This window comes from Tsukamurella ocularis (genome assembly GCF_024807615.1).
GTDB lineage: Bacteria > Actinomycetota > Actinomycetes > Mycobacteriales > Mycobacteriaceae > Tsukamurella > Tsukamurella ocularis.
Genome location: NZ_JANUCJ010000001.1, coordinates 386,269 through 443,568 on the forward strand (window position 1 = coordinate 386,269; position 57,300 = coordinate 443,568).

Here is a 57,300-nt window from a genome sequence, read left to right on the forward strand (position 1 = left end):
GGCGGGCGGGCCCCCTGAGGACTACGGGCTGAGCGTCATCCCCACCGGCAGCGGCGGACTCCTGGTGGGCTTCGAGGTCGACGCACGCTCCGCGACGCAGGAGCAGGTGCGGGGCCGGCTCGATGCCGTCGTCACGCTGATCACCGAGCTCGTCTCCCCCACTGCACCTGCGCTCGGCGAAGTGGAGCTGCTCCCCTCCGACGTGCGCGAGCAGCTGATCGACCGCTCTCGCACACCGGAATCCGCGCATCCCGCACAGGACGTCCCGGCCGCGCTGGATGCCCAGGCCCGCCGTGATCCCGCTGCCCTCGCCCTTATCCACGGCGACGAGCGGCTCACCTTCGGCGAGCTCGCCGACCGGGTGCACCGCACCGCGCGGCTGATCCGCGCGGAGGGCGCGGGCGCCGACGACGTGGTCGCCCTGGCGTTGACGCGCGGCGTGGACCTGGTGGTGGCGATCCTCGCAGTCCTCGACGCGGGCGCCGCCTACCAGTACCTCGACCCCGCACACCCCGCCGCTCGGCACGCGGAGTTGATCGCGGACTCACGACCGGCGCTGCTACTGGTCGGTTCCGATGCCACTGCGCCCGAGGGCGTCCCGTCGATCGCGCTCGACGCCCCGAGCGTCCGCACGCGACTCGGCGCCTTCTCCAGCGACCCGCTCAGCGACTCGGAGCTCGCCGCGCCGCGGCACCCGGACCACCTCGCCTACGTCATCCACACCTCCGGTTCGACCGGTCGCCCGAAGGGCGTCGCGGCCCGAACCGGCGGGCTCACCAGCCTGCTGCGGCACCACCGCGCGACGCTGGTGGACCTCGCCGTCGCCGCGGAGCCGGATCGTCGGCTGCATTGCGCGCACACCTACTCCTTCTCCTTCGACGCCTCCCTCGACCAGCTGCTCTGGCTGCTGAGCGGGCATGCGCTGCACCTGTACTCGACGGAGACCGCCCGCGACGCCGACGCGCTGCTGGCCGCGTACCGCGCTGAACGCATCGACGTCGTCGACACCACCCCGTCGATGGCGGCGCCACTCATCGACGGCGGGCTCCTCGACGGCGGGCACCGTCCGTCCCTGCTGATCCTCGGCGGCGAGGCGACCGGCCCCGCGCTGTGGCGCCGGATCGCGGCCACCGGGATCCCCACGGTCAACCTCTACGGCCCCACCGAGGCCGCCGTCGACGCGACCGCCGCCGTCGTGGCCGGGGAAACGCCCGTCATCGGACGGGCCGTTCCCGGCACCGCCGCGTACGCGCTCGACGGTGCGCTGCAGCCGGTCCGGGACGGCGAGATCGGCGAGCTCTACCTAGCCGGCCCGCACCTGGCACGCGGCTACCTGAACCTGCCGGCGGCGACCGCCGAGCGGTTCGTCGCGGATCCGTTCGGCGAGCCCGGCTCGCGCATGTACCGCACTGGCGACCGCGTGCGATGGCACCGCGATGCCGGCTACGAGTACCTGGGCCGCGGCGACGGCCAGGTGAAGATCCGCGGCTACCGGATCGAGTTGGCCGAGGTCGAGACCGCGCTCGCCGCCGTGGCAGGCGTGACCAGCGCCGCCGCTGTGGTGCGCACCGACGCCGGCCGGGACCGCCTCGTCGGCTACGTCACCGGCGCGGCGACCGCGGACGGCGTCCGCGCCGCGCTCGGCGAGGCAGTGCCCGACCACATGGTGCCCTCCGCCGTTGTCGTGCTGGACGAACTGCCGGTGACGATCAACGGCAAGCTCGACCGCGCAGCCCTGCCCGCGCCCGCCGTCCAGACCGCGGGCCGCGCGCCGCGGACCGACCGCGAACGACTGTTCTGCGCGGTGGTCGCGGCGGCGTTCGACGTCCCCGAGGTGAGCGTCGACGACGACTTCTTCAGCCTGGGCGGCGACAGTATCAGCGCCATCACGGTGTGCAGCGAGCTCCGGGCCCAGGGCCTTGACGTGCGACCGCGAGACTTCCTTTCCGGCAGTAGTTTCGCGACGTTGGCGGCCGGCGCCGCCGAGACCGCGACGCAGGACGAGAGCCCGGTCGCACCCGCGGAAGGCGAGTTCCCCGCGCCGCCGATCGTCGCCGCACTGTTCGATCTCAACCCGGATCCACGGGACATCGCGGGCTACGCGCAATGGATCGCCCCCGAGTTGCCCGCCGAGGCCACGCTCCAGACGGTCCGGACGGCGCTGCAGGCCGTCGTCGCCGCGCATCCCGCACTGCGGGTGCGCCTCTCGGGCCCCGCGATGCTCGCGATCGACGAGACGGCCGCGCCCGTCGAGGTCACCGAGGGCGCCGGCACCGTCGAATCCGCAGCGGCCGAGCTCGCCGCGAGCCTGGATCCCACCGTCGGCGCGGTGCTGCGCGCGCGAATCGTGCGCGGCGACGACGCCCCGGACCGGCTGGTCCTGGTGATCCACCACCTCGCGGTCGACGGCGTCTCCTGGCGCGTTCTCCTGCAGGACCTGCCGCAGGCGCACCGTGAGGTAGCCGCGGGCCGCGCACCGACGGTCCGCGCCGAGGCGACGCCCTGGCGCGCGCACGCCCTCGCCCTCGCCGAGCAGGGCGAGAGCGGCACGTACCGAGAAGAATCCGATCACTGGCGCGCCGCACTCGACGATGCCGAGCGGCTCGGCGCGCGGACGCTCGACCCGGAAGTCGACCGGGTCGCTACCGCCGCGGTCACCCTCACCCGGACTGCCGCGGCCCTCGCCGAGCCGGTGACCTCGGGCCTGGCACGGGCGTACCGCGCCAACGCCGAGGAGACGCTCCTGGCGGCCCTCGCCCTGGCCCTCCGACTGAGGCGGCGGCGCGCCGGGCTCGCCCCGCGCACGGCCGCGACCGTCACCGTCGAGGGGCACGGACGCGAACAGGTACTGCGCTCCGCGGATCTCGCGCGGACCGTCGGTTGGTTCACCGTGGAACACCCCGTGCGCCTGCCGGTCCCCGTGGACGACGCGGAGCTCGACGACGCCCTCGCCGGCGGCGACGCCGCCGGGCGGCTGGTCCGCGCCGTCAAGGAGGCCCGCCGCGGCGTGCCCGGGCACGGCATCGGCTACGGCGTCCTGCGGCACCTGGATCCCGAGGCGGGGCCGCTGGGGTCCGCGCCGGACGTGGTCTTCAACTACCTCGGCCGGTTCGCCGCTCCCGACGACGGCTGGCGACTCCCCGGCGACACCCCGTTCGCAGTGCTCGACCCGGCCGCGAAGGCGCTCGAGCAGGTGCTCGCCGTCAACTGCTTCGACGGCGCCGACGGGCTCACCGTCGAATGGATCGCCGCGGGCGGCGTGTTGAACGCCGATGCGGTCGCCGAGCTGCAGGCCTGCTGGGCCGAGGCGGTGGGCGCGCTCTCCGCGCACGCCGCGCTGATCGGGCCCGACGGTGGCGGCCTCACCCCGTCGGACCTGCCACTCGTGACGTTGGACCAGGCCGATATCGACCTCCTCGAACTGGACGGCCCGATCGCCGACGTGCTGCCGGCGACCGCGCTGCAGGTCGGCCTCGCGTACCACTCGCAGGTGTTGGCCGAGGGCGAACCCGACGTCTACGTCGTGCAGGCCGCGACCTACCTCGACGGCCCCGTCGACCCCGAACGCATGGCGGCCGCCGCCGCGGAGCTGCTGCGCCGCGTGCCCTCGCTGCGCACCCGGCTCGGTTACACCGCCTCGTCGGACGTGGTGCAGGTGATCCCGGAGACGGTGCTCCCCGACTTCACCTTCGTCGACGTCAGCGACCGCGACGATCCGGCGGCCGCGTTCGCCGGTGTCGCTGCTGCCGAGCGGGCGCGCCACTTCGATCCGTCGACCGCGCCCCTGATCCGCTTCCTGCTGTGCCGCACCGGTCCCGAGACCCACCGGCTGGCGCTCACCAACCACCACTCGCTGCTCGACGGCTGGTCCATGCCGATCGCCGGCCGCACGCTGCTCGCGATCTACGCCGAACTGGGCGGCGGCCCCACCGCACCGGCCTCGGCGCCGCTCGACGGCTACTACCGCTGGCGCGCCGACCGGGACCTCCCCGCCGCACGGGCGGCGTGGGCAGAGGAGATGGCCGGGCTGGACGCCCCGACGCTGCTGGCGCCCACCGGATCCGGCGCCGCCGATGCCGCGCCCGAACGGATCCTGGTCGAGCTCGACGACGACCTGACCCGCGGGCTCGCGGAGCTGGCGCGCTCGCGCGGCGTGACGCTGACCAGCGTTCTGCACACCGCGTGGGGACTGCTGCTGGGACGGCTCACCGGCCGGCGCGACGTGGTCTTCGGCTGCCCCGTCTCGGGCCGCCCCGTGGAGGTGCCCGACGTGGGCACGATGGTCGGGCAGCTCGGCGAGTCCATCGCGATCCGCGTGCGGGCGACGCCCGAACAGCCGGTCGGCGAGGTCCTCGCGGACGTGCACCGCCGCGCGCTCGCACTCTCCGACCACCACCACCTGGGCCTGGTCGAGATCACCCGCGCCGCGGGCGTCGGCGAGCTCTTCGACACAATGGTCGTCACGGAGAACTTCCCGCTCTCGGACCGGAGCGTGCAGCCGGTCGAGCCCGGCCTCGACCTCACGGGCGTCGACATCGCCGACGCCACGCACTACCCGCTCACCGTGGTCGCCCTCCCCGGGGAGCGACTGACCCTGGGCCTGAGCTACCGCACCGACGTGCTCACCGACGAGACCGTGCGCGCGCACGGCCGCTGGCTGACCGCGGTGCTGCGCGCCGTCGTCTCCGCGCCGGACACCCCGGTCGGGGCGATCGGGACGCTGCCTGCGGACGAACGGGCCGCGATGCTGGCGCTGGGCGACGTACCGCTGCGCGGCGAGTACGGCCCGCTGCTCGAGGAGTTCGGCGCGCACGTGGCCGCGACGCCCGACCACCCCGCCGTGGTGTGCGAGGACCGGCAGCTGACCTACCGGGAACTGGACGAGGCCGCGAACCGGCTGGCCCACCGGCTGATCGGAGCCGGCGTGCAGCCGCAGGACGTGGTCGCGGTCTTCGCCGAGCGCGGGCTGCCCTGGTACGTCGCCGTCTTCGGCGTGCTCAAGGCGGGAGCCGTGTACCTGCCGCTCGACCCGTCCTACCCGGCGGCGCGCCTGCAGTTCCTCCTGGAGGACGCGGCACCGTCGGCCGTGCTGACGTGTGGCGAGATCCCCGAGGCGACCACCGCGCCCGTCCCCGAGGGGACTCCCGTGTTCGCGGTGGATCCGTGGGACGGCTCGGGCGCGGCGACCGATCCGGCGGACGCCCGGTCCGGGCTGACGCCGGACGCCCTGGCCTACATCATCTACACCTCCGGCACGACGGGGCGCCCGAAGGGCGTCGCGGTGAGCCACCGCGGCATCCCCGACCTGATGGCCTTCGTGGTGGAGGCGTTGGGCTTCCGCGCCGACGAGCGGGTGCTGCAGACCGGCTCGCCGAGCTTCGACATCTCCGTGCTGCAGGTCCTGGGCCCGCTCATGGCGGGCGCCACGTCCGTGATCGCGCCTGACGCCGTGCGGGTCCCCGGCGACGAGCTGCTGGAGTACATCGAGCGGCAACGGGTCTCGGTGATCAACCTGCTGCCGTCGTTCCTCGCGGCGATGCCCGACCATGCCGAGGTCGATCCGTCGGTCATCTTCATGGTGGGCGCCGAGCGTCTCGACCCGGAGCTCGCCGACCACTGGGGGCGGGGCCGGCGCGCCCTGTTCAACTGCTACGGCCCGACGGAGGCGACGATCAACGCCGTCACCTGGCGGTACGAGCCCGACGACCCGGGCCCCCTGCCGATCGGCCGTCCGGACCCGAACCTGCCCTGCTACGTGCTCGACGAGGGCCTCAACCCGGTGGGGACGGGCGTGCTGGGCGAGCTGTACCTCGCGGGCGACTCGCTGGCCCAGGGCTACCTGCACCGCCCCGACCTCACGGCGGCCACCTTCGTCGCGAACCCCTTCGGGGAGCCCGGATCTCGGATGTACCGCACGGGCGACCTGGTCGCGTGGCGGGAAGACGGCAACCTCTCCTTCCATGGCCGCGCCGACCACCAGGTGAAGATCCGCGGCCTGCGGATCGAGCTGGGCGAGATCGAGACCGCCCTCGCGCGGCAACCCGGCGTGCGCGCTGCGGCCGTGCTCGTCCGCGGCGACCGGCTCGTCGGCTACCTGGTCCGCAACGACGGTGCGCAGCCCGATGCCGAGGCGATCCGCGCCGCCCTCGGCGCAGAGCTTCCCGCGCACATGGTGCCCGCGGCCTACGTCGTCCTGGACCGGCTCCCCTTGGGCCCCACCGGCAAGCTGGACCGGGACGCGCTGCCGGAGCCCGCCGCCCGGGCCGACGCCGGCCCCGACCGCGAGCCCGCGACCGCGGCCGAGGCGGCGCTCCTCGCCGTCTTCCGCGAGCTGCTGGACACCGACGAGGTCCGGCTGTCGGACGACTTCGCCGAGCTGGGCGGCGACTCGCTCGTCTCCCTGCAGGTGGTGTCCCGGGCGCGTCGCCTCGGCTTCGAGCTCAGCGCGCGCGACGTGCTGGAGGGCCGCTCGATCGCCGGGATCGCCGCTCGCGCGGTGGAATCTGCGGCGCCGGACGCCCCGGCGAGCAGCGACTTCGAGCAGTTCCTCGACGTGCTGCGGCTCGGCGGGACCGACGCTCCGGACGTCTTCACCGGGCGCCACCCTGCCAAGGTTGGCGTGCACACCTTCGGCGGCCAGATCCTGGCGCAGGCGATCGTCGCCTCGGCCGCGACACTGCCCGCCCCGGCCGGCTCCGGGGAGGGAGACGCGCTGCCGCTGCACGCCGCGCACACGCACTTCGTCGAACTGGGCTCGGTGACGGAGGATCTCACCTACCGGGTGACCCGCCTGCGGGACGGCCGCGGCGCAGCGAACCGGCAGGTCACCGTCGAACAGGACGGACGGATCCTGGCGGTCATGACGCTCGCCTATCAGGCGGACGCCTCGAACCCGCTGGAGCACACCGAGGCGGCGCCGGAGGCGGGTGATCCGCGGGCCTTACCGACGATGGCTGAGCGCTTCGCCGGACACGAGTCGCGCCTGCGCGCCCTCGTGGACGCCTCGCATCCGATCGAGATGCGCTTCGCGTCGGATCCGGTGTGGGACAAGCGCGGGACCGAGGACGCCGAGAGCCGGAACCTGGTGTGGATGCGGACCGACGGTGCACTGCCCGACGATCAGGTGCTCCACGACGCCGCCCTGGCGTGGGCCTCCGACCTCACCGTGCAGGACCCGATCATCGCCCGGCACGGCCTGGCGTGGGGCTACGACCGGGTCGGCGCGGCGACGCTGAACCAGTCCCTGTGGTTCCACCGGCACACCCGGTTCGACGAATTCCACCTGCTGGTCGTGGACTCCCCCGTCGCCCGCAGCGGCCGGGGCCTGTCCACCGGGCACTTCTACGCCGGCGGCGAGCTGGTCGCCACGGTGACCCAGGAGGCGATGGTGCAGGTGCTCCCGGACTGACCTCGGGGAGCGGGAACGCGAACAGCCGCGGCGGGAGTGATATCCGGGCCGCGGCTGTCGCGTTGTGGAGCGGGTGGAGCCGTTACTTCTTGAACATCTTCTCGACGACGTCGAGCGTGGCGATCGCCTTATCGAAGTCGGGGCGCTGCACCCAGTACGGCAGGTCGTAGGCCCGGTTCGCGGCGAAGGCCGGGAGCGAGGCGTAAACCGGCTGCGAGCGCAGCGAATCCGCGGTGAAGGTCTGGCCGCTGAAGCCCACGATGAACACCGAGGGCTGCGTCACCGTACTCGGCAGCGCTTCCTGGGTGATCTCGTAGGAGTCGCCACCGGCGGTGTACGGCTTGAACTTGCCGCTCGCGAAGATCGGCGCGGGCTCGATGCCCAACTTGGCGAACTCGGCGGGCACGCCACGGTTCTCGATCAGGCCGTAAGCCTTGCCCTGCGCGGTCATCGACAGGAACGCCACGGGGCCGGGGGGCGGCGTGATGGCGGCCTTGACCTGCGCGACGCGGTCGTCGTACTTCTTCACGGCGTCCTGGTACACCTGCGGCTGGTCGAAGGCCTTGGCCAGGAACTCGAACTGCTGGTTCCAGCTCTCCAGCTTGTTGTCGACCACCAGCGTCGGCGCGATGGCCTTGAGCCGGTCGTAGGCGTCGCCCGTCTGCTTGAACGGGAAGCCGAGGCCGCCGCCGACGATGAGGTCGGGCTTCTCCGCCGCGATCGCCTCGATGTCGTAGCCACCGGCAGGCCAGTGCATGAACTTCGTGCCGGCCTTGGTGAAGTCGTCCTTCCAAGCGTCGAAGGGCTGGGCCTTCGCGGGGTCACGGTCGGTGTACTCGGTGACCATCGCGGCCACGGGGAGGCCGAGGTCGTAGAGGTAACCCGCGAGGTTGTAGTTGAGCAGCACGACGCGCTTCGGCTTGACGGGGATCGTGATGTCCCCCTTCACCGTGCTGACGGTGCGCGTCGCGGACGCCTCGGTGCCGGAGTCGGTCGAACCGCTCCCGCAGCCGGCGACCAGGCCGACGGCGCACAGGATGGCGACGAGGTATCGCACGTGCTTGGCCATGAACTAGCCCTTTCTCGGAATATTTAGGACAGGCTTATCAAAGCACATGGGGGTGCCGGCACGGCACCCCACCCCACTCGGTACTGAGGTTAGGGTAACCAAATTTTTGTCGGTACGGTGGTGCCATGAGCCGCGCAGAGTCCCCCACCCCCGTCCGCACGGTCGCCCGCACCATCGCGCTCGCCGTCGCCGGCGGCGTTCTGGTGTTGTTCACCGCCGCCGTTCTTCTCTCCCAGGTCCTCGCCGCGTTCTCCGCCGCGTCGGTCTTCACGCCGGTCTGGCAGGCGATCGGCGCCGTCGGGGCCCTGGTCACGGGCACGGCCCCGGCCCCCGTCGACGTGGCCACCGGCAGCGACCTCGCCTGGGCCTGGCAGTTCCACGCGGGCGCGCTCGTCATCGGCACCGTGGCGGGCCTGCTCTGGGGCGCGCTCGCCGTGCGGTCCGGCGCGCGGGGAGCGGCGGCCGTCGATCGCGCCGCCCGCGTGCTCCGCGCGATCGCCTGCGCTGTGCTCGCGGTCGCGATGCTGCTCTACGGCCTGGCCAAGGTGATCCCCGCGCAGATGGGGCACATGAATCTGCCCGCCTACCAGCTACAGGCCGTCGGCGATACCGAGCCCTTCTCCCTGCTCTGGGGATACATGGCCGCCTCGACGCCGTACACGGTGGTCACCGGCGCGATCGAGCTCACCGCGGGCCTGCTGCTGATCGTTCCCCGCACCCGCCTCGCCGGGGCACTGCTCTCGGTGGTGGCGCTGACGCAGATCGTTCTCCTCAACCTGTTCTACGACGTCCCGGTCAAACTGCTCGCCGCCGAGCTGCTGGTGATCGCGCTGATCCTGGCGCTCCCGTACCGCGGTGAGCTGCTGCGCGCCGTCATCCCCGCTGCGGATGCGCCCGCGCGGCGCACCGGCACCGCGGTCGCCGCCGTCCTCGCCGTCATCCTCATCATCGCCACCGTCGCCGGGAACCTGGCGCGGGTGGACTCCATGAACACCCCGCGCGATCCGCGCGACGGGGTCTGGCGGGCCACCTCGCTCATAGTCGACGGTGCGCCCGCCCTCGCCACGGGCGACGCGGGGCCCGTCTGGACATCGATCGCGATCACTCTGCGCGGCACGGCGGACCGTCCGGCGAAGGGCTCGGCGCAGGACAGCCTCGTCACGCAAACCCCCGACGGCGCCGTCACCGCCTGGGGGCTGCGCGCCGCCGGCGACCGGTTCACCGTTCGCGCCGGCGCGGGCACGGAGCCCGTCGAGCTGCAGGTCACGACGATGCCCGAGGGGCTGCACCTGACCGGCACTGTCGACGGGCGGCGCCTCGATGCGCGGTACGTGCGGCGCGCCCTCGAGCGGCACAGCGACATCCGCCTCGTCCAGGCCCCCTTCGATCGCACCCGCCCCCGCCTCTAGTGGCACAGTGGTCTTCATGGAGCTACGCATCTTCGTCGAACCCCAGCAGGGAGCCACCTACGCCGACCAGCTCGCCGTCGCACGCACCGCGGAGGCGGCCGGGTTCGGCGCCTTCTTCCGGTCGGACCACTACGTGGCGATGAACGTCGACGGGACGCCCGGCCCCACCGATTCATGGATCACCCTCGGCGCGATCGGCCGCGAGACCTCCACCATCCGCCTCGGCACACTCGTCACCTCCGCGACCTTCCGGTTTCCCGGACCGCTGGCGATCTCGGTCGCGCAAGTCGACGAGATGTCGGGCGGGCGCGTGGAGCTGGGCCTGGGCGCGGGCTGGTTCGAGGAGGAGCACGCCGCCTACGCGATCCCCTTCCCCGACGTGAAGGAGCGCTTCGACCGGTTCGAGGAGACCCTCGAGATCGTGACCGGACTGTGGGAGGCGCAGGGCCCCTACACCTTCCGTGGTGAGCACTTCTCACTGGTCGACTCCCCCGCGCTGCCCAAGCCCGCGCAGGCGCACGTACCGATCGTACTCGGCGGCGCCGGCAAGAAGCGCAGTGCAGCCCTGGCCGCGCGCTTCGCCGACGAGTACAACACTCCGTTCGTGCCCGTCACCGAGGCCGCCGCAGTGTGGGCCCGAGTGGATGCCGCCGCCGTCGCGGCGGGCCGCGACCCGCAGTCGATCATCAAGTCCGCCGCGCAGATCGTCTGCGGCGGTTCGGACGAGGCGACCGTCGTGCGGCGGGCTGCGACAATCGGCCGCGAGCTGCCCGAGCTGCGCGAGAACGGCCTCACCGGCTCGGCCAGCGAGATCGTCGACAAGCTGGGCACGTTCGCCGAGGCCGGCGCCTCGCGGGTGTACCTGCAGGTGCTCGACCAGAGCGACCTCGACCACGTCGAGTGGATCGGCGCCGAGGTGCTGCCGCAGGTCGTCGACCTGTAGTCGCCACGCCACCGAAACCGGCCCTCAGCTCGGTCGCGCGGAAGTATTTCCGTCGAGGACGAGCTGAGGGCCGGTTTCTGTACGCAGGTCAGGCGCTGGCGGCCAGAAGGTGCGCGCCTTCGGCGTCAGTCCTGCAGCGCGCCCTTGAGATAGGCGGCGGCGCCGAGGTGCTGGGTGCAGTCGTCGACGATGCTGACCAGCCGCACCGCGACGGTGACCGGCGGATCCCACGACTCGTCGATCACGCGGCCCAGCTCGGCAGGGGTGGCCGTCGCGAGGTAGCGGGAGGCCATCGCGTCGACGTCGCGGAAGTAGCCGATGAGCAGCGCGTCGCTGCCGCGTACCTTCGCGGCATCGGCGCGGCTGTGCCCGTAGCCCGTGGACTCCGGCGGCAGGTCGAGGCCGAACCGGCCGTACCAGTCGTTCGCGGTCCAGACCTCGGGGACGCCCGCGATCGGTGCGAGCTGCGCGTCGATCACCCGCGCGCTGTGCCACACCAGCCACGCGATCGTGTTGGCGTCCGGCACGATCCGCCGGTTGGCGATGTCGGGGTCGAGCCCCTCCGTGACATCCTCCGCGTGCTCGAGGATCCGGGCGAACGAGTCGGTCAGCAGGTCCCGTGCAGCGGTTCCATCCATGGCCTCGACGGTACGCCTGCTCGCCCCAGCGGGACGGCGACCATCCGGTCAGCCCAAGCTGCGACCGAGCTGGCGGGCGAGGACAGCGGCGAAGGCGGCGGGGTCGGCGACGGTGCCCCCCTCGGCGAGGACCGCGGTGCCGTAAAGGATCTCCGCGGCGTCCGCGAGGGACGCATCCTCGGTCGGGGTCTCCGCGGCGGCGACCGCGTCGCGCAAGCTCTTGACGAGCTCGCTGTCCGGGTTCAGCTCCAGGGTACGGCGCGTGCGCGGCACCTCCTGGCCGCTCGCGCGGTACATCGCCTCGAGTTGCGGGGTGAGGTCGAACTCGCCGCCGACGAGGCAGGCCGCCGACGTGGTGAGGCGCGTGGTGAGGCGGACGCCGGCGACGTCGTCGCCGAGGGTCGTCGCGAGCCATTCGGTCAGCTGCTCGAAGCCCTCGGCCTCCGGCGCGTCGTCGCCGAGGTCGGCCTCACCCTTGGCGACGGAGACGAACCGCTTACCGTCGAACTCGGCGCCGGTGGTCCACAGCTCGTCGACCTGGTCAGTGAGGAGCAGGACCTCGAAGCCCTTGGCGGCGAAGGCCTCCAGGTGCGGAGAGGATTCCAGGCGCGCCCGCGAGTCACCGGCGGCGTAGTAGATGGCGTCCTGCCCCTCGGGCATGCGCGCGACGTACTCGGCGAGGCCCGTGGTGCCGGTCTCGCTGAACGTGGACTCGAACGACGATGCCTTGAGTAGGGTCTCGCGATTGTCCTGGTCGTCGAGCAGTCCCTCCTTGAAGACCGCGCCGAACGCCGACCAGAAGGTGTCGTACTTCTCCCGCTCGTTCTCGCGGAGCGCGGTCACCGTCTGCAGGACTCGCTTCACGAGGCGCTTGCGGATCATGACCAGGTGCCGGTCGTTCTGCAGGATCTCGCGGGAGACGTTGAGCGACAGGTCCTGCGCGTCCACGACACCGGTGACGAACCGCAGGTACGGCTGCAGCAGGGCCTCGCAGTGGTCCATGATGAAGACGCGCTTGACGTAGAGCGCGGGGCCCGACTTGGTGTTGCGGTAGAACATGTCGAACGGCGGCATCGTCGGGATGAAGAGCAGCGCCTGGTACTCGAAAGTGCCCTCGGCGCGGACCGAGATGGTCTCCAGCGGCTCGTCGAAGGCGTGACTGACGTGGCGGTAGAAGTCGGCGTACTCCTCGTCGGAGACCTCCTCTTTCGGGCGCGCCCACAGCGCCTGCATCGAGTTGAGGGTCTCCGGACCGGGCGCCTCGGCACCGTCGGCCTCTGTGACGTCGGCGTCGGTGGCCGGGGCGGGGGCGGGGGCGGGGGCCAGGCGGATCGGGAACGCGATGAAGTCGCTGTAGCGGCGCACGACCGAGCGCAACACGTGCTCGGAGGTGTAGTCGTGCAGGCTCTCGTCGCCGTCGGCGGCGCGCAGGTGCAGCGTGATGGTGGTGCCGTGGCCGGCAGGGACGTCGTCGCCAGTGAGGTCGGTGACGGTGTACGTGCCGTGACCCTCGGACTCCCAGCGCGTGGCGGTGTCCTCCCCGGCCCGGCGGGTCACCAGGGTCACGCGGTCGGCGACCATGAACGCCGAGTAGAAGCCGATGCCGAACTGGCCGATGAGCTCCGCGGAGGCGCCCTGCTCCTTGGCCTGCTTCGCAGCCTCCAGCTTGCGCTTGAGCTCGCCGGTGCCGGACTTGGCGAGGGTGCCGATGAGATCGACTACGTCCGCACGGCTCATGCCGATGCCGTTGTCGGCGATCGTCAGCGTGCGGGCCTCAGGATCGGTACGCAATTCGATGTGCAGGTCCGAGGCGTCGGCCTCGAGGTCCTTGTCCTGGTAGGCCTCCAGCCGAAGCTTGTCCAGTGCGTCCGAGGCGTTGGAGATCAGCTCGCGCAGGAAGACGTCCTTCTCCGAGTACACGGAGTGGATCATCAGCGACAGCAGCTGATCGGTTTCGGCCTGGAACTGCAGGGTCTCCGCGGTCACGCTCTGTTCTCCTCATCGTCCGGCGAGTGCTTCGATAGATTCTGCCAATCGCCGGAGCGCCGCTCGCCGCGGCCTCACCCTTGCACCGTCGGGAGCACGATCATCGAGGCGACGTTGACGGCGGCGGGCAGCGATGCACTCCAGACAACGGCATCACCGATCGCGGACGCCGGAATCGGCGGGTTCTCGACGGCGTATCGCTCCAGAGCCTCGGCGGCGTCCGGATCGGTGACGCCCGCCGCGAGCTCCGACTCGACCATGCCGGGCTCGATGACCCGGACTCGGACACCGCGGGGGCCGAACTCCGCGCGGAGGTGGTTCGTCAGGTGCGCGACGGCGGCCTTGGTCGCGTTGTAGACGGAGTAGCCCGGCAACACCATGTGCGCGCCGATGGAACCGATCAGGACCAGGTCCGAGGGCCCGGTCTCGGCCGACGCGACGAGATCATCGATCGTCGCGCGGACAGTAGTGAGCAGGCCGGTGATGTTGGTGGACACCATTCGGTCCCAGTCGCCCTCGGGCGCGGTGTCGAACGCCGCGGGAAGCATGGCGCCGGCGTTGGCGACGACGAGGTCGAACCGGCCCACGCGGTTGCGGAGTTGGCCGACCGCACCGGCGAATCCCGCGCGATCCGTGACGTCCGCGGCGACCTGGGCGGCACCGGTCGCGGCGGCGACCTCGGCGAGACGGTCGGCACGGCGGCCGATCACCGCCGTTCGCGCGCCGGCCGCGGCGAGGGCAGCGGCGGTGGCGGCACCGATGCCGCTTCCGGCGCCGGTGACGAGAGCTGTGCGATCAGTCAAGGAATTCATGCCCATGACGCTGCCCGACCCGAACCGCGCCCGACAGGCCGTGGCGCTGCGGGGTAGCCGCGCTACCTGGTTGGACCTGGGCAGATAGGTAGCGTGGGACGGGTGGACATGAATCTCCTCGGCGAATTCCTGCGCGCCCGGCGCGAGCGCGTCGATCCTGCCGCGCTCGGGCTGCGCGCCATGGGGGTACGTCGAACCCCGGGGCTGCGCCGGGAGGAAGTGGCGGCGCAGGCGGGAATCAGCGTCGAGTACCTCGTGCGACTGGAACGGGGCAGGGACCGCAGACCGTCGCCCGCGGTGGTCGCCGCGCTCGCGGAGGTCCTCCAGCTCGATCCCGACGGCGCAGCGCACCTCGCGCAGTTGGCGGAACTACCCGACGGCCGGGGCGGCGAGGTGGTCGACGAGATATCCGGTGTCGTGCGACGGCTCCTCGACTCGTGGCCGAACCCGACCATCGTCACCAATTCCCTCCTGGACCTGATCGGCACCAACGCCGCGGGTGAGGAGCTGCACCGCGGGATCGGGCTCCGTGTGGGGGACAACATGGTGCGGTCGTTGTTCCTCGATCCGCGGTCCCGCGAGGTCTTCCTCGATTTCGACACCGTCGCGCGGGAGTCGGTCGGCAATCTCCGGGCGCTGTCGGGCCCGAATCCTTCGCATCCGCGGCTGATGGCACTCGTGGGCGAACTCTCGGTGCGGAGCACGCACTTCGCGCGGCTGTGGGGTGACGGCGAAGTGCAGGCGAAGACGAACGGCGGCAAGGTGATCGCGCACCCGGACCTGGGTGTCGTCGAGCTGGAGTGGTCGACCTTGGAGGTGGCCGCGGCACCGGGGCAGTTGGTCGTGGCGTACCAGGCGCAGGAGGGTTCCGCGTCGGAGCGGACCCTGGCGGAGCTCATCGCCCACGTCGCGCGCTCGTCGTAGCCCCGCATCTTCCGAAAGTCGAGTTCTGCGGCGCATCGCCGCCGAATATTGCCGCGGTGGCTCGTAAAACTCGACTGTCGAAAAACAGGAAGGGCCCGGCACCGTCGAAACGACGATGCCGGGCCCGAAATCCCTAGCCGAGTGGCAGGACTTAGAAGTCCATGCCGCCCATGCCGCCGGTCGGATCGACCGGGGCACCGGCCTTCTCCGGCTTGTCGGCGACGACGGCCTCGGTGGTGAGGAACAGAGCCGCGATCGAAGCTGCGTTCTGCAGCGCCGAGCGAGTGACCTTCACCGGGTCGTTGATGCCGGCGGCCAGCAGGTCCTCGTACACACCGGTAGCGGCGTTGAGGCCGGTGCCGGCGGGCGAGTTGCGGACCTTCTCGGCGACGACGCCGGGCTCAAGGCCGGCGTTGACGGCGATCTGCTTGACGGGAGCGTCGAGCGCGACCTTGACGATGTTCGCGCCGGTGGCCTCGTCACCCTCGAGAGCGAGGGTGTCGAAGACGGTGCCCGACTGCGCGAGAGCAGCGCCACCACCGGCGACGATGCCCTCCTCGACGGCGGCCTTGGCGTTGCGCACGGCATCCTCGATGCGGTGCTTGCGCTCCTTGAGCTCGACCTCGGTGGCGGCACCGGCCTTGATGACGGCGACGCCGCCGGCCAGCTTCGCGAGGCGCTCCTGCAGCTTCTCCCGGTCGTAATCCGAGTCGCTGTTCTCGATCTCGGCGCGGATCTGCGAGACGCGGCCCGCGATCTGCTCCTTGGAGCCCGCACCGTCGACGATGGTGGTCTCGTCCTTGGTCACGACGACCTGGCGCGCCTGGCCCAGGACCTCGAGGCCGGCGGTGTCGAGCGACAGGCCGATCTCCTCGGAGATGACCTGGCCGCCGGTGAGGATCGCCATGTCCTGCAGCATCGCCTTGCGGCGATCGCCGAAGCCGGGGGCCTTGATGGCGACCGACTTGAAGGTGCCGCGGATCTTGTTGACGATGAGCGTCGACAGGGCCTCACCCTCGACGTCCTCGGCGATGATCGCGAGCGGCTTGCCCGACTGGATGACCTTCTCCAGCAGCGGCAGCAGGTCCTTGACGGTCGAGATCTTGCCCGAGACGAGCAGCACGTAGGCGTCCTCGAGCACGGCCTCCTGACGCTCCGCGTCGGTGGCGAAGTAGCCCGAGATGAAGCCCTTGTCGAAGCGCATGCCCTCGGTGAGCTCCAGCTGGAGACCGAAGGTGTTGCTCTCCTCGACGGTGATGACGCCTTCCTTGCCGACCTTGTCCATGGCCTCGGCGATGAGCTCACCGATGGCGGGGTCGCCGGCCGAGATGCCCGCGGTAGCAGCGATCTGCTCCTTGGTCTCGACCTCCTTGGCCTCCTTGAGCAGGTGCTCGGTCACGGCCTCGACGGCCTTCTCGATGCCCCGCTTGAGGCCCAGCGGGTTCGCACCCGCGGCCACGTTGCGCAGACCCTCGCGCACGAGCGCCTGAGCCAGAACGGTGGCGGTGGTGGTGCCGTCGCCCGCGACGTCGTCGGTCTTCTTGGCGACCTCCTTGACGAGCTCAGCGCCGATCTTCTCGTAGGGATCCTCGAGCTCGATCTCCTTGGCGATGGAAACACCGTCGTTGGTGATCGTGGGGGCGCCCCACTTCTTCTCCAGCACGACGTTGCGGCCCTTGGGGCCGAGCGTCACCTTGACGGCGTCGGCGAGGGCGTTCAGGCCCCGCTCGAGACCGCGGCGGGCCTCTTCGTCGAACGCGATGATCTTGGCCATTGCGAAGTGATTCCTCCAGATAGGGGCCGGTTCGGCCCTACTTTGGACACGTCTTCTAGGTCGATTCGATGCCCGCGACGGACGACCCGGCGTGTCACCTGCGCGGGTTGCGCGCAGGGCCCGGTCTCACCTCTTCGACCTAGCACTCACGTAATCCGAGTGCTAAGTCGTTTCTAGCACTCGGCAGGGTCGAGTGCAAGGTCGTTCGCCGTGGGCTGGACGGACCCTTCCTACTCCTGGGTAGGATCCGGTCATGGCAACCCCCGTTCTGGAGTCGAGCGTCGTGATCGACGCGCCCGTGGAGAAGGTCTGGTCGGTCGTGTCCGACCTCGAGGCGATGGGCCGTCGCAGCCCGCAGTGCAAGAAGGTGTTCGTCTTCGGCGGCCCGCTCAAGGTGGGCACCCGCATGCTGAACATCAACCGGCAGGGCTGGAAGGTCTGGCCCACCAACACCCAGGTCACCGAGTTCACGCCGAACGAGCGCGTTGCGTTCCGCGTGGCCGAGAACCACACCACCTGGAGCTTCACCCTGGTGCCCGACGGCGACACGACGACCGTCGTCGAGCGCCGCGAGGCCAAGGACGGCAAGACCACCGCACTGAGCAGCGGCCTCATCGCTGCGCTGCTCGGCGGCAACGAGGACTTCGAGCGCGGCCTCCTGGTCGGCATGAAGCAGACCCTCTCGCACATCAAGACCGAGTCCGAGGCGAAGTAGCCTCTCGAGATCGAGGAAGGGGCGCACCCGCCCGGGTGCGCCCCTTCGCCGTCTCCTGCGGATCGGACGCTACGTGCTGTTCTTCAGAATCAGGTACGCGGCGCCGATCCCCTGGATCGCCTGCTGCCGCTGCGACGAGTTGAACACCGCCACGTACCGCCCCACAGCGACCGAGCACCAGGTGAGTTTCGTGGTCGCCCCCGCGTAGCTGGGGAAGGTCAGGCAAATCCCGCCGGGCACACCCTTGATCTTCTCCTCGTCGACGTTCGTGAAGGTCGTGCTGTTCTCATCGGTGAACTCGTCCACCACATGCTGCGCGCCCGTCGCGTCCTTGGCCCGGTAGACGGTGCTGCCGCCGTTGCCCACCACGTCGACGCCGGCATCGGCGAAGGTCTTCGCGGACCGCGAGACGTCGGACTGCCGCAGCACGGCGGACCGCGCAGGGAGCGCGTAGCCGCCTGTGCCCTTCTCCGGCGCGAGGGTGAGCTTCGCGACGCCCTCGCCGTCGCGGTGGAGCGTGCTCACCTTGTCGAGCGGCGTCGGCTGGAAGCCGTCGAGGGCCTTCGTCTGCCGGTCGAAGTACGCACGGATCTGGTCCACGGAGAAGTCACCGTAGGCGCCGATGACGAACTGCTTGTAGGCCACGAACGCCACCGTCGACGTGCCGGAGTACTCGAAGGTCTGCGTGTACGCGACGGCCGCGTCGTAGCCGGGGATCCTGACCTCCACCTTGGCCGGGTCCGCCTTGCCCGACGAGTCCCTCGTGGCCGCGCGGAGGGCCGGGCCGACGACCGAGCCCGCGTCGGCGGGGCTCGCCATCCGCACCAGAGCGACGGTCTCGCCCCGCTGCTTCCGGTTGGCGTCGTACTTCGTGCCCTGCGCCGTGTCTCCCATCCCCACCGAGACCCAGACCTCGGGCTTGGCCCCCACGGCATCCGCGGCGGCCTGGCCGAAGACGTTCTTCACACCCCGCTGAATCGTCTCGCGAGAGCCGGTGGTCACGTCGCCGCGGAAGTGCATCGCCGGGTCGATCTCGTAGAGGTACGGCACGATCTCAGCCATCCGGTAGCCCTCGAGCGCCTCCCCGTCGCCCTGGGTCGTCGGGCCGATGGTCCGGGACGTGGTCGCGAACGATCCCGTCTCCGGCGTGGGAACACCGGACGGATCCGCGACGGGGGTACCTGCCACCGTCGACGAGCACCCCGCCAAGAGCAGGGACGCCGCCGCGAGTGCCACCAGAGACTTCTTCATGTCGATCCTCACTTCGCCTGCCGCAGAATCAGATACGAGGCGCCGAGAGCCTGCTTCGCCCTTGTCTCCTGCATGTCACTGACCTCCGCGAGGTAGCGCCCCACCGGCACGACGCAGTACGTCCGCTTGTCCTTCGAGCCCGTGTACTGCGGGTAGCTCAGGCAACGGCCGCCGGGAACACCTCGCACCGTGAAGGACGTACTCGTGGGATAGAAGCGGGTGTTCTCGGCGACGAAGGCATCCGCGAGCTTCGATGCACCCGCGGCGTCGCGCGCCCGGTAGACGACGTTTCCGGCGTTCGCGATCCGGTCGACGCCCGTGGCCTCGAAATCTCCCACAGCACCCGTCGTATCTGCAGCGAACGCAGCGAAGCCCCGCGGCGAGTAGGTCGTCTCGAACACGGTCGGAGACTGCTCGACCAGTGTGAGTCGCAGCAGGTCCTCGTCCTTGCGCGGAAGCGTGGAGAACTTGTCGACGGGCGTCGGCACGAAACCGACGAGCGACTTGACCTGCAGGTCGAAGTACTTCTTGATCAGGTCGACGGAGCTGTTGGTCCATGCGACGATCACGTACCGACCGCTCGCGAGGACCCCGACCCGTGAGCTCGAATCACCGATCGTCTTCGAGTAGCCCGTCGCCTCCGAGTACCCCGGAATCGTCTCCGGCTTCTTCGGTGTCGGCGCGTCGGAGGCGAATCCCTTATCGGGAGAGAGGATCACGGGGTTCGCCGCCGCCGCGCGCGCCGCGGACTCGTCCTTGAACCGGAACACGCCCGTGATCAGGCTTCTCGACGACGTCGCATCGGAACCGGGCGCCTTGTCGTCTGCCGAGATGTAGGCACCGACCTCCATGTCGGTGACTGCGACCCCCACGCCGTCTCCGAACGTCGACTTCACGGTCGTCCCGATCCGCCCCACCGACGGACGCCCGCCGTACCGCAGCGCAGGGTCGACCTCCGACGCCAACGGGATGATCTCGACCATCCGGAACGCCTCCGCCGCGATCTGCATCTTCTCGGTCATCGAGCCGAGTTGCCGTGGCGCTGTGGCGTACGAGCCCGTGTCCGGCTTCGGCACCCCCGACGGGTCGGCGACGGGCGTGCCCGGCACCGTCGTCGAACAGCCCGCGAGAAGCACCGCGGCCCCCAGTGCGCACAGCGGCTTACGCAGCATGGATTCCTCCTCCAAGAGTTCACACAAGTGAACCACGACCGGCCTGCCGCGCACTTAAGCCGCGCTAAGGTGAGCCGATGACCGCGCGCAGCCTGCAGGACACCGTCGAGAATCTGATGGACAGGGCCAGGTCGGACCTGGCGGAGCTGGTCGCGCACCCGTCCGTGCACGACTCCCCCGAGTTCGGCGCCGAGCCCACCGCGGCGTCGGCGGCGTGGGTCGCGAAGGCCTTCGCGGAGGCCGGGATCGCGGGCATCGAACAGGTCACCACGTCCGACGGGTCGATCGCGATCGTCGGGCACACACCCGCGCCCGAGGGCACCCCAACGGTGCTGCTCTACAGCCACCACGACGTGCAGCCGCCCGGGCCGCGCGAAGCGTGGGAGTCCGACCCGTTCACGCTCACCACCCGCCCCGGCCCGGACGGCGCCGACCGCTGGTACGGCCGCGGATCCGCCGACTGCAAGGGCAACCTCGTCGCGCACCTGACCGCGCTGCGGGCGGTCCGCGGCGAGGACGGGGCCTTCCCCGTCGGCGTACGGATCATCATCGAGGGCTCCGAGGAGGGCGGTGGTGCCGGCCTCGAGGACCTCGTCGCCGAGCGGCCCGAGCTGGCGCAGGCCGACCTCATCGTCATCGGCGACACCGGCAACGTCGCCGTCGGCCGCCCGACGCTGACCACCTCGCTCCGCGGCGTCGCGAGCGTGCGGGTCGAGCTCAGCACCGGTGCCTCCGACCTGCACTCCGGCGCCTTCGGCGGCGCCGCACCCGACGCCCTCGCCGCCCTCATCGCGCTGCTCGCGACCCTGCGGGACGGCTTCGGCAACACCACGATCGACGGGCTCGACAGCTCCGCGCGCTGGGCCGGCGAGCCCTACGAGCCGGCGCAGTTCGCCGCCGACGCCGCGATCTACGACGACGCCGCGATCCTCGGCTCCGGCGCGATCGCCGACCAGCTGTGGGCGCGGCCCGCAGTCACCGTCATCGGTCTCGACGCCCCCGCGACGGCCACCGCCGCCGCGGCGATCCAGCCCCGCGCGGCTGCCCTGCTCAACCTGCGGGTGCCGCCGGGCACCAACCCGCACCACGCCGGCGAACTGCTCGTCGCGCACCTGACCAATCACGCCCCGTGGGGCGCGCACGTCGACGCGACGATCGAGGCAGTCGGCGAGCCCTTCGCCGCCGAGACCACTGGCCCCGCGTACCGGGTGCTGCAGCAGGCCCTCGTCGAGGCCTACGACGGTGCCGAGGTCGCCTTCAGCGGCCAGGGCGGCTCGATCCCGCTGTGCACGCAGCTACGCAAGGCCGCCCCGACGGCCGAGATCGCGCTGCTCGGCGTCGAGGAGCCGCAGTGCCGTATCCACGCGCCCAACGAGTCCGTCGACCCGTCCGAGCTGCGGCGCACCGCACTCGCCGAGGCACTGCTGCTCACCCGGCTGGGCTCCGCCTGATGCTGCCCGTCGACGAGCACCGCGCCGCAGTCGCCGCGCTGGTCCCCGCACCGCGGACCGTCGACCTGCCGGTGGCGGACGCGCTGGGCCTCGTCCTCGCCCGCGACGTGCTCGCGCCGCTCTCGCTGCCGCCGTTCACCAACTCCGCGATGGACGGCTACGCGGTGCGCGCCGCGGACGCCGCCGCGGGCGCGGTCCTGCCCGTCGCCTTCGACGTGCCCGCCGGCCGCACCGACGTGCCCGCGCTCCCACCCGGGGCCGCGTGCCGCATCATGACCGGCGCCCCCGTGCCCGACGGTGCCGACGCCATCGTCCCCGTCGAGCGGACGGACGGCGGCGTCGAGCGAGTCCGGATCGACGAGACGCCCGAGGCCGGGCGGTTCTTCCGCGCCGCCGGCAGCGACATCGAGGCCGGCGAGACCGCATTGCGCGGCGGCGAGACCGTCGGCCCCGCCGTCGTCGGGTTCGCGGCGGCCCTGGGCCTGACGACGGTGCCCGTACTCGCCCCGCCGCACGTGGCGGTACTGTCCACCGGCTCCGAGTTGGTGGAACCGGGCACGCCGCTGCGGCCCGGGCAGATCTACGAGTCGAACGCACCGATGCTGGCGAGCGCGATCCGCGAGGCCGGTGCCACCGCGGAGGTGCTGAGGTTCGTCGCCGACCACCCGGAGGACCTGCTCGGCCGCCTCGCCGAGCGGCTCGCCGCGGGCGACGTGGACCTCGTGGTGACCAGCGGCGGCGTCAGCGCCGGGGCCTTCGAGGTGGTCAAGGACGCCCTCGCATCGCGGGGCGTGGACTTCGTCAAGGTCGCGATGCAGCCCGGCATGCCGCAGGGCTGCGGCACCGTCGACCTGGGCGGCGCGCGGGTCCCGTTCGTGACCTTCCCCGGCAACCCGGTGAGCGCGCTCGTCTCCTTCGAGGTCTTCCTGCGGCCGGCGCTACGCGCCGTCCTGGGCCTGCCCGACCGCCCCCGGCGGGCCGCGCGGCTCGCCGAGCCCGTCGACTCGATCCGTGGCAAACGCCAGTACCTGCGCGGACTCGTCACGAGGAACGACGACGGTACCGATTCGGTCTCGGTTCTCGGCGGGCCGGGTTCGCACTACCTACGATGGCTGTCACAGGCGGATTGCCTGCTGGACGTCCCCGCCGAGGTCGAGCATCTGGCCGCGGGGACCCCGGTGGACGCGATTCTCCTGACCCACTAACGAGGAGATTCGCATGGTCGCGCAGAACGCAGACACCGTCATGCTCGCATCGGCCAACTTCAGCCCCGGCTGGTTCGCCTGGATCATCATCGGCGGCATCGCCGGCTGGATCGCCAGCAAGATCATGAAGTCCGACGGCCAGATGGGCATCATCAAGAACGTCCTGGCGGGCATCGTCGGCGGCTGGCTCGGCGGCTATGTGCTGCGCCTGGCCGGGGTCGACACCGGGACCTTCGGCTGGATCCTCACCTTCCTGACCGCCCTGGTCGGAGCGTGCGTGGTCATCGGGGCAGTGAAGCTGGTCACCGGACGCAAATGATCACACCGTCGGGTGAGAAGATGTCACCCGATATGACAGCGAACAGTAAGGACGATTAGGTGGCGCGCCGACCTCGCACGCCGGTCGACGGCCATCTGACCGAGCACACCTCCGGCATCGAGCACATCACCGAGCTCATCCGGCATACCGTCCCACCGCTGCACCCCGCGGGGACCCCGTTCATCGCGGGTTCCCTCGGGGTCGCTGCGGTGGGCTACCGCAAGAGCTGGATCCGGGTTCCCGCCCTGCTCACCGCCGCCGCGTGCGCCGGCTTCTTCCGGCACCCCGCCCGGGTGACGCCTACCGCCGAGGGCGTCGCGGTGGCCCCCGCGGACGGCGAGGTGACCCTCGTCGACGAGCACGTCCCGCCGCGCGAGTTGGGCCTCGGCGACGCGCCGCTGCCCCGGGTCTCGATCTTCCTGTCGGTCTTCGACGCGCACGTGCAGCGCGCGCCGCTGGCCGGTGTCGTCGACTCCGTGGTGCACACCGACGGCAAGTTCCTGCCCGCCGACCTTCCCGAGGCCAGCGACCGGAACGAGCGCACCTCGGTGCGCCTCGCTACCGAGCACGGTCCCGTGGGCGTCGTGCAGATCGCCGGCCTCGTGGCGCGACGCATCCGCACCGACTGCGCACCCGGCGACACCCTGGAGCTGGGCGAGACTTACGGGATCATCCGGTTCGGCTCCCGCGTCGACACCTACTTCCCCGCCGGCACCGAGCTGACCGTCTACAGCGGCCAGCGCGCGGTGGCGGCCGAGACCGTGATCGCGCGCCTGCCGTGACCGAGACGTCCACCGCGCCGCACCGCCCCGTCGGGGTCATGATCCTGCCGTCGATGCTGACGGTGGCCGCGCTGTGCGCGGGCCTGACGGGCGTGCGGTTCTCGGCGGACGGCAAGGTCGACCTGGCGATCATGCTGGTCGTCATCGCCGCGATCCTCGACGGCCTCGACGGCCGCGTCGCGCGGCTCCTCGGCGCCTCCACCCGGATCGGCGCCGAGCTGGACTCCCTCGCGGACGCCATCAACTTCGGCGTCACGCCCGCGCTGATCCTGTACTTCGTGTGCTTCCCCGGATCGCCCGCCGGATGGATCGTCGCGCTGCTCTACGTCGTCGCGATGGTGCTGCGGTTGGCCCGGTTCAACACCCTCGCCGCCGACCCGACCGCGCCCGCGTACACGAAGGACTTCTTCGTCGGCGTGCCAGCGCCCGCCGGCGCTCTGCTGGTCCTGGCCCCGCTGGCCGCCCGGCAGGAGTGGGGCGAAGGCTGGTGGGTCAGCACCCCGCTCGTCGCAGCATGGACGCTGTTCGTCGCCGCGCTCACCGTCTCCCGCATCCCCACCTCCAGCTTCAAGACGATGACCGTGCAGCCCGCGAAGGCCGCCGGCGTCCTGGTGGCCGTCGCGGGCCTTGCGGCGCTGATGCTCACCTATCCGTACATCGCGCTGCTCCTGGTGATCGCGCTGTACCTGCTGCACATCCCCTTCGCATGGCGGTCCAAGCGCTGGGTCACCGCCCGGCCCGAGGCCTGGGACAACAAGCCCGCCGAGCGCCGGCAGATGCGGCGCGAGCAGCGCCGGGCGGTACGTCCGAACCGTCGCGCCGCCACCGTCGGCCGCGGTCCGCGACGGTCCACCGCCCGCCTGGGCCTGCGCCGCCCGACCCGCGAGGACTGAGCCCGCGGCCGCTGCCTTCGCTGATCCCGCCGCCGTGCGGCGACGCGAACTAGGGTGGATCGCGTGTCGAACCTCTCGCTCACCGTCCGCCTGCAGACCTCGGCCCTCGAGGCGCGACGGGGCATCGTCCGGATCCATCCCGAGGCCCTCGCAGCGCTCGGTCTGCGCGAGTGGGACGGGATCGAGCTGCTCGGCGCGCGTCGCACCGCCGCGGTCGTCGCTGCCGCACCGGCGGGCAGCGCGCCCGGCGTTGCGCTGCTGGACGAGCTGACCATCACCAACTGCGGCCTCCGCGAGGACGCGACCGTCGTGGTCACGCCCGCCACCGTCTACGGCGCGAAGCGGGTGCTGCTCCGCGGCAGCGGCCTCACCCGTACCGCACTCGACGGCGCGGCCCTGCGGCAGGCACTGCTGGGCAAGGTGATGATGCCCGGCGACAGCGTCTCGCTACTTCCCCGCGACCTGGGGCCTGGCACGTCGACCGCGGAGGCGGTGCAGCAGCTGTCGCGGCTCGTCGGTATCACCTGGACGAACGAGCTGCTCACCGTGGTCTCCGTCGACCCGTCGCCGGGGCCGGTGTCGATCCAGCCGAACTCCGCGGTGCTGTGGGCCGACGACGACGGCGCCGCCGTCCCCGCCTCGGCTGCGAGACCCGTCTCTGCCCCGGACGTCGTGACGTTCACCGAAGAGGTGCCCGACGTCGAGACACCGCCCGTCCGCCTGTCCGCGGACCTGGTCGGCGCGGACGGTGCAGTCCGCCGCCTCACCGAGTGGCTCTCCCTGGCGCTCGACGAGCCGGAGCTGCTGGAGAAGCTGGGTGCGCCCGCGCGGCTCGGCGTACTTATCACCGGACCCACGGGCGGCGGCAAGGCCACCGTGGCCCGGTCTGTCGTGGCGCCACGGCCGCTCGTCGAGCTCGACGGCGCACTAACCGGCGCCCTGGAGCCGCAGGCGCGGCTGGAGCGAGTGCGCTCCGCGGTCGCGCGCGTCCGCGAAGCGGTCGCCGGCTCGGGTGCGGCGTTGCTGGTCCGCGATGTGGAAGCGCTGCTGCCCGCGACCCGCGAGCCCGTCTCGACGATGATTCTCGACGAGCTGCGCCGCGCCGTCGCGACGCCGCGGGTCGCGCTGCTCGCGACGACATCGGCACCGGGCGAACTGGACTCGCGGCTCCGCGAACCCGACCTCGCCGAGCGGACGGTCGCCGTCGACCTGCCGGACGCGAAACAGCGGGAGCAGCTGCTGGACCTACTGCTGCGGGACGCGCCGACCCTGGACCTGGACCTGCACGAGGTCGCGCTGCGGGCACCGGGCTTCGTCGCCGCCGATCTCGCAGCGCTGTGCCGGGAGGGCGCGCTCCGCGCCGCGGCGCGGGTGGTGGGCACCGACGAGCGGATCGCCATCACCCAGCCCGACCTGATCGGGGCGCTCGGAGTGATCCGGCCGGTTTCGCGATCGGCCACCGAGGAGGTGTCGGTCGGATCGATCACGCTCGACGACGTGGGCGACATGGTCGAGACGAAACAGGCCCTCACCGAGACGGTGCTGTGGCCGTTGCGCCACCCGGACACCTTCGCGCGGCTGGGCGTGGAGCCGCCGCGCGGGGTGCTGCTCTACGGCCCGCCCGGCTGCGGCAAGACCTTCGTGGTCCGCGCGCTCGCCGCGTCGGGCCAACTGTCGGTGCACGCGGTCAAGGGCGCCGAGCTGATGAACAAATGGGTCGGCGAGTCGGAGAAGGCCGTCCGGGACCTCTTCGCCCGGGCGCGGGGCAGCGCGCCGTCGCTGATCTTCCTCGACGAGGTAGACGCCCTCGCGCCGCGGCGCGGACAGTCGTCGGATTCGGGGGTGGGCGACAAGGTGGTCGCCGCGCTGCTCACCGAGCTCGACGGCGCCGAGCCCCTACGCGACGTGGTGGTCCTGGGCGCGACGAACCGCCCCGACCTCGTCGATCCCGCGCTGCTGCGTCCGGGCCGGTTGGAGCGGCTGATCTTCGTGCCGCCGCCGGACGCCGACGCCCGCGTGGAGATCCTCAAGACCAGCTCGCGGTCCATCCCGCTGGCCGGCGACGTGGATCTCCCGGCGCTGGCTGAGCAATTGGAGGGCTACTCCGCCGCCGACTGCAGCGCCCTGCTGCGCGAGGCCGCACTCACCGCGATGCGGCGCGACATGGATGCGGCCACCGTGACCGCGGCGGACGTGGAGGCCGCGCGGCTGGCGGTCCGGCCGTCGCTGGACCCCGTCCAGGTCGCGGACCTGCAGGCGTACGCGGACCGTCGGGCGACGTAGAGCTAGACCTTGCTGACCGAGTAGAAGACGGCGTTGGGGACGGCGCCGGCCTGCACGGAGCTGACAGTGACGACGTAGCCCTTGCCGGAGAACTGCGCGGACCGGGTGGCGTTGTCGGGTGTGCCGGCACCGGCGCCGAGCGCGAGGTAGCCGGCGTCGGTGAGCTTGCGCGTCGCGGCGTCGTAGCCGCCGTCGCCGGCCTGCACCGTCACGTTGTACACCGTGACGCCGCCCTGCTGCCGCTCCCCGGCGTCGATGAGATTGCCGTCGACGATCGGCACCTCGGCCTTGGGGAAGGACGCGGGCAGGGTGACGGTGGCAGCGGGGGTGTCCTTCGTCTCGTCCCCACAGCCGGCGGCCCCGAGGAGCAGCGCCGCCGCGGTCAGGGCGCCGAAGACGCCGCGCGCGAGCCGCGCCTTCGAAGTGGTCGGACGATCCGTCGACTGGTCCATGCAGCTCCCGACATGCCTACCGGTAGAATTCGAAAGGAACGACACCCCGCTCACAAAAGGACGGAGTGCCCTTGCTTGTCATCCTTGTCTGTTTGTCACTGGCGACCTTAGCCCCACCCATCGTGGTCGGTCGCTTCGGCGCGCGCGGATTCCTGGCGCTCGCCCTGGCCCCCGCCGCGGCCCTGGTCTGGATCATCACCGTCTGGCCCGTCTCCGGCGAGCCCGACCGCACGGAGTCCCTGCAGTGGGTCCCGGCGCTGAACATGAACGTCGACCTGAGGCTCACGCCGCTCGCCGCAGTCATGTCCGTCCTCGTGCTCGGTATCGGCGCGGTCATCCTCGTCTACTGCGCGGGCTACTTCACGGGCGTCACCAACACCCGCAAGCTGCCCACCTTCGCCGCCGAACTGGTCGCCTTCATGGCCGTCATGTTCGGCCTCGTGGTCAGCGACAACATGCTGGTCATGTACGTCTTCTGGGAGCTCACCTCGGTGCTGAGCTTCCTCCTCGTCGGCTACTACGCCGAGCGCGCCACCAGCCGTCGCGCCGCCACCCAGGCGCTGCTCGTCACGACGCTCGGCGGGCTGGCGATGCTGGTCGGCATCATCGAGCTCGGCGAGCACTACGGCACCTACCTGTTCTCCGAGGTGATCGCACGCGCCGTCGGCGACCCGTCGACGATCTCCCTCGGCGTCGAGGTGGGCGTCGTGCTCATCCTGGTCGGCGCGATCAGCAAGTCGGCGATCGTGCCCTTCCACTTCTGGCTGCCCGGCGCCATGGCGGCGCCGACGCCCGTCTCCGGCTACCTGCACGCCGCCGCGATGGTGAAGGCCGGCGTCTTCCTCGTCGCACTGCTCGCGCCCGCGTTCGCGCACCTCACGTCGTGGCGGGTGATCGTGCTCGGCCTCGGCATCCTCACGATGATCCTGGCCGGCTGGCGCGCTCTGCGGGAGTTCGACCTCAAGCTGATCCTGGCCTTCGGCACGGTGAGCCAGCTCGGCATGCTCATGGTGCTCGTCGGCACCGGCGAGCGGAACGTCGCGCTCGCAGGCATGACGATGCTCACCGCGCACGCCCTGTTCAAGGCCACACTGTTCATGGTCGTCGGCATCATCGACCACGCCACCGGCACGCGCGACATTCGGCGCCTTGCCCGGCTCGGCGACCGGCAGAAGGTGCTCGCGGTGATCGCCGCGCTGGCCGCCGCGTCGATGGCGGGCATCCCGCCGTTGTACGGCTTCGTCGGCAAGGAGGCCGCGCTCGAGACGATGCTGCACGCCTCGCTGCCGTCGCCGCTCCCGCTCACCCTGCTGGTGGGCATGTGCGCCGGCTCGGCGCTGACGGTGGCCTACAGCATCCGCTTCCTCTGGGGCGCGTTCGGCCGCAAAGGACAGGCCAGGCCGACGAGTGCCGTCGAGAACATGCACGCGATCAGCCCCCTCTTCCTGGCCGGCCCCGCGCTGCTCGCCGTGCTCAGCCTGATCGACGGGATCTTCTCGCCCTGGCTCGACCACGTGCTCGCCGAGTACCCCGACCAGTCCTTCCCGCCCGCGGACGACCCCTACCACCTCGCCCTGTGGCACGGCTTCACGCTGCCGCTGCTCCTGACAGCGCTCATCATCGCGACGGGCATCGTCATCGTGCAGCCGCACAGCCCGTTCTCACGGCTGCGCCAGCGCAACAGCGTCCTCCTCGGCAACGCGGACCGGCTCTACGACGCCACGCTCCGCGGCGCCGACGTGCTGTCGCTGCGCATGACACAGAGCACGCAGCGCGGTTCGCTGCCGCTCACCCAGGGCACGATCCTGCTCACGCTGGTGCTGCTGCCGATCCTGGTCCTGGCCTTCGGCACCCGCGCGCGAGCCGACATGCGGATCGAGGCCTCGCCGCTGTTCCTCGCGATCTCGCTGCTCATGTGCGCCGCCGCGCTCACCGCGGTCCTCCTGCGGAACCGCCTGGCGACGGTGCTCGTCGTCGGCGTCACCGGCTACGGCACGGGCGTGATCTTCGCGATCTACGGCGCGCCCGACCTGGCGCTCACCCAGTTCCTGGTCGAGACGCTGACCCTCGTGATCTTCGTGCTGGTGCTGCGCAAGCTGCCCGCCGAGGCGCCGATCACCGGCAGCCGTCCCTCGCGGGTGGCACGCGCACTGCTCGGCGTCGCCGTGGCGGCGACGGTGGTCGTGGTGGCGATCGCGGCGCGCGCCGCGCGGGTCGCCGCCCCCGTCGCGGACCGGTTACCGGAGCAGGCGTACAAGTTCGGCTACGGCCACAACACGGTCAACGTGATCCTGGTCGACATCCGCGCCTGGGACACCTTCGGCGAGATCTCGGTGTTGCTGGTGGCGGCCACGGGCGTCGCCTCGCTGGTCTTCCGCAACCGCCGCTTCGGCTCGGCGCCGCGGGTCAGCGCGGAGGCCGCGGCGGCGGCCGCCGCCGCGCCCGGCACCACATGGCTGCGGGGCAGCGCGCTCCGCGATCCGCGGCACCGCTCGCTGGTCCTGGAGATCACCTCCCGCATGGCCTTCCCCACGATCATGGTGGTCTCGGTCTACTTCTTCTTCGCCGGCCACAACGCGCCGGGCGGCGGCTTCGCCGGCGGCCTCACCGCCGGCCTCGCCCTGGTGCTGCGCTACCTCGCGGGCGGCCGGTACGAGATCGGCGAGGCCCTCCCGCTCGACGCGGGCCGGATCCTCGGCACGGGCCTGTTGCTTGCGGCGGGCGGCACCATCGTCTCGCTGCTCGCGGGAGCGCCGGCCATGTCGTCCGTCGCCTTCGAGTTCACGCTGCCCGTCTTCGGCGCCGTCAAGGTGGTGACTGCGCTGATCTTCGACGCCGGCGTGTACCTCATCGTCGTGGGCCTGGTGCTCGACGTCCTACGCAGTCTGGGAGCACGACTCGACCTGGAGGGATCCCCCGCAGACATGACCTCGCCCCTGCCCGTCCAGACGGGGGGTGGCGCGCGATGATCGTCGATATCGGTCTGTTCGCCGCGATCGCCGTTATGGTCGCCACCGGCGTGTACCTGCTCCTGGACCGCAGCCTCACCCGCATGCTGATGGGCATCATCCTGTTCGGCAACGCGGTGAATCTGCTGATCCTTGCGCTGTCCTCCCCGCCCGGGAACCCGCCCATCGTCGGGTACTTCTCGGAGGGTCGTCTGACGGAGGCCGATCCGCTGGCGCAAGCCATGATCCTCACCGCCATCGTCATCACGATGGGCATGGCGGCGTTCATCCTCGCGCTGGCGTACCGCTCCTTCACCATCAACACCGACGACGAGGTCGATGACGACCCCGAGGACACCAGGGTCCTCGAGCGCGATGTCGACGTCGCGGCCGACGATCCCGACTACGACGCCTCGGACGATCCGATCACCGGCGCACCGTCGGCCCTGGGTGACGCCTATGGTCCCGACGGTGAGCTGCTCTCCGCGGAGGAGCTCAAGCGGGCCCGCGTCGACGTCGTCGACACCGGGGCTCTGCCGCTGCCCAGCGTGCCGCGCGAGCGGCAACTCCCGCCGGGCGAGAAGAGCGAGCGGGAGGACGAGCGATGACCGAATCGATGATGCTCGCCCTCATCCCCCTACCCACTGTGCTGCCGATCGTCGCGGCCGCGATCACCATGGTGATGGGCCGGCACCCGCGACTGCAGCGCCTGATCTCGCTGGTCTCCCTCGTGGCGATCGTCGCGGTCGCGGCGCTGATGCTCTACTACACCGACCGGCACGGCACCGTCGCGCTGCACGTCGGCGGCTGGGGCGACCGCGATGGCAAGGGCGGGCCGCTCGGCATCACCCTCGTCGCCGACCAGCTCGCGGCACTCATGGTGCTCGTCTCCGCGATCGTGCTGCTGGGGGTGCTCGTCTACTCGGTAGGCCAGGGTATCCGCGACGGCGATGAGCACCAACCGGTCTCGATCTTCTACCCCACCTACCTCATCCTCGCGGCGGGCGTCTGCAACGCCTTCCTGGCAGGCGACCTGTTCAACCTGTTCGTCTCCTTCGAGATGCTGCTCGCCGCATCGTTCGTGCTCCTGACGGTCGGCGGCAGCGCCGACCGGATCCGGGCGGGCGTCTCGTACGTGATGGTCTCGATGGTCTCGTCGGTGATCTTCCTCCTCGGCATCGGCTACGCCTACTTCGCTACGGGCACGCTGAATCTCGCGGACATGGCGATCAAGCTGCAGGACCTGCCGTCGGGCACCACGACCACGCTGTTCGCGGTGCTGCTCGTGGCCTTCGGCATCAAGGCGGCGGTGTTCCCGCTGTCGACGTGGCTGCCGGACTCCTATCCGACGGCGCCCGCACCGGTCACCGCGGTCTTCGCGGGCCTGCTGACCAAGGTCGGCGTGTACGCGATCATCCGCGCACACACGCTGCTGTTTCCGGGCGGCTCGCTCGACAACGTGCTGATGATCGCCGGCCTGCTCACCATGATCGTGGGCATCCTCGGCGCGATCGCCCAGACCGACATCAAACGCCTGCTCTCGTTCACGCTGGTCAGCCACATCGGCTACATGATCTTCGGCATCGGCCTCTCCACCCCGCTGGGCCTGAGCTCGACGATCTACTACGTGGTGCACCACATCCTCGTGCAGACGACGCTGTTCCTCGTGGTGGGCCTCATCGAGCGGCAGGCGGGCGCGGCCTCGCTGCGCCGCCTCGGCGGGCTCGCCGCGGCGAGCCCGGTGCTCGCGATCCTGTTCTTCCTGCCGGCGCTCAATCTCGGTGGCATCCCGCCGTTCTCCGGCTTCGTCGGCAAGGTGGGCCTCGTCGAGGCCGGCGTGCGGCAGGGCTCGGTGCTGGCATGGGTTCTGGTCGCGGGCAGCGTGATCACCAGCCTGCTCACCCTGTACGCCGTGATCAGGGTGTGGACGAAGGCCTTCTGGCGCCCACGCTCCGACGCCCCCGAGGGGGAGCTGGCCGTCGCACACCCGGAGGCTCTGCTGGACGATGCCGACGTCATCGAGTTCGCCGACCGCGAGGACCCGGGCCGCATGCCGATGAGCATGGTCGCACCCGCCGCGGGCCTGCTCGGTGTCGGGCTGATCCTTGCGATCTTCGCGGGCCCGATGTTCGACGTGACCGACCGCGCCGCGGACCAGCTCATCGGACGGGCGGACTACGTCGAGGCCGTGCTCGGCCCGGAAGCCCTGCAGAAGCTCGCGATGCCCGACGGTACGCCCGCCTCCGCCGGATCGTACGAACCGCTGATCGTCGAACCCGCTCAACCGAAGACCCCGCAGGGAGGCGCACATGGCTAGGCGACTCGTGACGCGGATCCTGCCGGACTTGCGCGACGGCCGCGCAGTCGGAGTCAAGGTGGCGCAGCTGATCTGGCTCGACGCGGTATGGGTGATGCTGTGGGGCAGCGTGACCTGGGGCAACATCGCCGGCGGCCTGCTGGTTGGCCTCGCGATCCTGCTGCTGCTCCCCCTGCCGCCGGTGCCGGTCGAGGGACGCGTGCACCTGGGCTCGCTGCTCAAACTGCTCGGCGTCTTCCTTGCGGAGATGTTCCGCTCGTCGATCGAGGTGGCCTGGCTGGCGATCCGCCCCGGCGGGATGCCGCTGAGCGCGGTGCTCCGCGCCAAGGTCTCGATCAAGTCCGATCTGGTGCTCACGCTGCTGGTCGATGTGATGAACCTGATCCCGGGCACGATGGTGCTCGAGATCGACACCAAGCGGCGCTTGCTGTACGTGCACGTGGTCGACGTGAGCAGCGAGAAGGCGGTGCGGCAGTTCTACCGCAGCACCGCGCGTCTCGAGCGGCTGTTCACCAACGCCTTCGAGCGCGACAACGAGTGGCACGCCAGCCCGATGCACGGCATCGACGACGACGATTTCCACCATGTCGCGCCGGGGCCCCGGGGATTGACTGGCGACGCACGCCGGATGGCGGCGCCCGAGATCGCCTACCGCAAGGCCCAGAACACCGAGGGAGGGGAGAGGCAGTGACAGTCGTCTTCGTCACCACCGGCGTCGTCCTCATGGCCGCCGCCTTCCTGACTGCCTACCGGCTGCTGCGCGGCCCGAACACTCTGGACCGCGTCGTCGCCGTGGACGCGCTCATCGCGATCGCCGTCGGCGGGCTCGCGGTGTGGGCGGCGTACAGCCGCAACTCGTCGGTCATCCCTGGGATCGTCGCGCTCTCGCTCATCGGGTTCGTCGGCTCGGTCTCGGTGGTCCGGTTCCGCGTGCCCGACGATGCCGGGACGGCCCCGTCGCCGCCCGACGAGACGCCGGACATCGCGCCGCGGAACGGGGGCCTGCGATGATCATCGACATCGTCTCCTCGATCTTGTTCCTCACCGGTGCCGTCTTCGCGGTGACCGCCGCGATCGGCATCATCCGCTTCCCGGACACGCTGACCCGCATGCACGCGGCGACGAAGCCGCAGACTCTGGGCATGCTCCTGTTGCTGGCCGGCGCGATCGTGCGGATGACCGACTCCGTCGACGTGTGGATGCTGGTGCTGGCCGGGCTGTTCACGATGATCACCGCGCCCGCGGTCGCGCACCGAGTCGGCCGGGTGGCGTACCAGGAGCAGCGGCTGCGCGACAGCACCATCGACCCGGACCAGATGGAGACCGGCAGCCGCGACTGACAGCCGCCGGTCCCCCGGGTCACGCCCCGCCGCGCCCCGCCCAGCGCATCCGCGACCACGGCAGCGCGATCTCCGCCGGATCGTCGACGAGCAGCGGGCGCACCGGTTCCGCCGCGCCTGCATGGTCGGCCAGCGCGCGCAGGTAGCGGTGCCCGGTGTCGGGAAGCACCTGCACGGTGGCATCGACCGAAGTGCCTTGCTCCCGTTCGTAACCGGCCGCCACGTGCCCCGCACCGGAAGACAGGCCCGCGAAGAGCGCGGATTCGCGGAGCAGCCGGTGGGTACCGGCACGGGCCACCTCGAACGAGACCCAGTGGATCACGTCGTAGAGCCCGTGTCGCACGTTGTCGAACGGGATCGACGAGCCGATGCCGGCGATGAGCATGGCGGGGTCCTCCACGCGCTCGGCGCCGAAGGTGACGCTGCCGAAGGGCTGCACACCGACCAACTCCACCGCCAGCCCCGCCTCCTCGAAGCCGAGCCGCAGTGCGCCGCTGGAGACACCCGAGCCGACGGGTGCGACGAGCCGCACCGACTCGGCCCCCGCGGCCGCCAGCTCCGCCGCCACACCGCGGGCGATGTCGCGGTAGCCGAGGTAGTGCACCGGGTCGTGGTACTGCCGCATCCAATGCAGCGACGGGTCCTGCGCGAGCAGCTCGGTGATGCGTCGGACGCGGCGGTCCTGGTCGAGTTTGAGTGACGCCGACGGCGGCATTTGCTCGAGATCCACCCCCAGGGCGAGGAGTTGGACCCGCAGCCCCTCGTCGATCGTCGTCGATCCGACGATGCGGCAGCGGACGCCCGCCTCGTGGCAGGCCAGTGCCAGAGCGTAGGCGTAGATACCCGACGAAGAGTCGATAACGGTGCCGCCGGGCCGGACCCGCCCCGCGTCGAGGGCGGCGCGAAGGGCGGCCCGGGCCGAGGCGACCTTCATCGATTCGAACCGCAGCAGGTACCGGTCGTCCGCGGCGCGGAGCAGGGCGGGGCGGCTCAGCGCCTCCGCGATGTGTCCGTCGATCCTCATGCGACGCCGCCGATCACGATCGGGACGTCGGCGACGCGGAAGCCGACCGCCCGGACGCGGGTACACGCCCGCCGCAGGCGGTCTCGGGGGTGCTCCCGGTCGAAGAGCAGGCCCGCGACGTTCCCGGAGTGTGCCACCTGCACGCCGAGCGCTCCCCCGCGCTCGGCCGCCGCGATGAGACGGTCGAGTCCGGGCTTGTGGTGGCGACTCTGGTTGAGCAGCGCGCTACGGGTCGCTACCGCGGCGACGCCCGCCGCGTCGCCGGCGGAGACCGCGCGGCGTAACTGAGCACGCAACTCCTCGTACTCGGCCACGTCCCCGGCGCCCGCCGGGGGCAGCGCCAGCGTGTCGACGGGACCGCCGAGCACACAGCGCACCAGCAGCATCGCCGGCAGGGTTTCGCCTAGCTCCTCGATGACGTGGCCGTGCCGGTGCGCGAACAAGATCGGGCGGTCGGCCCACAGGGGGTCGGAGGCACCCTCGGCGGCGACGGCGAGGCGGGCGACGATGTCGGCGTCGAGTTCGACGCCGGCGCAGTCCGCGACGGCGCGGACCGCGGCGAGCACGTCGGCGGTCGAGGATCCGAGCCCCAGGCCGACGGCCGTCGTCCGGGCGATACGTAGCTCGCCTCCTGTACAGCCGAGCGCGTCGCACTCCCGCAGGTGGGCCAGCGTGGCCTCGGCAGCCCTTCGCGCCTTCCCCAGGTCGCGCGCGCCGCCGCTGGCCCGTGCCCGCACGGCGCCCGAGGCGTCCGGGGCGAAGACCGCCACGGACCCGACGGTGCCGATCGGCACGGTTACCAGGCCTGGGCACTCACCCTGAACCAGACAGCGGAACCGGCCCTGGAGGAGTTCGCCGTGGTGGCCGATGCTCCGGCCCACCCCGCGACCGCGAGAGGCGTTGCGCGGTGTGCTCATCCGACGCGCTCCTCTGCGCGGGCCCCGTGCAGCGCGCGCCGGGCGAAGAACGCCGAGAGCGCGGTCGCGCCGCCGAGGACGACGCCGACGCCGGTCCAGCCGCCGAGCGCGAGCGCCGCGCCGGCGAGGGAGGCGCCCGCGAAGACTCCGACGCTCTGCGCCGCCCCGTTGAGCGAGAGGACGGTGCCGCGCACCGGTCCCGCCCCGCGGACCAGCGTTGTGGTCACCGCGGCGGCGATGACAGCGTGCGAGGCGGAGACGAGAGCCACCATCGGCCAGGCGACGGCGACGTGCGGCGCGGTGTAGAGCGCCACCATGGCGACGGAGGCGACGAGGATCGCCGCGAGCACCGTACCGAGCAGACGATCGGCACCGCGGTCCTGCATCACCTTGCCGCCCAGGAAGTTCCCGAGGAAAAAGGCGAGGCCGGAGGTGGCCCACACCAGGGAGAACCAGCCCGTCCCGATGCCGAAACGCTGGCCGAAGGCAGCAGCGATGTAGGCGAGGGAGCCCATGAAGGCGAGAGTGCGTAGGAGCGAGACCGCCAGGGTGTCGAGGGCACCGGGGATCGACCGCACGGTGCGGAAGGCCTGGAGGTAGCTCACGGAGGTGTTCCCGCCGCGCGGATCGCGGCGGAGGGCGACCAGCGCCGCGACCACGAGCAGCACCACCGCGGTCGCGGCCATGTCGGCGCGCCAGCCCCACAGCACGGCGGGCAGGGCGAGGACCGGCGCCGCGAGGACCGCCGTCAGCGTCATGGTCGACGAGACGAGGGTCGCGGCCCGCGCGGACGCGGCCGGGGTATCGAACCGGTCGGCGGCCATGGCCGACACCGCGGGGTTGAGGACGGCGGTGCCCGCGCCGATCAGCAGACAGAAGGCGATCCACGCGACGGTGCTGCCCTGCAGCGCGAGTCCGCACCCCAGCGCAAGCACGAGCAGAGCCAGCGCGGCCACCGACGAGCGCGAGAGCTTGTCCAGCAAGGGGGCGGCCGCGACGCCGACCAGCAGTGCGGCGACCCCGCCGAGACCTCGCAGGCCGCCGATGAGGTCGACGCCCGCGTGTGCGTCGGCGGCGATGGCGATGAGGAAGTTCGCCATCACGGTGAACGGGACGAGGCCCAGCGCGGCGGCGGCGAGCATCGGCCAGATCGTGCGGATCAGCACGCTGTCCGGCAGCGGACGGTCCCCGGGCGCGTTCACGCCCGCCCCCGGTAGAGGTACATCGGCGAGGCGTCGGCGGAGAACTGCGAGAAGGGGAAGTGCTCGGCGGAGAGCGCGCTCACGCCCGCATCGAGGAAGGCGCGGGCGACGGCCGATCCGCTCTGCGCGTACACGGCAAGCGGTACGTCGCGCTCCCGACAGATAGCAAGGATCTCGTCGAAACTACCGTTGCCCAGGGTCATCCCGGTCGCGAGCACCGCGTCGGCCTCGGCCAGCACCGCGCGGTGGTCGTCCGCGACGGGGTCGCCCCAGTGGGTGCGCTGCAGGTTCCGGTCCGCGAGCAGGGGCTCGCCGCCGCGCTCGCGGATCGCGGCCACAAGGGGGTTCACCACGCCGATCAGCGCCACTCGAGCGCCCGGGGCGACAGAGAGGAGTTCCGCCACCGCGGCGTCGCGGGCGATCGCACGGATGTCGGGGGTGCCGGTGGGCAGTGTCCGGAGCTCGGCACGGGGATCCTCACGGTGCGGCGCCGCGGCACCGAGTGCGGCGTCGGCCGCGGCGATCCGCAGCGGCTGTGCGGCGTGCTCGAGCAGGGCAGCGAGTGGCTCGCCGGACAGGTCCGCGATGTCGGGATCGAGCTCCCCCTCCTCGAACGCACACGCGCCGAAGGAATCCCCGACGCGGACCAGAACGTATCGGTTGCGATAACGCTGGTCGCTCCCGGCAAGGCGGGTGCCGTGCGCGACGAAGAAGACGCTGCGGGCCACCTGATCCTGCGCGACCTCTCGAGCGAGGTCGAGAACGTCGGCGACGGTTCCGGGTGCACTCATCGGGCCACCCCGCTCTGCTCCAGGTAGTCGGCGAGGGCCGCCGCGGCATCGAGGTTGCGCGGGCCGGCCACCAGCTCGGCGTAGTCCACCACGCGGATCCGGTTCTCGCGCACCGCGGGCGAGTCCTTGATCGGCGACGACTGTCGTAAGTAGTCGATCTTCTGCTGCGCGGGCTGCTTGTCGTAGTCGACGATGACGATCACCTCGGGCTGCGCCTGCACCACCGACTCCCACCCGACGGAGGTCCATCGCCCGTCCACGTCGTGGGTCACGGAGCGGCCGCCTGCGAGGGAGACCACCTGGTCCGCCGCGGCGCGGCGCCCGGCGGTGTAGGGCTCCGCTGTCCCTGAGTCGTAGACGAACACCGACGGCTTCACCGTCTTGCGGTCGGCACGCTCCTGCAGCGCGCGCTCGCGGGCCCGCAGGTCGTCGACGAGCTTCGTGGCGCGGTCCGGGACGCGGAAGATCGCGCCGAGGTTGGTGAGGTCGGTGTAGGTGTCCGCCAACGGATTCACCTCCCTAGCGGCGGGCTTGTCGCCGTAGTTGTAGCAGGTCTCCTCCTGCATGTAGCTCTCGATCCTCAACTTGCCCAGCGACTCCGGTGTGACGCCGCGGGCGGGGCTGAACCCCGCCTGCCAGCCCGCGAACACCCAGTCCGCCTTGGCGGCAACGAGCGGCTCCTGGGTGAGCACGCCGTCGCTGAGGATCGGAACCTTGGCGTACTCGTCGCGGTACGGCGATTTCGCGATCACGCCGTGCACCGTCTTCGGCAGGACGATGCCCTTGATGCGGTCGGTGAGGCCGAGCGCGAACATCTTCTCGATCGCCGAGACGTCGTACGGAACCGCGGCGGTGGGCGACCGGTACTGCTGGTGCACACCGCAGTTGGTGACATCGACGAGGTCGGTCGTGGTTTCGGCGGGGCGGGCGCCGCAGGCGGTGCCGGCGAGTAGGGTGCCTGCCGCGATAGCCGCGGCGAGCAGGGGACGGGGGTGCATCGGTCGATCCTTTCGATCGGTCGGTTTCTACAGTTCGAAGCGGATGCGCGGCGGGCCTGTGCCGGCCGCAGCGATCACGGGCCGCACGCCGTAGACCTCGTCGATCCTGTCGGCCGTGAGCACCTCGCCCGGGGTTCCGGTGGCGACCACCCGGCCGCGGTCGAGGAGCACCAGGCGGTCGCAGCTCTGGGCGGCGAGGTCGATGTCGTGGATGGCGGTGACAGTCGTCTTGGTCGTGGCACGGAGCAACCGCAGCAAGTCCAGCTGGTGCCGCACGTCGAGATGGTTGAGCGGCTCGTCGAGCAGGAGAACCGGCGTGTCCTGCGCGAGGGCACGAGCGATGAGGACGCGTTGCCGCTCGCCCCCGGAGAGTCCCAGCACGCTGCGGCGCCGGAGCGCGGTCGCGTCCACCGCGACGAGCGCTGCCTCACAGGCGCCGATCGCCGCTGCGCTGCCGGCGTCGCCGTGGGCGAAACGCCCCAGCATCACCGTCTCCTCTGCCGTGAAACCCAGATGCCCGGTCTCGCTCTGAGTGACAGCGGAGACCAGGCGCGCACCGTCGCGGCGGCGCATCGCGGCGAGGTCCCGCCCACCCACACGCACTGTCCCCGAGGCGGGAGCGATCGCCCGGTAGAGGCAGCGCAGCAGCGTCGACTTGCCACTGCCGTTCGGCCCGATCAGCCCGACGTGCGCGCCCGCGGCGATGTCGAGCGAGATATCGTGGAGCACGCGGGTTCCACCGATTTCCACGGTGATCCGATCCAGTTCGATCCTCACGCGGCGCCGCCCAGCAGTCCCCCGCGGCGCCGCAGCAGGACGATGAAGACGGGCACGCCGACCAGGGCGGTCACGATGCCCAGCGGCAGCTCGCGCGGCGCCACCACCAGGCGGCTCAGCAGGTCCACCCACACCAGCAGCAGCGCTCCGACGAGCGGGGCGAGCAGGAGCACCGCACGGTGCGCCGGACCGACGATCATGCGGACTGCATGCGGGACGACGAGCCCGACGAAGCCGACGGTGCCCGCGATGGCGACCAAGACCGAGGTCATGACCACAATGACCAGGAACAGCATGCGGCGCGCGCGGTGCGGGTCGAGGCCGAGCGCCGCGGCGGCCTCGTCGCCCTGCGCCAGGACGTCGAGGACGCCCGCGAGGCGCCCGGTGATAGCGGCGCACACCGCCACCGTCACGGCGACCAGGGGGAGAACGGACCACTGCGCTCCCCCGAGACCACCTAGCAGCCAGAACATCACGGACCGCGCGGCGTCGCCGACGGGGTCGAAGAAGACGATCGCCCCAGCAAGGCCCTGAAAGGCGAAGGCGAGCACAACGCCGGTGAGCACCAGCCGGACCGGGCTGAGGGTGCCGTCGGCCGTCCGACTGAGCAGGTATACCAGCAGCGAGGCGAGCACCGCGGTCGCGAACGCCGCCCCCGCCGTGCCGGCGATGCCGAGGCCCGCCACGACACCGGTGGTGACCACGAAGCTCGCGCCCACGGATGCACCGCTGGAGATTCCGAGGATGAAGGGGTCGGCGAGTGGATTCCGGACGAGGGCCTGGCAGGCGACCCCCGCGATGGCGAGACCGGCGCCGACGAGGGCCGCGAGCAGCACCCGCGGCACGCGCAGGTCCCAGAGGATCGAGTAGGTCGACTGGTCCTCGCGGGCGAGGGTGCCGCCGGTCAGGGCCGCCCAGAGCAGGCGTCGGACGTCGCCGAGCGGCACCGTCGCCGCGCCCTGCGACACCGCGACGCCCATCGACACGGCGAGGACCACCGCGAGGACTCCGGCGAGGAGGAGCGGGGAGGCTCCGGCGCGGCGACCGAGCGAGGTGGTGAGCACACGACAAAGCTAACGAGAATCATTTTCGTTAACAAAGACGCATGCGTCTATGCGTGGACCGCCGGGGAGCGGCTACGGCAGGACGAGCTCGCTCGTCACCGACCGCACGACGTCGCGATAGGTGTCGACGTTGCAGACGCCGCCGGCGACCGCACGCTGGCGCTGATAGGAGGCGCCGCGGCGTGCGATGTCGGCGACAGCCGCCAGCTCGCGGGTGCAGCCGAGACGCGTGGCGATGGGCGCGAGCTGCTCGAGCAGGTCGTCGAGGTCCTCCGTCACCAGGCGCTCGTTATTGTCCGCGTCCTGGATGATGATGGCGTCCAGCCCGTACCGGGCGGCGCGCCACTTGTTCTCCTGCACGTGCCAGGGCGGCAGCGTCGGCAGGGTCTCGCCGGCATCCAGCCGGGAGTCCAGCCACACGACGAGGCAGTGGATGAGCGCGACGATCGCCTCGAGCTCCGCGAACGACGACATGCCGTCACAGATCCGCACCTCGATGGTGCCGAGGTGGCACGCGGGGCGGATGTCCCAGCGGATCTCGTTGAGATGGTCGATGATCCCGGTGGTCTTCTGGTCGTGCACGAAGCGCTCGAACTCGCTCCACTGCTCGAACTGGAAGGGCAGGCCCGCGGTGGGCAGCTGCTGGAACATCATGGCGCGGGTGCTGGCGTAGCCGGTGTCGTGCCCGCCCCACATCGGCGAGCTGGCCGACAGCGCCAGCAGGTGCGGGTAGTGGTTGAGCAGCGCCGAGATGATCGGCAGCACCTTGTCGCGGTGGTTCACCCCGACGTGCACGTGCACGCCCCAGATGAGCATCTGACGCCCCCACCACTGGGTACGGGCGATCAGCTCGTCGTACCGCGGATTCTCCGTGAGCTGCTGTGCGTTCCACTGCGCGAACGGATGGGTACCCGCCCCGAACAGGTCGACGCCCATCCCGTCCGACGTCTCCCGCACCGCCGCGATGATGCGGGCCAGGTCCGCCATCGCCTCCGCGGTGTTCTCGCAGACGCCCGTCACCACCTCGACGGTGTTGCGCAGCATCTCCGAATGCACTTGCGACGCGATGTCCGGATGGGCGGCGCGGATGCCGTCGAACAGCTCTCCTGCCCTACTGACCAGGTCCGCGGTCTCCCGGTCGACGAGGGCGAATTCCCACTCGACGCCGATCGTCGGCCGCGGCGACGCCTCGAAGGCGACGGGGTCGATGACTAACCGACCTTGATCACGCCGCAGGCGATCCGCCCGCCGGCGTCGCCGGTGTTGAGGGTGGTCTCGTCCGGCACGGGCTGGCCCGGGACGATATTGGTGTAGCGCGCCGACGGGATGTTGCCGAAGTTGTCGGGGCCCGCGTGGATCATGAGCGCGTTGCCCTCGGTGTTCTTCTTGATGTCGGCGAGGGTGAAGGCGCCAGTGCTGGTCACGGTCTGGCCGGTGCCGTTGGCGTTGACGTAGACCGAGACGAGGTCACCCGTCATGGGGTGGCCGGAGGCGCCGGGCTTCTGCCAGTGGCCGCCGGCGGAGCCGAAGTTGGTGGCCGAGCCGGGAGCTCCGTTCTTGGCGACCGAGTTCGCCTCGCACTTGCCCACCTCGTGGATGTGCATGCCGTGGAAGCCTGCGGGCAGGCCGGTCACGCGGACGTCGATCACCACGACGCCGTCCTTCTCCGAGAAGGTGGCCTTGCCGGCGCTGCTGCCGTCGGGCTTGACGAGCGATGCCTCGGCGGCGCCGGCCGACGGAGCACTCTCGCCCGGCTTCTCCTCGCCGTGGGAGTTCGGATCCAGGCTGCGGACCGGGCCCTGCGCGGGCACCGTCGCGCCGGTGACGACGGCGGGATTCGTTCCGGGCGTGTCCGAGGGCTTCTCGTTGGTGGTACAGCCGGCCAGGGCGATGGCCACCACCGGAAGGATCGCGATCGGGGCGAGGAACTGACGCTTCGTCATCGATGACTCCTTTTGCGACGGCTACCGGGGCTGGGCCGCCCTGGGGCTGGTGTTGCCCGAAATCATATCGGGGCCGCTCTCGCGGCGAGGGACAGGTCCCCGCTCCGCCCGTCGCAGGCTACTTTTTCACGACGGCGACGGCGAGCACGCCGTCGCACGCCTCGAGCCCGGCGGGGCGCGCGGCGATGGCGGAGCCGGGGAGCGCCGTGGAGACGGTCTTGGCGGCGTCGTCGCCGGCGTCCGCGAAATACACGGTGGTGGCGCGCGGCGCGGCGGGCCGGTTCGGCCACGCCGCGGCGGCCTCGCCCTGCACGGTGAAGCCCGCCTTCGTGAGCTTGTCGCGGGTGTCGGCCACCGGCGCCTTGGCGACGGAGATCAGGCACACCGTCGGCTTGTCGGCGGCCGGCTGCGCTGTCTCGGTCGAGGCGGCCTTGATCTTGGCCTCCTGCGCGTTCAGCGCTGCCTGCGGATCGTCGTTGCGGGTCACGAGCCCGTGGACCCCGACCGCCGCGAGGATGATCGCGGCCGAGATCAGGATCATGATGATGGTCCGGATCGGGACGGCGCGGGTGTTCTGAGTGCTCACGACACCCGACTGTATCGGATCACGTGATCTCGAAGCCGAGCTTGCGGGCGGCGCGGGCCCTCTGCCGACCGGCCCGGACGCGACGGAGGCGCTTGACGAGCATGGGGTCGGCGGCGAGCGCCTCGGGCGTGTCGACCAGGGTGTTGAGCACCTGGTAGTAGCGGGTCGCGGAGAGCCCGAAGAGCTCCTTGATCGCGTCCTCCTTGGCGCCGGCGTACTTCCACCACTGGCGCTCGAAGGCCAGAATGTCGTGCTCGCGCCTGGTCAGGCCGTCCTCGCCGCGCTCGTCGACGGGCTGCGCGTCAGTTCGGACCGTCTTCTGCGCGGCCGCACCGGCGCCCTCCATGCGTTCCCCTCGCATTCGAAATAACACTTCTGTAGTTCGCGTCAATCTAACCACGGCCGGCGGCGGAGGCGCGGGGCTACTGGCGCGTGTCGCGCAGCTCCCGCGCCGCCGGGGTCCGACGACGCCCGGGTGCGCCGGTGCGGCCCGCACCGCCCCCGACTACCGTGTATGCCATGTCCGTTCTCCCCATCGTCATCGTCGGCGACCCCGTGCTGCACTCCCCCACGACGCCCGTCGAGTTGGACGCGGACGGCAAGCCGTCGGCCGAGATCGTGACCCTCCTGGACGACATGTACGAGACCATGGACGTCGCCAACGGCGTGGGCCTCGCCGGCAATCAGGTGGGCCGCGACCTGCGCCTGTTCGTCTACGACTGCCCCGACGAGGAGACCGGCGAGCGCCGGCGCGGCGAGGTCATCAACCCCGTCCTCACCACCTCGGACGTCCCCGAGACCATGCCGGACCCGGACGACGACTGGGAGGGCTGCCTCTCCGTCCCGGGCGAGTCCTTCCCGACGGGCCGCGCCGAGTGGGCCAAGGTCGTCGGCACCGACCGCGCCGGCGAGAAGGTCCAGATCGAGGGCACCGGGTTCTTCGCGCGGATGCTGCAGCACGAGACCGGCCACCTCGACGGCTTCCTCTACACCGACGTTCTGACCGGCCGGTACGCGCGGCAGGCGAAGAAGTTCATCAAGAAGCAGGGCTGGACCGTGCCGGGCCTGACCTGGATGCCGGGCACCGTCGAAGATCCCTTCGGTCACTGACGTGCCCGCGCCCGGCGATCGGGTGGTGGTCCGGCGACTGCTGCCGTCTGGGCAGGCCACGGACGTCATCGGCACCCTGCTGTCCGACGGTGACCCACTCGTCGTCCGCGCCGACCGCGACGGCGCCGAGCACGTGATTCCCCGCACTGGGATCGTCCGATGGAAGACGGTGCCGGAGCGGCCCGTCCGGGCGAGCGAGATCCGGTCGTTGGACCTGGCGCGCGCCCGGTCCTGGTGGTCCGTGGAGCGCGAGTGGATCGACGGCTGGCTGTGCCGCGCCGCAGTGGGCCTGCCGGGGCACCGTGCGAACGCCGCTGCGCCGTTGCATCCGGACGCCTCTCTCGACCGGCTCGGCGGGGTGCGCGCCTGGTACGCCGCCCGCGGGCTGCCGATGCGCCTGACGGTGTCGGACCGCGCGCTGCCGGGTGCGGCCGGCCTCGCGCCCGTCGTGCAGCCGACGGAGGTCCTCACCGCTCCAGCCGTCGCCGACGGCGCCGACCCGGAGATCCGGTTCGCGAGCGCCCCCGACGCCGCCTGGCTCGCCCTCACCGGCACGGCCGAGCCTCTCGTGGCCTCGGTCGACGGGGCGGCGTTCTTCGCGTCGATCGCCGGGCCCGACGGTGTCCCCGTCGCGGCTGGCCGCCTCGCGCTGACCGCAGACGCGGCGGGGACCGTGTGGGGCGGGGTCGGCTCGATGGCCGTCGCGCCCGACCACCGTCGACAGGGCCTCGCGACCCGGCTGCTCGGGGCGGCCCGGGCGCGCGCGGCGGACGAAGGCGCGACGCGCGTCTTCCTCGAGGTCACCCTTGAGAACACCGGCGCGCGGGAGCTGTACCGCCGGGCGGGCTTCACCCACCACCACGGCTACCACTACTGGGCCGAGCAGAGGTGACGGCGCCGGGCGCCCCGTCGCGGGTCCCTAGGTGTGCGCCGCCGAGTCGACGGCGTCCTGGTACTGCGGGAACCGGGTGATGAACGAGCGCACGTAGGTGCACACGGGAATCACGCGCCGGCCACGCGAGCGCAGATCGTCCAGAACCCCCGACACGAGGGCGCGGGCGAAGCCCTGCTTGCCGAACTTCTCCATGACCACCGTGTGCAGCAGGATCACGTCACCGTGATCGGTGACCTCGTAGCCCTCCACCCCGATGAGCTCGTCGCCCGACCAGAGTTCGTACCGGTCACGCACCGGATTGTCGAAGAGACGCAACGACTCCCCCAGTTCCAGCGTGGGCGGGGGAACCTCGACCTTGTCAGCCATGAACACCTCCATGTGATGCGGATCACCCCACCGTACGCCCGAACCCCGACAAGTCGACGTACTCGGGGCCGGTGTTTTCACATCTGTCACATTTCTCGATCGTAAACTTCGAAACGCGGTTACTGTGGTCCGCATGACGCTGGTCGCCCGCGGGCTCACGCGGACCTTCAAACAGCACGTGGCGGTCGCCGACGCGACGCTCACTCTGCCCCCGGGTCGCATCACCGGCCTGGTGGGGCCCAACGGCGCGGGGAAGACGACGCTGCTGCTCATGCTCGCCGGGCTGCTGCGGCCGTCGTCGGGCACCATCGAGCTCGACGGTGCGCCCATCGCCCCCGATGCGCTCCGGCCCCGCGTCGGGTGGATGCCCGACGTCTTCGGCACCTGGGATTCGCTGACCCCCAACGAGATCCTGACCACGTTCGCGAAGCTGTACGGGGTCCCGTCGGGCGAGGCGCGCGCCCGGGCAGCGGACCTGCTGGCGCGGGTCCACCTGAGCGAGTTCGCCGACCGCCCGGCGCAGGTTCTCTCCCGCGGGCAGAAGCAGCGCCTGGGCTTCGCCCGCGCGATGGTGCACCACCCGCCGATCCTGCTGCTCGACGAACCCGCCTCGGGCATGGACCCGCGTTCGCGGTTCGAGCTACGCGACTCGCTGCGCGCCCTCGCCGACAACGGCGTCGCCGTCCTCGTCTCCTCGCACATCCTCTCCGAGCTCGGCGAGATGGTCGACGACGTGGTGATGATGGCGCGCGGTCGCACCGAGGCGCCGCCGGAACCCGCGGTCACCCGCTGGCGGATCCGCCTGCTCGGTGAGCCACCGAGCGGTGGAACGTATCTCACCTTCGATTCCGAGGCCGATGCCGCCGCGCACCTCGCGCAGCGCATCGCCGACGGTGCCCAGGTCGTCGAGTTCGCCCGCGCCACCAACGCCCTCGAGGACTCGTACTTCGCACTGGAGGCTGATCGCACATGAACGGCTTCACGCAGTGGTGGCGTACCGTTGGCGTACTCACGGGTCTGGAACTGCGCCAGCGCACCCGCGCCACCCGCTGGCGCGTGCTGCTCGGCGTGTTCTTCCTCGTCGTCTCCGCCGTGGTCTTCGGCTCGCTGTGGTTCGCACTGGCGATGAGCCCGGAGCGCAAGGACTGGGCGTACGACGGCTGGTCCGAGAACCTCTACTTCATCGTCCTCGGCTTCGTCGGTTTCCTCGGGTTGGTGATCTCGCCGACGATGACGGCGACCTCCATCAACGGCGACCGCAAAGACGCAACCCTTGCCGTCGTCCAGGCCACGCCCGCGAGCGGGTCGCAGATCGCTGCCGGAAAGCTACTCGGCGCGTGGATCGCCTCCTGCGCACTCCTTCTGGTCTCGATGCCCTACATCATCTGGGCGACGGTCGAGGCGCCCTATCCGGTGTGGGCGTCGGTCCTCGGCGTCGTCGTGGTGACGCTGCTGTTCCTCAGCTACTGCGGCATCGGCCTTGGCTTCTCAGCCCTACTGTCGAGGCCGATCGGCTCCGCCGCCGTCACGCAGCTGGCAATGCTGTTCCTGTTGATCGGGCTTCCGCTCATCACCGTGATGCTGGTGCCGACGACCGTCTCCCAGCAGAGCGCGATGCAGACCAGGTTCGAGTACAACGACTCCGACAACAGCGGCAAATGCACCGAGGTGCGCGAGCAGGTCGAGGTCACGCACACCGAACGCATCTGGTGGATCCTGGCACCGAACCCCGCGGTGGTGTTCGCGGACGCCGCTTCGCAGTCCGAGCCGGGCAGGCGGTCGGACGACTTCCCCCGCCGCTACGCCGATTACACCGGCGACGAACCCGACGAGACAGCGCTCGGCGCACTCGCCGACATCGTGTCCGACACTCGTACCGGCCCGAATCCCGACCAGGACCGGACGTGCTCCGAGCAGTACGCGAATCGGTACCCGTCCTCTCGGTACGACGACTGGGACACGACCCAGAACGTGGGCCGCACCTGGTACTGGGGCCTGCTGGCGAACCTGGCGTTGGGCGGAATTGGCCTCGCCTTCGCGGCCCGCCGCCTGCGGGTTCCCGCGGCGAAGCTGCCGCGGGGCGTGCGGATCGCCTGAGACTCCGCCGCAGGTGCGCTACCCTCGGTAACGCACACCACACGGGAGCTCACCGCAGTGAGCTGAGAGGACGTCTATCGCGGGCGTCGACCGTACGAACCTGTCCGGGTAATGCCGGCGTAGGGAAGAGGAGCCCCGCATGTCTGTTTCGTCGTCCACCCCCGTCTCCACCGTCACCGTCGGCCCGATCGAGGGTTCCGAGAAGCGGTACCGCACCGTCCCGGGCGCCGACGGTGACCTGCACGTCCCGTTCCGGCGCATCGACCTCACCAACGGCGATCACCACGACGTCTACGACACCTCCGGTCCGTACACCCAGTACGACGCCGAGGATCAGCTGCACGACCTCGCCGAGGGCCTGCCGAAGACCCGCGACGCCTGGAGCAAGCCCACCCCGGTCGACGGCGCGTCCACCCAGCTCGCTTGGGCCCGCGCGGGAATCATCACCGACGAGATGCGTTTCGTCGCCTCCCGCGAGGGCTTCGACCCGGAGAAGGTGCGCGAGGAGGTCGCCGCCGGCCGCGCGGTCATCCCCGCCAACCGCAAGCACCCCGAACTGGAGCCCGCCATTATCGGCAAGGCCTTCGCGGTGAAGATCAATGCGAACATCGGCAACTCGGCTGTCACCAGCTCGATCGCCGAGGAGGTCGAGAAGATGGTGTGGGCCACCCGCTGGGGCGGCGACACCATCATGGACCTCTCGACCGGCAAGGACATCCACGAGACCCGGGAGTGGATCATGCGCAACGCGCCGGTCCCCGTGGGCACCGTGCCGATCTACCAGGCGCTCGAGAAGGTCAAGGGCGACCCGACCAAGCTCACTTGGGAGATCTTCCGGGACACCGTGATCGAGCAGTGCGAGCAGGGCGTCGACTACATGACCGTGCACGCGGGCGTCCTGCTGCGGTACGTGCCGCTCGCGGCGAACCGGGTCACCGGGATCGTCAGTCGCGGCGGTTCGATCATGGCGGCGTGGTGCCTCGCGCACCACGAGGAGTCGTTCCTGTACACGCACTTCCGCGAGCTGTGCGAGATCCTGCGCGAGTACGACGTGACCTTCTCCCTCGGCGACGGCCTGCGTCCCGGCTCCATCGCGGACGCCAACGACGAGGCGCAGTTCGCCGAGCTCCGCACGTTGGGCGAGCTGACGAAGATCGCGAAGTCCTATGGCGTGCAGGTGATGATCGAGGGCCCCGGCCACGTCCCGATGCACAAGATCGTGGAAAACGTGCGGCTCGAGGAGGAGCTGTGCGAGGAAGCGCCGTTCTACACGCTCGGCCCGCTCGCCACAGACATCGCGCCGGCGTACGACCACATCACCTCGGCGATCGGCGCGGCGATCATCGCGCAGGCCGGCACGGCGATGCTCTGCTACGTCACGCCCAAGGAGCACCTGGGCCTGCCCAACCGCGACGACGTGAAGACCGGCGTCATCACGTACAAGATCGCGGCGCACGCCGCCGACCTGGCCAAGGGCCACCCCGGCGCCCAGTCCCGCGACGACGAGCTCTCCAAGGCGCGCTTCGAGTTCCGTTGGGTGGACCAGTTCAATCTGTCGCTGGACCCGGACACCGCTCGTGAGTTCCATGACGAGACGCTGCCCGCCGAGCCCGCGAAGACGGCGCACTTCTGCTCGATGTGCGGGCCGAAGTTCTGCTCGATGCGGATCAGCGCCGACGTGCGCGCCTACGCGCAGGAGCACAACCTGGTGACACAGGAGGACATCGACGCCAAGCTGGCGGCCGACATGGCGGCGAAGTCGCAGGAGTTCGCCGACGCCGGTGGGCGCGTGTACATCCCGCTGGAGCCCTCCCGGGCATGACGGGGCGCCGTTCCGATCCGACCACGGTGACGGTCGGCGCACCGTCGCGCCTGCCGACCGCGCCCCGCGGCGTCGCGCCGCACCGCGTGCTGACCATCGCCGGCTCGGATTCCGGTGGCGGCGCGGGCATCCAGGCCGATATGCGGACGTTCGCTGTCCTCGGCCTGCACGCGTGCGTGGCGATCACCGCGGTCACGGTGCAGAACAGCGTGGGCGTGCAGGACTTCCGGGGCATCGAGCCGGCGATCGTGGCGGCCCAGATCCGTTCCGTCGCCGGCGACATCGGCGTCGAGGCCGCGAAGACCGGGATGCTGGCGTCCACAGGCATCATCGAGGCGGTCGCCGCCGCGGCCGACGCGGAGGGCATCGGCCACGGCCGCGCGGTGCCGCTCGTCGTTGACCCAGTCGCGGCGTCGATGCACGGCGACCCGCTGCTCGCGACCGAGGCGCTGGACGCGCTGCGGACGGTGCTCATCCCCCGCGCCACCCTGGTCACCCCGAACCTCGACGAGGTCCGGCTGATCACCGGGATCGACGTGGTCGACGCCGCGACGCAGCGCGACGCCGCCGAGTCGCTCCTCGCGCTCGGCACGCAGTGGGCGCTGGTCAAGGGCGGTCACCTACGCGATCACCCCGAGAGCCCGGACCTGCTCACCGACGGCACCGAGTCCATCGCGTTCACGGCGCCGCGGGTCCCGACGATCCACGACCACGGCGCCGGCGACACCCTCGCCGCGGCGACGACGGCGGCCCTCGCACACGGCGCGTCGGTGCCGGCCGCCGTCTCCTTCGGCAAGGCGTGGGTGACCGAGGGCCTGCGCTGGGCCTACCCCCTCGGCGCCGGCCACGGCCCCGTCAACCCCCTCTGGGCCGTCGCCACCCCCGATTGAACGATGTTCTGGAGAGGAAAACCGCAGGTCGGAATCTCCAAAACATCGTTCAATCGGAGTGGGGGCTACACGCCGGCCGGGCGGAAGGGCTCGCGCACGAGGCGCATGCCCGCCTCCGCCGGCGCGCGGTCGGCCTTGCGGTGGTTGCACTCCGCGCAGCACGCGACGAGGTTCGTCCACGTGTTGCCGCCGCCGCGGGAGCGCGGGAAGACGTGGTCGATCGTCGTGGCCCGTGCGGCGCAGCCCGCGTACTGGCAGGCGTGGTCGTCACGGCGCAGGATCTCGGACCGGCTCGCGTGGTCCGCGGTACGGCGGTAGGGCACCGCCGCGTACCGCACGAGCAGCATCGACTTGGGCACCTCGATCACCGTGCTCGGGGAGCGCAGCACCCTGGGCGGGTCGTGCGGCTCCAGGGCGAGGGCGACCTCGCGCAACATCATGCCCACGGCGTCCTGCCAGTGCACCACGTCGAGCGGGCTGTAGTCGGCATTGAAGACCCGCACCGGCGGTGCGGAGGCGAATGTGCTCACACCGCACCTCCTTCCGGTCGTCCGGGCGTGGCGAGCACGTCGACGATAGGAGCGCGCACGTGGGCCCGCAACGCCTTTTCACGCGGATGTACCCGCCGACCTGCCGGTTCCCGGCGGTATCCTCAGTCCATGCAGTTCCTCCCCCTGCCCGCAGACGGCGAGACCCCCGTGCGGGTGATGACGATCGCCGGCTCAGATTCGGGCGGGGCCGCGGGGCTCCAGTCCGATCTGCGGACCTTCGCGCTCGCCGGCGTGCACGGCACGAGCGCGATCACCGCCGTCACGGTGCAGAACAGCCTGGGTGTCACCGGATTCCATCCGATCCCGCCCGAGACTGTCGCGGGCCAGATTCGCGCGGTGGTGGAGGACATCGGGATCGGGGCGGTCAAGACGGGCATGCTCGCTACCGCGGGGATCATCGACGCGATAGCCGACACTGCCGAGGAACTCGGGATCGGCGCGCGCATCCCCTTCCTCGTCGACCCGGTCTGCGCCTCACAGCACGGCGACCCGCTGCTCACGCCGGAGGCACTGGACACCCTGCTGCGCCGTCTGTTCCCGCTCGCGCACCTCGTGACCCCCAACCTCGACGAGGTGCGGCTCATCACGGGCATCGACGTCGTCGACGAGGCCACGCAGCGCGACGCCGCGCGCGCCCTGCACGCACTCGGCCCGCGCTGGGCCCTGGTCAAGGGCGGCCACTTGCGGACCGCATCCACCAGCACGGACGTGCTGTACGACGGTGCCGAGTTCCTCGAGTTCGAGGCGCAACGCCTCAATACCCGGCACGACCACGGCGCGGGCGACACGTTGGGGGCGGCCACCGTCTGCGCGCTGGCGCACGGCTACGACGTCCCGGGCGCCGTGGCCTTTGGCAAGGAGTGGGTCACCCGGTCCCTCGCGGCCGCCTACGCCGTCGGCGCCGGCCACGGGCCGGTCAACGCGTCGTGGCGGCTGCGCGAGCGCCCCTGAGGCCCGACCACCTGTTCATCGCGCCCACCACCAGTGGTAGCGCGAGCACCACGATGATGAGCCGCAGGCTCTGGACGGTCGCGATCAGCGCCATATCGGCCTCTGCGCTGCCGGTCGCGCTGGCGACGACGGCGTTGATCCCGCCAGGGGTGGTGGCCAGATAGGCGTCGGCCAGCGGCACCCCGGTCAGGTACGCCGCCGCGGCGGCGAGGAGCGCGACCACCCCGCAGAGGACGACGATGCCGCCCGCGATCGCGGGCAACAGGTGCGCGAGCCGGCGCAGCAGGCGGCGGTCGAACATCAGCCCCACTTCCAGCCCGACGACGATGAGCAGCAGTTCCTTGAACGCGCCCTGCGGCGCGAAGCCGCGGGTGAGCTCGGCGCCGCCGATCACCGCGGCCAGCAACATCGGCCCGATCAGCCCGCCCCCGGGCAGGCGGAGCCTGCGGCCGAGCCACATGCCCGCCATCGCGAAGACGAACGCCGTGGACAGACCCGCCACCTGGTCTCCACGCCCCACGATCTGCAGGTCGAGCAACCAGGACTGTGAGGGCGCCGCGGCGCCGCCGGCCAAGCCCACCAGGACGAACGGCGCCGTGAGGCTCACCAGGAGCACGCGCGAGTACTGCATCACGCCGACGACGTCCTTGCGCGCTCCGAGTTCGTCGCAGAGGGTGACCACCGCGGACGATCCTCCGGCCATGAGGCCGAGGGTCGCCGTGCGCTGGTCGAGCCCCGAAGCCCAGCGGCTCAGCACCCATGCGGTGACGAGGGAGAGCAGCACGGTCAGCACGGAGATCGCGAGGAATGGCGCGAGCACGGGTCCGACGGCCCGCATCGCCTCCAGATTGAGGTAGCCGCCCAACATGACGCCGATGAACGCCTGCGTCCACCTGCTCACCTCGGCGGGGACGGTGACCTCTCGTCCGATCGCCATGCGCAGCACGGCACCCAGCACGAGCGCCGCCAGCAGCGCGGGCGCGGGAACCCCGAGCAGCCCCATCGCCTCGGCCAGTAGCCAGGCCCCGGCGAGGACCGCGAGGTACCGCACGCCCCGTCGCCCGACGGTGCGCCGCACGAGCCCCGGCGCAGGGTCCCGCACGGGCACGTCCGGGGCGGTCGGCGGGGCGGCGCTCTCGACGGTCACCCTTCCTATGTAGCACTGCGAACGATCGCCGGAAAGGGACGCCGACGAACGTTCACGCGATGCTTACATATCCTCTGTGAGCTGCACCGATGTGGAGATGAAATGAGTCACGCATCACGTCGCGCGGCGAGCGTCGCACCTCCGGCCCACAGCGCGCCGATCACCACGACCAGGTACACGAAGGAGACCGGTGCGCCCCACGGGAAGCTCTCGTCGTAGAGGACGCCCATGAAGTTCTGCAGGTTCGACAGCGGCAGATAGGGCCCCGCCTCCCGAGTCTGCGGGATGGTCGTGATCACGTTGTCGACCACGAACAGATAGCCCAGCAGCAGGGTGATGGCGCCGGCGCCGTTCCGCACCGCGCAGCCGACGGCCACACCCAGGACCGCCGCGAAGGCCGTGCCGATCGGGAAGGCGAGGAATGAGCCCGCGCCCGAGCGGAGCACTTCCGCTGGGGAGCCGTCCACGACCGTGCCGAACAGCAGGACTGCGACGATCATCGCGACGGAGTAGACCACGGCGCACACCACGGCGACCACGAAGGTCTTCGCCAGCAGGGCGATCCACCGGTTCGGGACGGCGAGGAAGGTCGTCCGGAGCGTGTTGTACCGGATCTCGGTGGTCACCGACAGCACGCCGATGACACCAGCGAAGGTGATGGCGATGCCCGGCAGGGCGGCGAAGCCCGACAGGGGTGCAAGAGCGACGACGCCGATGTCGTCGACGGTCTCCCCGATGTTGCGGACCACCAGCGCGACGATCACAGTGATGGCCAGCGCCGCCGCGGACGATCCGATCAGGAGCCACTTGGTGGCGCGGACGGTCGCGAGCTTGATGAACTCAGCCTGTACAGCGCGGACGATCATCCGATGCCTCCCGTTCCGCGGTACTCCACAGCTCCGCCCGTGAGGCGCATGAAGACCTGTTCCAGCGAACCGCTCTGTGGGGCCAGCTCGGCCAGCGGCAGCCCCTCCGCCGCGGCGATCTCACCGACGGCGTCGCTCGTCGTGCCGCGGACAGTGAGGACGGTCCGCCCGCCGCCGCCGGGCGCGGCCTCGGCCGTCGCATCGACCGCGAGGCCCCGCGAGGTGAGCGCCTGCGCCAACTCTCGGTCACGCGGGCTGCGCACGCGCACGGTGTGCTCCGAGTTCTGCGCGATGAAGTCGGCCATGGTGCCGTTCCACACGAGGTGCCCCCGGCCGACGATCACCACGTCGTCCGCGGTGAGCGCCATCTCCGCAAGAAGGTGACTGGAGACGAAGACGGTACGCCCCTGTGCCGCGAGGGATTTCATGAAGGTACGTACCCAGACGATGCCCTCGGGGTCGAGGCCGTTCACGGGCTCGTCGAAAAGCAGCACGCCCGGGTCGCCCAGCAGCGCACCGGCGATGCCGAGGCGCTGCGCCATGCCGAGCGAGAAGCCCCCGGCCTTCTTCCGCGCCGCGTCCGTGAGGCCGACGGCGGCGAGGCACTCGTCAGCGCGCCCGACGGGGATGCCGCTCGCCACCGCGAGCCAGCGCAGGTGGTCGCGCGCGGTCCGGTTGGGGTGCACCCATTTCGCATCGAGCAGTGCGCCCACCTTCGTCAGCGGCCGGTCGATGGCGCCGTACTCGCTGCCGCCGATCGTCGCGCGGCCGGAGGTGGGGCGGTCGAGCCCGAGGATGCAGCGCATCGTCGTCGACTTGCCCGCACCGTTCGGCCCCAGGAACCCGGTGACGCGACCGGGCCGCACCGCGAAGGACAGGTCGTTCACCGCCCGCACGGCCCCGTAGGTCTTGGTCAACCCCGCGACTTCGATCATGGATTCACGCTAACAATTCTTCGGCCGCGCCGCCGTGACGCGCGGAAGCACCCTCGCCACCGGGAACCACCCAGCTGTGGTTCCCGTCACACGGACGAACCGGTCATGCGATGATGAATCACCCGCTGTGACCCCGGAGAGACCGATGACCGCCAGCACGATCGACGCCGATGTCACCCGGTCCACCCTGCGAACCATTCGTACGCGCACAGAACTTCCCGTCGCCTTCGTCGGCCTGGTCGATGAGGACCACGTCATCCTCGGCGGCGGCGTCGGCCTGCGCACCCCGGCACTCAACGGCCTCCCGGTCGCGCGCGGCGCGGGCCTCGGCGGGCACGTCCTGCGCACGGGCCGCCCCACCGCCGTCGCCGACTACGGCACCGCGGGGATCACTCAGCACTACCACGCGCACGTCCAGGCGGAGGGCCTGCGCTCGATGGTCGCGGTCCCGCTCGTGGTCAACGGAGTGGTGCGCGCCGTCTTCTACGCCGCGGATCACCGGCAGTCCACCTTCGGCGACGCCGTTCTGAGCGCGGTCGCGCACACCGTCCGCGACCTCGCCTACGAGCTCCGCGTGCGCGACGAGGTGGCGCGGCGGATGCAGTTCGCCGAGGCCGCCGCGGCGGAGCGCTCCGCCCTCGGCGGCGTCGACCGGGAGCTCCTGCGCGAGGTCTTCTCCGAGCTCCGCGCGCTCGCCGCGGAGATCACCGACGGTGCCGTGCGATCCCGCCTCGAATCGGCGTGCGGCCGGATCACCGATCACGGCCGCCCGTCCGACGGTTCCACCCGGCCCGAGCGCCCGCTCACCGCCCGCGAGCTGGACGCCCTCGCCCATGTGGCCCTGGGCTGCACGAACGCCGAGGTCGCACGGCGCCTGTCGATCAGCGCGGAGACCGTCAAGGCGTACCTGCGCAGCGCCGGCCAGAAGCTGGGCACGAACACCCGGTTCGAGGCGGTCACCCGCGCCCGCAGCCTCGGCCTCCTGCCGTAGGGGCCGGGCGCCGTCCCACCGCCTACCCCCTTTCGGGGGTATCAGGGGTGTGACTGCGGTCACTACCGTTCGTGGGGTTCACCGACCCGAGGAGCGCACGTGACTGCACCCGAACTCCCCGCCGTCCCGAAAGCCCGGCTCCGCCGGGTGGCGATGGCCAGCTCGATCGGAACCACGATCGAGTTCTACGACTTCTTCATCTACGGCACCGCCGCCGCCCTGGTGTTCCCCACCATCTTCTTCTCGAACATGAGCCCCGGCGTCGCGACGCTGGCTTCGTTCGCCACCTTCGCGGTCGCCTTCTTCGCCCGGCCCGTCGGCGCGATCCTGTTCGGGCACTTCGGCGACCGGATCGGTCGCAAGCGCACCCTGGTGTGGACGCTGCTCATCATGGGCGCCGCAACGGTGATGATCGGCCTGCTGCCCGGCAGCGAGACCGGCGTCCTCGGGCTGTTCCCGAACGGCATCGGCACGCTCGCGCCGGTACTGCTCGTGGTGATGCGGTTCTTCCAGGGCTTCGCCGTGGGCGGCGAGTGGGCCGGCGCCACGCTGCTCACCGCCGAGTACGCACCCAAGGGCAAGCGCGGCCTGTATGCGATGTTCCCGCAACTGGGCCCGTCGTTCGCGTTCTTCCTCTCCAGCGGCACGTTCCTGCTGTTCACGCTCACCGCCGGCGACACCAAGAACGCCGAGAGCGCCTTCATGACCATCGGCTGGCGCGTTCCGTTCCTGCTGTCCACGCTCCTCGTCCTGGTGGGACTGTGGGTGCGCCTGACCGTGGAGGAGACACCCGTCTTCACCGAGGTCCGCAAGCGCGCGATGAGCGAGATCAACCGCACGAGGCTGCCCTTCCTGGACGCGATCCGCTTCCAGTGGAAGGAGATTCTCATCGCCGCCGGTGCGCTGGCATCGCTCTTCTCGCTGTTCTACATGGGCACCGCGTTCCTCACGAACTACGCCACCAAGAACCTGGGCTTCCCGCGTACCACGGTGCTGGCGATGGGTATGGCCGGCGCGGTCTTCTTCGGGCTCGCCATCGCGGCGTCTGCGATCTACTCAGACAAGATCGGGCGCCGGAAGGTCATCATGACCTCCTGCGGACTGGCCGTGGCCTGGTCGCTGGTGCTCTTCCCGATCCTGGACACCAAAAGCCTCCCGATGTACGCCGTCGGGCTGATCGGCACGCTGATCATCTTCGGCATCGCCTACGGTCCCGCCGGTGCCGCGCTGCCCGAGATGTTCCACGAGCGCTACCGCTACACGGGCGCGGGCTTGGGCTACAACCT

General features: G+C 71.1%; 50 protein-coding genes and 1 riboswitch (2 of these 51 cut by a window edge). Of the genes, 26 read left to right on the plus strand and 24 right to left on the minus strand.

Features of this window, described 5'->3' with window-relative positions; all coding sequences use genetic code 11:
- Positions 1–7,408: the 3' portion of a non-ribosomal peptide synthetase gene (locus HNP44_RS02005; RefSeq protein WP_259144221.1), read on the plus strand. 1,163 nt of this gene lie to the left of the window's left edge; 7,408 of the gene's 8,571 nt are visible here — the last part of the coding sequence; its start codon lies beyond the left edge, outside the window; it ends in the stop codon at positions 7,406–7,408.
- An 82-nt stretch (positions 7,409–7,490) separates the two neighbouring features.
- Here HNP44_RS02005 and HNP44_RS02010 read toward each other — a convergent pair whose 3' ends face one another.
- Positions 7,491–8,477: a Fe2+-enterobactin ABC transporter substrate-binding protein gene (locus HNP44_RS02010; RefSeq protein WP_259144222.1), complete on the minus strand. Its 987-nt coding sequence runs from the start codon at positions 8,475–8,477 to the stop codon at positions 7,491–7,493.
- Positions 8,478–8,602: 125 nt separating this feature from the next.
- Between HNP44_RS02010 and HNP44_RS02015 the strand changes: the two genes are divergently transcribed.
- Together HNP44_RS02015 and HNP44_RS02020 are read left to right on the plus strand one after the other, a co-directional pair.
- The gene (locus tag HNP44_RS02015; RefSeq protein WP_259144223.1) at positions 8,603–9,886 is read left to right on the plus strand and encodes a hypothetical protein; all 1,284 of its coding nucleotides are present in this window, start codon (positions 8,603–8,605) and stop codon (positions 9,884–9,886) included.
- A 16-nt stretch (positions 9,887–9,902) separates the two neighbouring features.
- Complete coding sequence (locus HNP44_RS02020) at positions 9,903–10,829, plus strand: LLM class F420-dependent oxidoreductase (RefSeq protein ID WP_259144224.1); 927 nt, start codon at positions 9,903–9,905, stop codon at positions 10,827–10,829.
- A 125-nt stretch (positions 10,830–10,954) separates the two neighbouring features.
- Here the strand turns inward: HNP44_RS02020 and HNP44_RS02025 are convergent, their stop codons facing one another.
- The 3 genes from HNP44_RS02025 to HNP44_RS02035 form a co-directional block, all read right to left on the minus strand.
- Positions 10,955–11,467: a mycothiol transferase gene (locus HNP44_RS02025; RefSeq protein ID WP_259144225.1), complete on the minus strand. Its 513-nt coding sequence runs from the start codon at positions 11,465–11,467 to the stop codon at positions 10,955–10,957.
- 48 nt (positions 11,468–11,515) lie between these two features.
- On the minus strand, positions 11,516–13,453 hold the full coding sequence (gene htpG / locus HNP44_RS02030; RefSeq protein ID WP_259144226.1) for a molecular chaperone HtpG: 1,938 nt from the start codon (positions 13,451–13,453) through the stop codon (positions 11,516–11,518).
- A gap of 74 nt (positions 13,454–13,527) precedes the next feature.
- On the minus strand, positions 13,528–14,265 hold the full coding sequence (locus HNP44_RS02035) for an SDR family oxidoreductase (RefSeq protein WP_259144227.1): 738 nt from the start codon (positions 14,263–14,265) through the stop codon (positions 13,528–13,530).
- A 108-nt stretch (positions 14,266–14,373) separates the two neighbouring features.
- Between HNP44_RS02035 and HNP44_RS02040 the strand changes: the two genes are divergently transcribed.
- Positions 14,374–15,189 (plus strand): helix-turn-helix transcriptional regulator, encoded by an 816-nt coding sequence (locus HNP44_RS02040; RefSeq protein ID WP_259144279.1) that lies wholly within the window; start codon positions 14,374–14,376, stop codon positions 15,187–15,189.
- Positions 15,190–15,340: 151 nt separating this feature from the next.
- On the opposite strand, the gene groL is transcribed toward HNP44_RS02040, so the two are convergent.
- The gene (gene groL, locus HNP44_RS02045) at positions 15,341–16,963 is read right to left on the minus strand and encodes a chaperonin GroEL (RefSeq protein WP_259144228.1); all 1,623 of its coding nucleotides are present in this window, start codon (positions 16,961–16,963) and stop codon (positions 15,341–15,343) included.
- 253 nt (positions 16,964–17,216) lie between these two features.
- Here groL and HNP44_RS02050 point away from each other — a divergent pair, with 253 nt between their 5' ends.
- Positions 17,217–17,678 (plus strand): SRPBCC family protein, encoded by a 462-nt coding sequence (locus HNP44_RS02050; protein WP_259144229.1) that lies wholly within the window; start codon positions 17,217–17,219, stop codon positions 17,676–17,678.
- A 69-nt stretch (positions 17,679–17,747) separates the two neighbouring features.
- Here HNP44_RS02050 and HNP44_RS02055 read toward each other — a convergent pair whose 3' ends face one another.
- Both HNP44_RS02055 and HNP44_RS02060 read right to left on the minus strand, forming a co-directional pair.
- Complete coding sequence (locus HNP44_RS02055) at positions 17,748–18,929, minus strand: DUF7373 family lipoprotein (RefSeq protein ID WP_259144230.1); 1,182 nt, start codon at positions 18,927–18,929, stop codon at positions 17,748–17,750.
- Between the two features lie 8 nt (positions 18,930–18,937).
- Positions 18,938–20,101 carry a DUF7373 family lipoprotein gene (locus tag HNP44_RS02060; protein WP_259144231.1) on the minus strand — a complete coding sequence of 388 codons (1,164 nt, stop codon included), beginning with the start codon at positions 20,099–20,101 and terminating at the stop codon, positions 18,938–18,940.
- Between the two features lie 77 nt (positions 20,102–20,178).
- Here HNP44_RS02060 and HNP44_RS02065 point away from each other — a divergent pair, with 77 nt between their 5' ends.
- From HNP44_RS02065 to HNP44_RS02090, 6 genes are all read left to right on the plus strand, one after another.
- Complete coding sequence (locus HNP44_RS02065; protein WP_259144232.1) at positions 20,179–21,552, plus strand: M20/M25/M40 family metallo-hydrolase; 1,374 nt, start codon at positions 20,179–20,181, stop codon at positions 21,550–21,552.
- Positions 21,552–22,757 (plus strand): molybdopterin molybdotransferase MoeA, encoded by a 1,206-nt coding sequence (moeA, locus tag HNP44_RS02070; RefSeq protein ID WP_259144233.1) that lies wholly within the window; start codon positions 21,552–21,554, stop codon positions 22,755–22,757. The genes HNP44_RS02065 and moeA overlap by 1 nt, the downstream gene beginning before the upstream one ends.
- A 13-nt stretch (positions 22,758–22,770) precedes the next feature.
- A complete protein-coding gene (locus tag HNP44_RS02075; RefSeq protein ID WP_374758717.1) occupies positions 22,771–23,076 on the plus strand; it encodes a GlsB/YeaQ/YmgE family stress response membrane protein in 306 nt (101 codons plus the stop codon).
- Positions 23,077–23,135: 59 nt separating this feature from the next.
- Positions 23,136–23,858, plus strand: a complete 723-nt coding sequence (locus HNP44_RS02080) for a phosphatidylserine decarboxylase (protein WP_259144234.1) — start codon at positions 23,136–23,138, stop codon at positions 23,856–23,858.
- Positions 23,859–23,896: 38 nt separating this feature from the next.
- The gene (locus HNP44_RS02085) at positions 23,897–24,751 is read left to right on the plus strand and encodes a CDP-alcohol phosphatidyltransferase family protein (protein ID WP_259144281.1); all 855 of its coding nucleotides are present in this window, start codon (positions 23,897–23,899) and stop codon (positions 24,749–24,751) included.
- 63 nt (positions 24,752–24,814) lie between these two features.
- The gene (locus HNP44_RS02090; RefSeq protein WP_259144235.1) at positions 24,815–27,034 is read left to right on the plus strand and encodes an AAA family ATPase; all 2,220 of its coding nucleotides are present in this window, start codon (positions 24,815–24,817) and stop codon (positions 27,032–27,034) included.
- Between the two features lie 2 nt (positions 27,035–27,036).
- Here the strand turns inward: HNP44_RS02090 and HNP44_RS02095 are convergent, their stop codons facing one another.
- Positions 27,037–27,486 carry a hypothetical protein gene (locus HNP44_RS02095; protein ID WP_259144236.1) on the minus strand — a complete coding sequence of 150 codons (450 nt, stop codon included), beginning with the start codon at positions 27,484–27,486 and terminating at the stop codon, positions 27,037–27,039.
- A gap of 71 nt (positions 27,487–27,557) precedes the next feature.
- Here HNP44_RS02095 and HNP44_RS02100 point away from each other — a divergent pair, with 71 nt between their 5' ends.
- The 6 genes from HNP44_RS02100 to mnhG are packed head-to-tail and all read left to right on the plus strand — an operon-like array spanning position 27,558 to position 34,091.
- Positions 27,558–30,455 carry a Na+/H+ antiporter subunit A gene (locus HNP44_RS02100; protein WP_259144237.1) on the plus strand — a complete coding sequence of 966 codons (2,898 nt, stop codon included), beginning with the start codon at positions 27,558–27,560 and terminating at the stop codon, positions 30,453–30,455.
- Positions 30,452–31,042 (plus strand): Na(+)/H(+) antiporter subunit C, encoded by a 591-nt coding sequence (locus HNP44_RS02105; RefSeq protein WP_259144238.1) that lies wholly within the window; start codon positions 30,452–30,454, stop codon positions 31,040–31,042. Before HNP44_RS02100 ends, HNP44_RS02105 begins: the two co-directional genes overlap by 4 nt.
- Complete coding sequence (locus HNP44_RS02110; RefSeq protein WP_259144239.1) at positions 31,039–32,751, plus strand: Na+/H+ antiporter subunit D; 1,713 nt, start codon at positions 31,039–31,041, stop codon at positions 32,749–32,751. Before HNP44_RS02105 ends, HNP44_RS02110 begins: the two co-directional genes overlap by 4 nt.
- Positions 32,744–33,442, plus strand: coding sequence for a Na+/H+ antiporter subunit E (locus HNP44_RS02115; protein WP_259144240.1), 699 nt, complete (start codon positions 32,744–32,746; stop codon positions 33,440–33,442). The genes HNP44_RS02110 and HNP44_RS02115 overlap by 8 nt, the downstream gene beginning before the upstream one ends.
- The gene (locus HNP44_RS02120) at positions 33,439–33,762 is read left to right on the plus strand and encodes a monovalent cation/H+ antiporter complex subunit F (protein WP_259144241.1); all 324 of its coding nucleotides are present in this window, start codon (positions 33,439–33,441) and stop codon (positions 33,760–33,762) included. The genes HNP44_RS02115 and HNP44_RS02120 overlap by 4 nt, the downstream gene beginning before the upstream one ends.
- Positions 33,759–34,091, plus strand: a complete 333-nt coding sequence (mnhG, locus tag HNP44_RS02125; protein WP_259144242.1) for a monovalent cation/H(+) antiporter subunit G — start codon at positions 33,759–33,761, stop codon at positions 34,089–34,091. The genes HNP44_RS02120 and mnhG overlap by 4 nt, the downstream gene beginning before the upstream one ends.
- Positions 34,092–34,110: 19 nt before the next feature.
- Here the strand turns inward: mnhG and HNP44_RS02130 are convergent, their stop codons facing one another.
- The 11 genes from HNP44_RS02130 to HNP44_RS02180 all read right to left on the minus strand — a co-directional run bounded on the left by HNP44_RS02130 (position 34,111) and on the right by HNP44_RS02180 (position 43,739).
- A complete protein-coding gene (locus HNP44_RS02130; protein WP_259144243.1) occupies positions 34,111–35,115 on the minus strand; it encodes a pyridoxal-phosphate dependent enzyme in 1,005 nt (334 codons plus the stop codon).
- Complete coding sequence (locus tag HNP44_RS02135; protein ID WP_259144244.1) at positions 35,112–36,032, minus strand: GHMP family kinase ATP-binding protein; 921 nt, start codon at positions 36,030–36,032, stop codon at positions 35,112–35,114. The genes HNP44_RS02130 and HNP44_RS02135 overlap by 4 nt, the downstream gene beginning before the upstream one ends.
- On the minus strand, positions 36,029–37,234 hold the full coding sequence (locus HNP44_RS02140) for an MFS transporter (protein WP_259144245.1): 1,206 nt from the start codon (positions 37,232–37,234) through the stop codon (positions 36,029–36,031). Before HNP44_RS02140 ends, HNP44_RS02135 begins: the two co-directional genes overlap by 4 nt.
- Positions 37,231–38,025, minus strand: coding sequence for a Rossmann-like domain-containing protein (locus HNP44_RS02145; RefSeq protein ID WP_259144247.1), 795 nt, complete (start codon positions 38,023–38,025; stop codon positions 37,231–37,233). Before HNP44_RS02145 ends, HNP44_RS02140 begins: the two co-directional genes overlap by 4 nt.
- Positions 38,022–39,023 carry an ABC transporter substrate-binding protein gene (locus tag HNP44_RS02150; protein ID WP_259144249.1) on the minus strand — a complete coding sequence of 334 codons (1,002 nt, stop codon included), beginning with the start codon at positions 39,021–39,023 and terminating at the stop codon, positions 38,022–38,024. The genes HNP44_RS02145 and HNP44_RS02150 overlap by 4 nt, the downstream gene beginning before the upstream one ends.
- A gap of 27 nt (positions 39,024–39,050) precedes the next feature.
- Positions 39,051–39,800, minus strand: coding sequence for an ABC transporter ATP-binding protein (locus HNP44_RS02155; protein ID WP_259144251.1), 750 nt, complete (start codon positions 39,798–39,800; stop codon positions 39,051–39,053).
- A complete protein-coding gene (locus HNP44_RS02160) occupies positions 39,797–40,864 on the minus strand; it encodes a FecCD family ABC transporter permease (RefSeq protein ID WP_259172163.1) in 1,068 nt (355 codons plus the stop codon). The genes HNP44_RS02155 and HNP44_RS02160 overlap by 4 nt, the downstream gene beginning before the upstream one ends.
- A gap of 72 nt (positions 40,865–40,936) precedes the next feature.
- Positions 40,937–42,073, minus strand: a complete 1,137-nt coding sequence (locus HNP44_RS02165) for a glutamate--cysteine ligase (protein WP_259141713.1) — start codon at positions 42,071–42,073, stop codon at positions 40,937–40,939.
- 2 nt (positions 42,074–42,075) lie between these two features.
- Positions 42,076–42,807 (minus strand): superoxide dismutase[Cu-Zn], encoded by a 732-nt coding sequence (gene sodC, locus HNP44_RS02170; protein ID WP_259141679.1) that lies wholly within the window; start codon positions 42,805–42,807, stop codon positions 42,076–42,078.
- A gap of 118 nt (positions 42,808–42,925) precedes the next feature.
- Positions 42,926–43,393, minus strand: coding sequence for a LytR C-terminal domain-containing protein (locus tag HNP44_RS02175; protein ID WP_259141678.1), 468 nt, complete (start codon positions 43,391–43,393; stop codon positions 42,926–42,928).
- Positions 43,394–43,412: 19 nt separating this feature from the next.
- The gene (locus HNP44_RS02180) at positions 43,413–43,739 is read right to left on the minus strand and encodes a DUF3263 domain-containing protein (protein WP_259141677.1); all 327 of its coding nucleotides are present in this window, start codon (positions 43,737–43,739) and stop codon (positions 43,413–43,415) included.
- Positions 43,740–43,912: 173 nt separating this feature from the next.
- Here HNP44_RS02180 and HNP44_RS02185 point away from each other — a divergent pair, with 173 nt between their 5' ends.
- Together HNP44_RS02185 and HNP44_RS02190 are read left to right on the plus strand one after the other, a co-directional pair.
- The gene (locus tag HNP44_RS02185; protein ID WP_259141676.1) at positions 43,913–44,503 is read left to right on the plus strand and encodes a peptide deformylase; all 591 of its coding nucleotides are present in this window, start codon (positions 43,913–43,915) and stop codon (positions 44,501–44,503) included.
- 1 nt (position 44,504) lies between these two features.
- The gene (locus HNP44_RS02190) at positions 44,505–45,395 is read left to right on the plus strand and encodes a GNAT family N-acetyltransferase (RefSeq protein ID WP_259141675.1); all 891 of its coding nucleotides are present in this window, start codon (positions 44,505–44,507) and stop codon (positions 45,393–45,395) included.
- Between the two features lie 27 nt (positions 45,396–45,422).
- Here the strand turns inward: HNP44_RS02190 and HNP44_RS02195 are convergent, their stop codons facing one another.
- A complete protein-coding gene (locus HNP44_RS02195) occupies positions 45,423–45,764 on the minus strand; it encodes a GNAT family N-acetyltransferase (RefSeq protein ID WP_259141674.1) in 342 nt (113 codons plus the stop codon).
- Positions 45,765–45,897: 133 nt separating this feature from the next.
- Between HNP44_RS02195 and HNP44_RS02200 the strand changes: the two genes are divergently transcribed.
- From HNP44_RS02200 to thiD (HNP44_RS02215), 4 genes are all read left to right on the plus strand, one after another.
- Positions 45,898–46,737 carry an ABC transporter ATP-binding protein gene (locus HNP44_RS02200; protein WP_259141673.1) on the plus strand — a complete coding sequence of 280 codons (840 nt, stop codon included), beginning with the start codon at positions 45,898–45,900 and terminating at the stop codon, positions 46,735–46,737.
- Positions 46,734–47,861 carry an ABC transporter permease gene (locus tag HNP44_RS02205; RefSeq protein ID WP_259141672.1) on the plus strand — a complete coding sequence of 376 codons (1,128 nt, stop codon included), beginning with the start codon at positions 46,734–46,736 and terminating at the stop codon, positions 47,859–47,861. Before HNP44_RS02200 ends, HNP44_RS02205 begins: the two co-directional genes overlap by 4 nt.
- A 31-nt stretch (positions 47,862–47,892) precedes the next feature.
- Positions 47,893–48,005: riboswitch (TPP riboswitch) on the plus strand.
- Complete coding sequence (thiC, locus tag HNP44_RS02210) at positions 48,001–49,683, plus strand: phosphomethylpyrimidine synthase ThiC (RefSeq protein ID WP_259141671.1); 1,683 nt, start codon at positions 48,001–48,003, stop codon at positions 49,681–49,683. It overlaps the preceding riboswitch by 5 nt.
- The gene (gene thiD, locus HNP44_RS02215; RefSeq protein ID WP_259141670.1) at positions 49,680–50,573 is read left to right on the plus strand and encodes a bifunctional hydroxymethylpyrimidine kinase/phosphomethylpyrimidine kinase; all 894 of its coding nucleotides are present in this window, start codon (positions 49,680–49,682) and stop codon (positions 50,571–50,573) included. The genes thiC and thiD (HNP44_RS02215) overlap by 4 nt, the downstream gene beginning before the upstream one ends.
- 65 nt (positions 50,574–50,638) lie before the next feature.
- On the opposite strand, the gene HNP44_RS02220 is transcribed toward thiD (HNP44_RS02215), so the two are convergent.
- Positions 50,639–51,103, minus strand: a complete 465-nt coding sequence (locus tag HNP44_RS02220) for an HNH endonuclease (RefSeq protein ID WP_259141669.1) — start codon at positions 51,101–51,103, stop codon at positions 50,639–50,641.
- A 129-nt stretch (positions 51,104–51,232) separates the two neighbouring features.
- Here HNP44_RS02220 and thiD (HNP44_RS02225) point away from each other — a divergent pair, with 129 nt between their 5' ends.
- Positions 51,233–52,075, plus strand: coding sequence for a bifunctional hydroxymethylpyrimidine kinase/phosphomethylpyrimidine kinase (gene thiD, locus HNP44_RS02225; RefSeq protein ID WP_259141668.1), 843 nt, complete (start codon positions 51,233–51,235; stop codon positions 52,073–52,075).
- Here thiD (HNP44_RS02225) and HNP44_RS02230 read toward each other — a convergent pair.
- The 3 genes from HNP44_RS02230 to HNP44_RS02240 form a co-directional block, all read right to left on the minus strand.
- Positions 52,041–53,222, minus strand: coding sequence for an AbrB family transcriptional regulator (locus HNP44_RS02230; protein ID WP_259141667.1), 1,182 nt, complete (start codon positions 53,220–53,222; stop codon positions 52,041–52,043). The genes thiD (HNP44_RS02225) and HNP44_RS02230 overlap by 35 nt on opposite strands.
- Positions 53,223–53,329: 107 nt before the next feature.
- Complete coding sequence (locus HNP44_RS02235) at positions 53,330–54,088, minus strand: hypothetical protein (protein WP_259141666.1); 759 nt, start codon at positions 54,086–54,088, stop codon at positions 53,330–53,332.
- Positions 54,085–55,023: an ABC transporter ATP-binding protein gene (locus tag HNP44_RS02240; RefSeq protein WP_259141665.1), complete on the minus strand. Its 939-nt coding sequence runs from the start codon at positions 55,021–55,023 to the stop codon at positions 54,085–54,087. Before HNP44_RS02240 ends, HNP44_RS02235 begins: the two co-directional genes overlap by 4 nt.
- 145 nt (positions 55,024–55,168) lie before the next feature.
- On the opposite strand from HNP44_RS02240, the gene HNP44_RS02245 reads away from it, so the two are divergent.
- Together HNP44_RS02245 and HNP44_RS02250 are read left to right on the plus strand one after the other, a co-directional pair.
- Positions 55,169–56,014 (plus strand): LuxR C-terminal-related transcriptional regulator, encoded by an 846-nt coding sequence (locus HNP44_RS02245; RefSeq protein WP_259141664.1) that lies wholly within the window; start codon positions 55,169–55,171, stop codon positions 56,012–56,014.
- Positions 56,015–56,167: 153 nt separating this feature from the next.
- Positions 56,168–57,300 carry the 5' portion of an MFS transporter gene (locus HNP44_RS02250; protein ID WP_259141712.1) on the plus strand. Its footprint extends 217 nt past the window's final position, so only the first 1,133 of its 1,350 coding nucleotides appear in the window; its start codon is at positions 56,168–56,170; its stop codon lies beyond the right edge, outside the window.

Coding starts and splice junctions, on each gene's coding strand:
- HNP44_RS02010 (WP_259144222.1), bottom strand. CDS start 8,477: ATGGCCAAGCACGTGCGATACCTCGTCGCCATCCTGTGCGCCGTCGGC.
- HNP44_RS02015 (WP_259144223.1), top strand. CDS start 8,603: ATGAGCCGCGCAGAGTCCCCCACCCCCGTCCGCACGGTCGCCCGCACC.
- HNP44_RS02020 (WP_259144224.1), top strand. CDS start 9,903: ATGGAGCTACGCATCTTCGTCGAACCCCAGCAGGGAGCCACCTACGCC.
- HNP44_RS02025 (WP_259144225.1), bottom strand. CDS start 11,467: ATGGATGGAACCGCTGCACGGGACCTGCTGACCGACTCGTTCGCCCGG.
- HNP44_RS02035 (WP_259144227.1), bottom strand. CDS start 14,265: ATGAATTCCTTGACTGATCGCACAGCTCTCGTCACCGGCGCCGGAAGC.
- HNP44_RS02040 (WP_259144279.1), top strand. CDS start 14,374: ATGAATCTCCTCGGCGAATTCCTGCGCGCCCGGCGCGAGCGCGTCGAT.
- groL (WP_259144228.1), bottom strand. CDS start 16,963: ATGGCCAAGATCATCGCGTTCGACGAAGAGGCCCGCCGCGGTCTCGAG.
- HNP44_RS02050 (WP_259144229.1), top strand. CDS start 17,217: ATGGCAACCCCCGTTCTGGAGTCGAGCGTCGTGATCGACGCGCCCGTG.
- HNP44_RS02055 (WP_259144230.1), bottom strand. CDS start 18,929: ATGAAGAAGTCTCTGGTGGCACTCGCGGCGGCGTCCCTGCTCTTGGCG.
- HNP44_RS02060 (WP_259144231.1), bottom strand. CDS start 20,101: ATGCTGCGTAAGCCGCTGTGCGCACTGGGGGCCGCGGTGCTTCTCGCG.
- HNP44_RS02065 (WP_259144232.1), top strand. CDS start 20,179: ATGACCGCGCGCAGCCTGCAGGACACCGTCGAGAATCTGATGGACAGG.
- moeA (WP_259144233.1), top strand. CDS start 21,552: ATGCTGCCCGTCGACGAGCACCGCGCCGCAGTCGCCGCGCTGGTCCCC.
- HNP44_RS02075 (WP_374758717.1), top strand. CDS start 22,771: ATGGTCGCGCAGAACGCAGACACCGTCATGCTCGCATCGGCCAACTTC.
- HNP44_RS02085 (WP_259144281.1), top strand. CDS start 23,897: ATGATCCTGCCGTCGATGCTGACGGTGGCCGCGCTGTGCGCGGGCCTG.
- HNP44_RS02095 (WP_259144236.1), bottom strand. CDS start 27,486: ATGGACCAGTCGACGGATCGTCCGACCACTTCGAAGGCGCGGCTCGCG.
- HNP44_RS02105 (WP_259144238.1), top strand. CDS start 30,452: ATGATCGTCGATATCGGTCTGTTCGCCGCGATCGCCGTTATGGTCGCC.
- HNP44_RS02110 (WP_259144239.1), top strand. CDS start 31,039: ATGACCGAATCGATGATGCTCGCCCTCATCCCCCTACCCACTGTGCTG.
- HNP44_RS02115 (WP_259144240.1), top strand. CDS start 32,744: ATGGCTAGGCGACTCGTGACGCGGATCCTGCCGGACTTGCGCGACGGC.
- mnhG (WP_259144242.1), top strand. CDS start 33,759: ATGATCATCGACATCGTCTCCTCGATCTTGTTCCTCACCGGTGCCGTC.
- HNP44_RS02130 (WP_259144243.1), bottom strand. CDS start 35,115: ATGAGGATCGACGGACACATCGCGGAGGCGCTGAGCCGCCCCGCCCTG.
- HNP44_RS02135 (WP_259144244.1), bottom strand. CDS start 36,032: ATGAGCACACCGCGCAACGCCTCTCGCGGTCGCGGGGTGGGCCGGAGC.
- HNP44_RS02145 (WP_259144247.1), bottom strand. CDS start 38,025: ATGAGTGCACCCGGAACCGTCGCCGACGTTCTCGACCTCGCTCGAGAG.
- HNP44_RS02150 (WP_259144249.1), bottom strand. CDS start 39,023: ATGCACCCCCGTCCCCTGCTCGCCGCGGCTATCGCGGCAGGCACCCTA.
- sodC (WP_259141679.1), bottom strand. CDS start 42,807: ATGACGAAGCGTCAGTTCCTCGCCCCGATCGCGATCCTTCCGGTGGTG.
- HNP44_RS02180 (WP_259141677.1), bottom strand. CDS start 43,739: ATGGAGGGCGCCGGTGCGGCCGCGCAGAAGACGGTCCGAACTGACGCG.
- HNP44_RS02185 (WP_259141676.1), top strand. CDS start 43,913: ATGTCCGTTCTCCCCATCGTCATCGTCGGCGACCCCGTGCTGCACTCC.
- HNP44_RS02195 (WP_259141674.1), bottom strand. CDS start 45,764: ATGGCTGACAAGGTCGAGGTTCCCCCGCCCACGCTGGAACTGGGGGAG.
- HNP44_RS02200 (WP_259141673.1), top strand. CDS start 45,898: ATGACGCTGGTCGCCCGCGGGCTCACGCGGACCTTCAAACAGCACGTG.
- HNP44_RS02205 (WP_259141672.1), top strand. CDS start 46,734: ATGAACGGCTTCACGCAGTGGTGGCGTACCGTTGGCGTACTCACGGGT.
- thiC (WP_259141671.1), top strand. CDS start 48,001: ATGTCTGTTTCGTCGTCCACCCCCGTCTCCACCGTCACCGTCGGCCCG.
- thiD (WP_259141670.1), top strand. CDS start 49,680: ATGACGGGGCGCCGTTCCGATCCGACCACGGTGACGGTCGGCGCACCG.
- thiD (WP_259141668.1), top strand. CDS start 51,233: ATGCAGTTCCTCCCCCTGCCCGCAGACGGCGAGACCCCCGTGCGGGTG.
- HNP44_RS02235 (WP_259141666.1), bottom strand. CDS start 54,088: ATGATCGTCCGCGCTGTACAGGCTGAGTTCATCAAGCTCGCGACCGTC.
- HNP44_RS02240 (WP_259141665.1), bottom strand. CDS start 55,023: ATGATCGAAGTCGCGGGGTTGACCAAGACCTACGGGGCCGTGCGGGCG.
- HNP44_RS02245 (WP_259141664.1), top strand. CDS start 55,169: ATGACCGCCAGCACGATCGACGCCGATGTCACCCGGTCCACCCTGCGA.